The 54,079-nt window shown below is 67.5% G+C and carries 58 protein-coding genes and 2 tRNA genes (2 of these 60 cut by a window edge); 29 read left to right on the forward strand and 31 right to left on the reverse strand.

What is annotated here, in order from left to right:
- The 3 genes in view from BW981_RS11655 to BW981_RS11665 are tightly spaced (at most 56 nt apart) and all read right to left on the reverse strand, a layout consistent with a single transcriptional unit that may run on beyond the window.
- Positions 1-383, reverse strand: partial view of an ABC transporter permease gene (locus tag BW981_RS11655; RefSeq protein ID WP_076439532.1) — the start only. 451 nt of this gene lie to the left of the window's left edge; the window shows 383 of its 834 coding nt (coding positions 1-383); its start codon is at positions 381-383; its stop codon lies beyond the left edge, outside the window.
- A 56-nt stretch (positions 384-439) separates the two neighbouring features.
- On the reverse strand, positions 440-1,258 hold the full coding sequence (locus BW981_RS11660; RefSeq protein WP_076439284.1) for an ABC transporter ATP-binding protein: 819 nt from the start codon (positions 1,256-1,258) through the stop codon (positions 440-442).
- Positions 1,259-1,274: 16 nt separating this feature from the next.
- A complete protein-coding gene (locus tag BW981_RS11665) occupies positions 1,275-2,285 on the reverse strand; it encodes an ABC transporter substrate-binding protein (RefSeq protein WP_076439285.1) in 1,011 nt (336 codons plus the stop codon).
- A gap of 198 nt (positions 2,286-2,483) precedes the next feature.
- On the opposite strand from BW981_RS11665, the gene BW981_RS11670 reads away from it, so the two are divergent.
- Positions 2,484-3,194 (forward strand): GntR family transcriptional regulator, encoded by a 711-nt coding sequence (locus BW981_RS11670; RefSeq protein WP_076439287.1) that lies wholly within the window; start codon positions 2,484-2,486, stop codon positions 3,192-3,194.
- Between the two features lie 151 nt (positions 3,195-3,345).
- Here BW981_RS11670 and BW981_RS11675 read toward each other — a convergent pair.
- Both BW981_RS11675 and BW981_RS11680 read right to left on the reverse strand, forming a co-directional pair.
- Positions 3,346-3,430, reverse strand: a tRNA-Tyr gene (locus BW981_RS11675).
- 47 nt (positions 3,431-3,477) lie between these two features.
- Positions 3,478-4,146 carry an AAA family ATPase gene (locus BW981_RS11680; RefSeq protein WP_348521404.1) on the reverse strand — a complete coding sequence of 223 codons (669 nt, stop codon included), beginning with the start codon at positions 4,144-4,146 and terminating at the stop codon, positions 3,478-3,480.
- Between the two features lie 94 nt (positions 4,147-4,240).
- Here BW981_RS11680 and rlmB point away from each other — a divergent pair, with 94 nt between their 5' ends.
- From rlmB to BW981_RS11695, 3 genes are all read left to right on the forward strand, one after another.
- Positions 4,241-5,038, forward strand: coding sequence for a 23S rRNA (guanosine(2251)-2'-O)-methyltransferase RlmB (rlmB, locus tag BW981_RS11685; RefSeq protein ID WP_076439289.1), 798 nt, complete (start codon positions 4,241-4,243; stop codon positions 5,036-5,038).
- Positions 5,039-5,387: 349 nt separating this feature from the next.
- Complete coding sequence (locus tag BW981_RS11690) at positions 5,388-6,998, forward strand: MFS transporter (RefSeq protein WP_244560296.1); 1,611 nt, start codon at positions 5,388-5,390, stop codon at positions 6,996-6,998.
- Between the two features lie 156 nt (positions 6,999-7,154).
- Positions 7,155-7,778: a GNAT family N-acetyltransferase gene (locus BW981_RS11695; RefSeq protein WP_076439293.1), complete on the forward strand. Its 624-nt coding sequence runs from the start codon at positions 7,155-7,157 to the stop codon at positions 7,776-7,778.
- 415 nt (positions 7,779-8,193) lie between these two features.
- On the opposite strand, the gene BW981_RS11700 is transcribed toward BW981_RS11695, so the two are convergent.
- Complete coding sequence (locus BW981_RS11700; protein ID WP_076439295.1) at positions 8,194-9,105, reverse strand: LysR family transcriptional regulator; 912 nt, start codon at positions 9,103-9,105, stop codon at positions 8,194-8,196.
- Between the two features lie 108 nt (positions 9,106-9,213).
- On the opposite strand from BW981_RS11700, the gene BW981_RS11705 reads away from it, so the two are divergent.
- Together BW981_RS11705 and BW981_RS11710 are read left to right on the forward strand one after the other, a co-directional pair.
- Positions 9,214-9,534, forward strand: a complete 321-nt coding sequence (locus BW981_RS11705) for a nuclear transport factor 2 family protein (RefSeq protein ID WP_076439297.1) — start codon at positions 9,214-9,216, stop codon at positions 9,532-9,534.
- Positions 9,534-10,313, forward strand: a complete 780-nt coding sequence (locus tag BW981_RS11710; protein WP_076439534.1) for an SDR family oxidoreductase — start codon at positions 9,534-9,536, stop codon at positions 10,311-10,313. The genes BW981_RS11705 and BW981_RS11710 overlap by 1 nt, the downstream gene beginning before the upstream one ends.
- Positions 10,314-10,327: 14 nt before the next feature.
- On the opposite strand, the gene BW981_RS11715 is transcribed toward BW981_RS11710, so the two are convergent.
- Entirely contained in the window at positions 10,328-10,795 is a 468-nt protein-coding gene (locus tag BW981_RS11715; RefSeq protein WP_076439299.1) for a MarR family winged helix-turn-helix transcriptional regulator, read from the reverse strand.
- Between the two features lie 138 nt (positions 10,796-10,933).
- Between BW981_RS11715 and BW981_RS11720 the strand changes: the two genes are divergently transcribed.
- The 8 genes from BW981_RS11720 (at position 10,934) to BW981_RS11760 (ending at position 18,885) form a co-directional block, all read left to right on the forward strand.
- Positions 10,934-11,722 (forward strand): alpha/beta fold hydrolase, encoded by a 789-nt coding sequence (locus BW981_RS11720; RefSeq protein ID WP_076439536.1) that lies wholly within the window; start codon positions 10,934-10,936, stop codon positions 11,720-11,722.
- A 206-nt stretch (positions 11,723-11,928) separates the two neighbouring features.
- Positions 11,929-12,654, forward strand: a complete 726-nt coding sequence (locus BW981_RS11725; protein ID WP_076439538.1) for a response regulator — start codon at positions 11,929-11,931, stop codon at positions 12,652-12,654.
- Positions 12,655-13,053: 399 nt separating this feature from the next.
- Positions 13,054-13,569, forward strand: a complete 516-nt coding sequence (locus BW981_RS11730; protein ID WP_139333739.1) for a DUF1127 domain-containing protein — start codon at positions 13,054-13,056, stop codon at positions 13,567-13,569.
- Positions 13,570-13,761: 192 nt separating this feature from the next.
- Positions 13,762-15,426, forward strand: coding sequence for a GMC family oxidoreductase (locus BW981_RS11735; protein WP_083712300.1), 1,665 nt, complete (start codon positions 13,762-13,764; stop codon positions 15,424-15,426).
- Positions 15,427-15,713: 287 nt separating this feature from the next.
- Positions 15,714-17,102 carry a YncE family protein gene (locus BW981_RS11745; RefSeq protein ID WP_076439305.1) on the forward strand — a complete coding sequence of 463 codons (1,389 nt, stop codon included), beginning with the start codon at positions 15,714-15,716 and terminating at the stop codon, positions 17,100-17,102.
- A 12-nt stretch (positions 17,103-17,114) separates the two neighbouring features.
- Positions 17,115-17,603: a DUF305 domain-containing protein gene (locus tag BW981_RS23250; RefSeq protein ID WP_083712301.1), complete on the forward strand. Its 489-nt coding sequence runs from the start codon at positions 17,115-17,117 to the stop codon at positions 17,601-17,603.
- Positions 17,604-17,605: 2 nt separating this feature from the next.
- The gene (locus BW981_RS11755) at positions 17,606-18,121 is read left to right on the forward strand and encodes an RNA polymerase sigma factor (protein WP_076439307.1); all 516 of its coding nucleotides are present in this window, start codon (positions 17,606-17,608) and stop codon (positions 18,119-18,121) included.
- Positions 18,118-18,885, forward strand: coding sequence for an anti-sigma factor family protein (locus BW981_RS11760; protein ID WP_076439309.1), 768 nt, complete (start codon positions 18,118-18,120; stop codon positions 18,883-18,885). The genes BW981_RS11755 and BW981_RS11760 overlap by 4 nt, the downstream gene beginning before the upstream one ends.
- Positions 18,886-19,441: 556 nt before the next feature.
- On the opposite strand, the gene BW981_RS11770 is transcribed toward BW981_RS11760, so the two are convergent.
- The 3 genes from BW981_RS11770 to BW981_RS11780 all read right to left on the reverse strand — a co-directional run bounded on the left by BW981_RS11770 (position 19,442) and on the right by BW981_RS11780 (position 22,139).
- Positions 19,442-20,722 carry an NAD(P)/FAD-dependent oxidoreductase gene (locus BW981_RS11770; protein WP_244560297.1) on the reverse strand — a complete coding sequence of 427 codons (1,281 nt, stop codon included), beginning with the start codon at positions 20,720-20,722 and terminating at the stop codon, positions 19,442-19,444.
- 89 nt (positions 20,723-20,811) lie between these two features.
- The gene (locus tag BW981_RS11775; RefSeq protein WP_076439313.1) at positions 20,812-21,150 is read right to left on the reverse strand and encodes a DUF2934 domain-containing protein; all 339 of its coding nucleotides are present in this window, start codon (positions 21,148-21,150) and stop codon (positions 20,812-20,814) included.
- Between the two features lie 110 nt (positions 21,151-21,260).
- On the reverse strand, positions 21,261-22,139 hold the full coding sequence (locus BW981_RS11780) for a manganese catalase family protein (RefSeq protein ID WP_076439315.1): 879 nt from the start codon (positions 22,137-22,139) through the stop codon (positions 21,261-21,263).
- Between the two features lie 629 nt (positions 22,140-22,768).
- Between BW981_RS11780 and BW981_RS23060 the strand changes: the two genes are divergently transcribed.
- The gene (locus tag BW981_RS23060) at positions 22,769-22,909 is read left to right on the forward strand and encodes a hypothetical protein (protein WP_175624106.1); all 141 of its coding nucleotides are present in this window, start codon (positions 22,769-22,771) and stop codon (positions 22,907-22,909) included.
- A gap of 10 nt (positions 22,910-22,919) precedes the next feature.
- Here the strand turns inward: BW981_RS23060 and BW981_RS11790 are convergent, their stop codons facing one another.
- Entirely contained in the window at positions 22,920-23,453 is a 534-nt protein-coding gene (locus BW981_RS11790) for a DUF4142 domain-containing protein (RefSeq protein WP_076439319.1), read from the reverse strand.
- A gap of 160 nt (positions 23,454-23,613) precedes the next feature.
- Between BW981_RS11790 and BW981_RS11795 the strand changes: the two genes are divergently transcribed.
- From BW981_RS11795 to BW981_RS11805, 3 genes are all read left to right on the forward strand, one after another.
- Positions 23,614-24,096, forward strand: a complete 483-nt coding sequence (locus BW981_RS11795; protein ID WP_076439321.1) for a hypothetical protein — start codon at positions 23,614-23,616, stop codon at positions 24,094-24,096.
- Positions 24,097-24,409: 313 nt separating this feature from the next.
- Positions 24,410-24,484 (forward strand) — tRNA-Thr (locus tag BW981_RS11800).
- Between the two features lie 189 nt (positions 24,485-24,673).
- Positions 24,674-24,964: a hypothetical protein gene (locus BW981_RS11805; RefSeq protein WP_076439323.1), complete on the forward strand. Its 291-nt coding sequence runs from the start codon at positions 24,674-24,676 to the stop codon at positions 24,962-24,964.
- Here BW981_RS11805 and BW981_RS11810 read toward each other — a convergent pair.
- Genes BW981_RS11810 through BW981_RS11820 form a run of 3 tightly spaced genes read right to left on the reverse strand, consistent with a single transcriptional unit; the run spans position 24,918 to position 27,360 of the window.
- Entirely contained in the window at positions 24,918-26,438 is a 1,521-nt protein-coding gene (locus tag BW981_RS11810) for an AtzE family amidohydrolase (RefSeq protein ID WP_076439325.1), read from the reverse strand. The two genes, BW981_RS11805 and BW981_RS11810, sit on opposite strands and share 47 nt — an antisense overlap.
- Positions 26,435-26,653, reverse strand: coding sequence for a DUF4089 domain-containing protein (locus tag BW981_RS11815; protein ID WP_076439326.1), 219 nt, complete (start codon positions 26,651-26,653; stop codon positions 26,435-26,437). The genes BW981_RS11810 and BW981_RS11815 overlap by 4 nt, the downstream gene beginning before the upstream one ends.
- Entirely contained in the window at positions 26,650-27,360 is a 711-nt protein-coding gene (locus tag BW981_RS11820; RefSeq protein WP_244560298.1) for a cysteine hydrolase family protein, read from the reverse strand. Before BW981_RS11820 ends, BW981_RS11815 begins: the two co-directional genes overlap by 4 nt.
- Positions 27,361-27,670: 310 nt before the next feature.
- Here BW981_RS11820 and atzF point away from each other — a divergent pair, with 310 nt between their 5' ends.
- Complete coding sequence (atzF, locus tag BW981_RS11825; protein WP_076439330.1) at positions 27,671-29,476, forward strand: allophanate hydrolase; 1,806 nt, start codon at positions 27,671-27,673, stop codon at positions 29,474-29,476.
- On the opposite strand, the gene BW981_RS11830 is transcribed toward atzF, so the two are convergent.
- The 6 genes from BW981_RS11830 to BW981_RS11855 form a co-directional block, all read right to left on the reverse strand.
- The gene (locus tag BW981_RS11830; RefSeq protein ID WP_076439544.1) at positions 29,449-30,075 is read right to left on the reverse strand and encodes a GntR family transcriptional regulator; all 627 of its coding nucleotides are present in this window, start codon (positions 30,073-30,075) and stop codon (positions 29,449-29,451) included. The genes atzF and BW981_RS11830 overlap by 28 nt on opposite strands.
- A gap of 126 nt (positions 30,076-30,201) precedes the next feature.
- Entirely contained in the window at positions 30,202-30,585 is a 384-nt protein-coding gene (gene hpxZ / locus BW981_RS11835) for an oxalurate catabolism protein HpxZ (RefSeq protein WP_076439332.1), read from the reverse strand.
- Between the two features lie 22 nt (positions 30,586-30,607).
- Positions 30,608-32,308: a dipeptide ABC transporter ATP-binding protein gene (locus BW981_RS11840; RefSeq protein WP_076439334.1), complete on the reverse strand. Its 1,701-nt coding sequence runs from the start codon at positions 32,306-32,308 to the stop codon at positions 30,608-30,610.
- Positions 32,309-32,468: 160 nt separating this feature from the next.
- The gene (locus tag BW981_RS11845; RefSeq protein WP_076439336.1) at positions 32,469-33,368 is read right to left on the reverse strand and encodes an ABC transporter permease; all 900 of its coding nucleotides are present in this window, start codon (positions 33,366-33,368) and stop codon (positions 32,469-32,471) included.
- Positions 33,369-33,371: 3 nt separating this feature from the next.
- Positions 33,372-34,385, reverse strand: coding sequence for an ABC transporter permease (locus tag BW981_RS11850; RefSeq protein ID WP_076439338.1), 1,014 nt, complete (start codon positions 34,383-34,385; stop codon positions 33,372-33,374).
- Between the two features lie 118 nt (positions 34,386-34,503).
- On the reverse strand, positions 34,504-36,045 hold the full coding sequence (locus tag BW981_RS11855; RefSeq protein WP_244560299.1) for an ABC transporter substrate-binding protein: 1,542 nt from the start codon (positions 36,043-36,045) through the stop codon (positions 34,504-34,506).
- 374 nt (positions 36,046-36,419) lie between these two features.
- On the opposite strand from BW981_RS11855, the gene BW981_RS11860 reads away from it, so the two are divergent.
- The 4 genes from BW981_RS11860 (at position 36,420) to BW981_RS11875 (ending at position 39,460) form a co-directional block, all read left to right on the forward strand.
- Positions 36,420-36,956, forward strand: coding sequence for a hypothetical protein (locus BW981_RS11860; protein ID WP_076439342.1), 537 nt, complete (start codon positions 36,420-36,422; stop codon positions 36,954-36,956).
- A gap of 90 nt (positions 36,957-37,046) precedes the next feature.
- On the forward strand, positions 37,047-37,487 hold the full coding sequence (locus tag BW981_RS11865) for a hypothetical protein (RefSeq protein WP_076439343.1): 441 nt from the start codon (positions 37,047-37,049) through the stop codon (positions 37,485-37,487).
- Positions 37,488-37,685: 198 nt separating this feature from the next.
- Positions 37,686-38,555, forward strand: a complete 870-nt coding sequence (locus BW981_RS11870; protein WP_244560300.1) for an MBL fold metallo-hydrolase — start codon at positions 37,686-37,688, stop codon at positions 38,553-38,555.
- Positions 38,556-38,686: 131 nt separating this feature from the next.
- Entirely contained in the window at positions 38,687-39,460 is a 774-nt protein-coding gene (locus tag BW981_RS11875; RefSeq protein ID WP_076439548.1) for an NAD kinase, read from the forward strand.
- A 3-nt stretch (positions 39,461-39,463) separates the two neighbouring features.
- Here BW981_RS11875 and BW981_RS11880 read toward each other — a convergent pair whose 3' ends face one another.
- On the reverse strand, positions 39,464-40,678 hold the full coding sequence (locus tag BW981_RS11880; RefSeq protein WP_076439345.1) for a DUF2336 domain-containing protein: 1,215 nt from the start codon (positions 40,676-40,678) through the stop codon (positions 39,464-39,466).
- Positions 40,675-41,727: a hypothetical protein gene (locus BW981_RS11885; RefSeq protein ID WP_076439347.1), complete on the reverse strand. Its 1,053-nt coding sequence runs from the start codon at positions 41,725-41,727 to the stop codon at positions 40,675-40,677. Before BW981_RS11885 ends, BW981_RS11880 begins: the two co-directional genes overlap by 4 nt.
- Before the next feature lie 183 nt (positions 41,728-41,910).
- On the opposite strand from BW981_RS11885, the gene BW981_RS11890 reads away from it, so the two are divergent.
- The 3 genes from BW981_RS11890 to BW981_RS11900 are packed head-to-tail and all read left to right on the forward strand — an operon-like array spanning position 41,911 to position 43,520.
- Positions 41,911-42,408: a MaoC family dehydratase gene (locus BW981_RS11890; RefSeq protein WP_076439349.1), complete on the forward strand. Its 498-nt coding sequence runs from the start codon at positions 41,911-41,913 to the stop codon at positions 42,406-42,408.
- A 4-nt stretch (positions 42,409-42,412) separates the two neighbouring features.
- Positions 42,413-43,291, forward strand: coding sequence for an HpcH/HpaI aldolase/citrate lyase family protein (locus BW981_RS11895; protein WP_076439351.1), 879 nt, complete (start codon positions 42,413-42,415; stop codon positions 43,289-43,291).
- Between the two features lie 19 nt (positions 43,292-43,310).
- The gene (locus BW981_RS11900; RefSeq protein ID WP_076439353.1) at positions 43,311-43,520 is read left to right on the forward strand and encodes a heavy-metal-associated domain-containing protein; all 210 of its coding nucleotides are present in this window, start codon (positions 43,311-43,313) and stop codon (positions 43,518-43,520) included.
- A gap of 6 nt (positions 43,521-43,526) precedes the next feature.
- On the opposite strand, the gene BW981_RS11905 is transcribed toward BW981_RS11900, so the two are convergent.
- Both BW981_RS11905 and BW981_RS11910 read right to left on the reverse strand, forming a co-directional pair.
- Positions 43,527-44,135 carry a flavin reductase family protein gene (locus BW981_RS11905; RefSeq protein ID WP_076439355.1) on the reverse strand — a complete coding sequence of 203 codons (609 nt, stop codon included), beginning with the start codon at positions 44,133-44,135 and terminating at the stop codon, positions 43,527-43,529.
- A 1-nt stretch (position 44,136) separates the two neighbouring features.
- The gene (locus BW981_RS11910) at positions 44,137-44,706 is read right to left on the reverse strand and encodes a nitroreductase family protein (protein WP_076439357.1); all 570 of its coding nucleotides are present in this window, start codon (positions 44,704-44,706) and stop codon (positions 44,137-44,139) included.
- A gap of 105 nt (positions 44,707-44,811) precedes the next feature.
- On the opposite strand from BW981_RS11910, the gene BW981_RS11915 reads away from it, so the two are divergent.
- Positions 44,812-45,771: a collagen binding domain-containing protein gene (locus BW981_RS11915; protein ID WP_076439359.1), complete on the forward strand. Its 960-nt coding sequence runs from the start codon at positions 44,812-44,814 to the stop codon at positions 45,769-45,771.
- A gap of 17 nt (positions 45,772-45,788) precedes the next feature.
- Here the strand turns inward: BW981_RS11915 and BW981_RS11920 are convergent, their stop codons facing one another.
- The 5 genes from BW981_RS11920 to thrS form a co-directional block, all read right to left on the reverse strand.
- On the reverse strand, positions 45,789-46,478 hold the full coding sequence (locus BW981_RS11920; RefSeq protein WP_076439361.1) for an SGNH/GDSL hydrolase family protein: 690 nt from the start codon (positions 46,476-46,478) through the stop codon (positions 45,789-45,791).
- A 65-nt stretch (positions 46,479-46,543) separates the two neighbouring features.
- Complete coding sequence (locus tag BW981_RS11925) at positions 46,544-47,767, reverse strand: OpgC family protein (RefSeq protein WP_076439363.1); 1,224 nt, start codon at positions 47,765-47,767, stop codon at positions 46,544-46,546.
- Positions 47,768-48,045: 278 nt separating this feature from the next.
- Complete coding sequence (locus BW981_RS11930; RefSeq protein ID WP_076439365.1) at positions 48,046-48,654, reverse strand: GDYXXLXY domain-containing protein; 609 nt, start codon at positions 48,652-48,654, stop codon at positions 48,046-48,048.
- Complete coding sequence (locus BW981_RS11935) at positions 48,654-49,946, reverse strand: DUF2157 domain-containing protein (protein ID WP_076439367.1); 1,293 nt, start codon at positions 49,944-49,946, stop codon at positions 48,654-48,656. Before BW981_RS11935 ends, BW981_RS11930 begins: the two co-directional genes overlap by 1 nt.
- 160 nt (positions 49,947-50,106) lie before the next feature.
- On the reverse strand, positions 50,107-52,110 hold the full coding sequence (thrS, locus tag BW981_RS11940; protein ID WP_083712305.1) for a threonine--tRNA ligase: 2,004 nt from the start codon (positions 52,108-52,110) through the stop codon (positions 50,107-50,109).
- 249 nt (positions 52,111-52,359) lie between these two features.
- On the opposite strand from thrS, the gene BW981_RS11945 reads away from it, so the two are divergent.
- A complete protein-coding gene (locus tag BW981_RS11945; RefSeq protein WP_076439371.1) occupies positions 52,360-52,590 on the forward strand; it encodes a cysteine rich repeat-containing protein in 231 nt (76 codons plus the stop codon).
- Here the strand turns inward: BW981_RS11945 and yidD are convergent.
- Positions 52,556-52,900: a membrane protein insertion efficiency factor YidD gene (gene yidD, locus BW981_RS23395; RefSeq protein WP_076439550.1), complete on the reverse strand. Its 345-nt coding sequence runs from the start codon at positions 52,898-52,900 to the stop codon at positions 52,556-52,558. The genes BW981_RS11945 and yidD overlap by 35 nt on opposite strands.
- A 120-nt stretch (positions 52,901-53,020) precedes the next feature.
- Here yidD and BW981_RS11955 point away from each other — a divergent pair, with 120 nt between their 5' ends.
- Positions 53,021-53,749 carry a phosphatase PAP2 family protein gene (locus tag BW981_RS11955; protein WP_210188664.1) on the forward strand — a complete coding sequence of 243 codons (729 nt, stop codon included), beginning with the start codon at positions 53,021-53,023 and terminating at the stop codon, positions 53,747-53,749.
- On the opposite strand, the gene BW981_RS11960 is transcribed toward BW981_RS11955, so the two are convergent.
- Positions 53,750-54,079, reverse strand: partial view of an iron-sulfur cluster assembly scaffold protein gene (locus tag BW981_RS11960; protein WP_076439375.1) — the 3' portion only. The gene runs 117 nt beyond the window's last position; the window shows 330 of its 447 coding nt (coding positions 118-447); the start codon falls outside the window, past its right edge — the gene reads right to left on this strand; the stop codon is at positions 53,750-53,752.

The following is a 54,079-nucleotide window of genomic DNA, read 5'->3' on the forward strand; positions in this document are numbered from 1 at the left end:
AGCAGCGCGATGGCCGGCAGCGGGCTCAGCATCGCCGTCACCGTCTCGAGGAAATCCGAGCCGATGCGTGTGTTGATGGCGACGATCGTGAGCAGGCCGGCCAAGGCGACGCCGACCACATAGCCCATCAGCAGCACCTTGAGCGAAGCCCAGGCGCGCGCCGGCAGGATGCCGTTCTCGATGTTGTCGGCGAGCGAGCGCAACGTCTCGGTCAGGCTCGGAAACAGCAGCGGATTGTCGAGATAGGCGCCATAGGCCTGCCAGATCGCAGCCAGCACCAGGATGATCGCGACCTTGCGGACGGCGCCGACATCCCAGAGCATTTCGATCCAGCCGACGCGGCGCTCCACCTCGGCGGTCGCCATGCCTTCGGACGGGCGCATGACGATGCGGGCGGTCGAAGGCGAAGCGTGAAGGGTCATGTCCAGCTCGCTCCCCTTCAATGCGCCGTCGCGCCGGCTTCGGAGAACAGCATGTCGTGGATCTCGCGCTCCAGCCGGCCCGCGCTGCCATCGCCCACCGAGGTCGTGTCGACATCGACCACCTCGGCCTTGACCCGCCCCGGATGCGGCGAAAGCAGCAGGATGCGATTGCCGATCCGGATCGCCTCCGCGATCGAATGCGTGACGAACATCACCGTAAAGCGCGTCTCCTCCCAGAGCTGGATCAACTCGTCCTGGCAGGTGCGTCGCGTCAGCGCGTCGAGCGCAGCGAAGGGCTCGTCCATCAGCAGGATATCCGGCTCCATCGCCATACCCCGGGCGATGGCGACGCGCTGCTTCATGCCGCCCGACAGCGTATGCGGATAGGAATCGAGCGCCCGCGTGAGATTGACCTTCTCGATATAATGCCGCGCCTTTTCGGCCGCCTCCTTGCGGGAGAGGCCGCGCGCCTCGACCAGCGGAAAGGTTACGTTCTCAAGCACGGTTTTCCACGGCAGGAGCTGGTCGAACTCCTGGAACACCATCATCCGATCCGGGCCGGGCGCCGTTACCGTCCGCCCCTTGATCGTCATGCTGCCCTCGCTCGGCTTGAGGTAGCCGCCGACGGCCTTGAGCAGGGTGGACTTGCCGCAGCCGGAAGGGCCGAGCAGCACGAAGCGGTCCGAAGTGTTCACCTGGAACGAGACCCGCTCCGTCGCCGTGATGACGCGGCCCGGCAGCTTGTAGCGCAGTGTCACGGAGGACACGTCGAGCAGCGGCGCGCCAGCGGCGGGCGCGGCCTGCGGCCCAGCGCCGGATGCGATGGCCGTCGTCATCGGCGTCCGTGCCAGCTCAGCTGCCGGAGAGGTCATGCGACACCGGCAGATAGTAGTCCTTCCAGGAAGCGGGCTTGGTCTTGATGCCGCCGGTGCGCGCCAGATGCTCGGCAAACTTCATCGTGCCTTGCGGATAGATGTTCCATTCCATCATGCCGGGCTGCTTCAGCATGGTGAGGATCTGCTCGCTCGGCGTCTTGTCGCCGGTCACTTCGCGATAGATCTCGATCGCCCCGGGCGTGTTGCCCTCGATGAAGGCTTTGGCCTCTTCGGCGGCATTTCGCAGCGCCTGCACGATCTTGGGATTCGCTTCGGCAAAGCCCGTCGTCGTCATGAACTGCCCTTGGCTCAGCGGCGAGCCCATGATCTCGGCCGAGCTGGCGACGACGCGCACCTCGGGGATCTGCTGCTGCTCGTAGAACTGGAAAGGCGGCGCGGCGAAATGGCTCTTCACCTCATGGCTCGGATTCTTCATCGCGATCAGCGCGTCGGGATGGCCGAGCTGCACCGTCATCGCGTCGAAATGGTTCCACTTATCCGGTCCGAAGAGCGCGGAGGCCGCGATCTGGAGCAGGATGGCCTGGGTCGAGACGCGGATGGTCGGCACAGCGATCTTGTCGCCCTCCTTGTAGTCCTTCAGCGTCTTGATGCGCGGATCGCGCGTCAGCAGCAGCGCCGGCTGGGCGGAGCTGGCGCAGATGCCCTTCACACGGCCTCGCGACTTGTCCCAGAGCACGAGCAGGGGGCCGGTACCGGTGTTGATGATGTCGACGCTGCCGGAGAGCAGCGCGTCCTGCTGGGCCCCGCCATTCGAGAAGTTCACCCATTTGGTCGAGACTCCGGGGACGCCGAGTTTCTCCGCGTGCTTCTCGACAAGCTTCTGCTTCTCGATGACATGGGTCGGCATGTAGAGGATGCCGGGCTGGCGGCTGATCGATATCTCGGTCTTGGCCTGAGCCCTGGCCCCGGTAGCGGCGGCCAGCGCCGCGGCGGTGCCCAAGGCGAGCGTGTGCCTGCGTGTGATCATTCCATCCTCCCTGCTGTTCTTGTGCGGCTGCGGCGCTGACGCCGTCGCTCGATTGGGGCGGATCAAATCACTGATGCATTAGTGCGTCAAGGTTGCTAACCTGTGTTGACGCGGCTTACGACCGGGCTCGCCGATTGCACTGCATGGCTCATTGGCCGAAAGACAGCGCGAGGGGTCGAGCGGCGACAGGCGGAACGCATGAGTGACATTCTCGATCGCTACATCGCGCAGAACGGCTCCGCGAAGCCCGCGGCGAAGGGCGGCGCCGGAGTCGTCTTCGATGTCCTGCGCGAGGAGATCATTTCGCTTGCGCTGACGCCCGGCACCATGCTCTCGCGGCAGGAGCTGCAGGAGCGCTTCGGCTTCTCCTCGACGCCGATCCGCGACGCGCTGATGCGCCTGCAGGAAGAGCGCCTTGTCGATATCTTCCCCCAGCATGCCACCGTGGTCAGCGCGATCGACCTCGATCTGGCACGCCAGGGCCAGTTCCTGCGCCGCTCTGTCGAACTGGAACTGGTACGAACCCTGGCGCTGAACCCGCAGCCCTCGGCGACCGCCCGCATGCGCAGCCTCGTGCGCCAGCAGAGCGCCTTTGCCGATCTCGGCGAGCACGAGGCCTTCGCCGCGGCCGACCAGGCTTTTCACCGCACGCTCTATGAGGCTGTGCAAGTTACGGCGCTCTGGGAACTGGTCAGGCGCCAGAGCGGCCATATCGACCGGCTGCGGCGGCTGCATCTGCCGAAGGAAGGCAAGATGCGCGAGATCCTGGCGGCGCACACCGCCATCGTCGACGCGATCGAGCGGGGCGAGCCCGACAAGGCCCAGGCCGCCTTGCGCGACCACCTCTCCCGCTCGCTCGACTTCGTGCCGTCCCTCCGGGAATCGCACCCGACCTATTTCAGGAAATGAACGTGAGGCCGCGACAGCGCTGCGCGTCGGAAGCCGACGCCGGCCACTCCCAGGTCATCGGAGGCTCTGAGGCTGGGCTAAACAGTGATCGAGAGAGAGTTGCGAAGCCGTACCGCGGTTGCGGGCGGCTGTCCGCATGTCTGATCTGAAGTGGTGGGGGAAGCAGGACTCGAACCTGCGAAGGCATAGCCAGCGGATTTACAGTCCGCCCCCTTTGCCGCTCGGGACATTCCCCCGCCTGCGCCCATGACCGGCTCATGGAGAGCCGCGGGCCGCCGATATGTCACTCGCGTGACGACCGGCAGGCGCGGCCGGACTTATGGTGACCGGGCCGCGACGTGTCAACGGCAAAAAGCCCACGCCGGAGATTTCGTTTGTGGACCGGCCGGCCCTGCCGTTCAGCCGAGGCCGAGACTGGCCTGAACGAAGGCGACGCGTTCGGCGACACCGGCCCGCGGCAGTTCCAGCAGCCGATAGCCATGGCGGGGATAGATCGACGCCATGCGCTCGAATGTCCGCCGGGCCTCGGCAAGGTCCTGCTTGCGCTCGGCGTCCTGCCGGTAAATCTCCGGCCAGTGCGGCGCGATGAAGACGGTCTCGCGGTAGCGGCAGCGCTCGATGGCGAAGGACAGCGCGTCGGGACCGGCAAGCCGCAGAGCTCCAGATAGGCGGCGATGTCGACGACGCCGCGATCGAAGAAGACGGTTCCCGGCAGCGCGAGCGCGGCCTGATGGCTGCACAGATCGGCCTCGACCATCAGCTCTGCGAATCGCGTTCGGTTCTGCCAGGGCAGACCGGAGCCGCCCGCCGCCAGCTCGGCCCGGATCACCGCACGGCCCGCCTCCGGCATCACGGCATGTCCGGCGGCGGCGAGCGCCTCGATCAATGTCGTCTTGCCGGCGCCCGGCCCGCCGGTGATCACGACGAGGCGGTGTCCATCGCTGTTCGGCATCCTTCTCTCCTTGGAAATGTGTCGATCCAGGCATCCCGCTCTGGTCAAGCGGCCGAGGCCGTGGCACGGCAGGCGTCGAAGATCGGAGACGACGATGCCCCCCTTCCGCCCCAAGCACGCACGGCCCGGTCAGGGCCGCGCCGGTGCCCGCCGCGCCGACGGCCCGCCGCCGCATCGCCCCGGCGAGATCGACGAGGCCGTGCTCTACGGTGTGCATCCCGTCATCGAGGCGCTGCGCAATCCCGCCCGCCGCCACCGGCGGCTGCTCGCCACCGAGAACGCCCTGCGCCGGCTGCAGGAGGAGATCGGCGAGCTGCCGCTCGAGGCGGAGCTTGTCCGGCCTTCCGAGATCGACCGGCTGCTCACGCCCGATTCGGTTCACCAGGGACTCTACCTGGTCTGCGATCCCCTGCCCTCGCCCGATCTCGACAGCCTGCCCGACGATGCCATCGTGCTGGCGCTCGACCAGATCACCGATCCGCACAATGTCGGCGCCATCCTGCGCTCGGCCGCAGCGTTCGGTGCGGCGGCGGTCATCGTCACCATCCGCCATTCGCCAGCCGCGACCGGCGTTCTGGCGAAATCCGCCTCCGGCGCGCTGGAGCATGTGCCGCTGATCGCGGTCCGCAATCTCGGCGATGCGCTGCACACGCTCGGCAAGCGCGACTTCCTGCGTGTCGGCTTCGATTCGGATGGCGACGTCGCGCTGGACGATGTCGCGCTGCGCCGTCCCCTCGTGATGGTGATGGGCGCGGAAGGCAAGGGCCTGCGCCAGCGAACCCGCGAGCTCTGCGACCATGTCGCGAGGCTGGAAGTCCCCGGAACCATCACCAGCCTCAACGTCTCGAACGCCACCGCGATCGCCCTCTACGCGGCGAGCCGCCGCCGCTGAGCGCCTCCCGGGCCGGGCCCGGGCCATCGGTCACGGCGCGTTTTTTTGGGGGAGCCGGCGACTGCACCGGCGTCGCCCATCTTCGCCACAGCAGCCCCCTCCTGCATCCGGCAAGGCGCTGGCCAGCCCGCCTTAGACGAAGGGTGCAAGACCAAGTGCCTGATTGCGCCGCCCCGGCGCCCCGCGCAAACCTGCCGCCGAGGCTCGGGGTGATCTTTGATCGGCCGGGCCGCGCGCAACCGCATCGACAGAATGCGCAGCGCGCCGGTTCGAGGGACACTTGAGGGGAGATTCAAACGCCATGAGCATGGCATCGCACACATCGGGGGCGCATGCGGCGCCCCGTCCGATGAGCAAGGAAGAACGCAAGGTCATCATCGCCTCGTCGGCCGGTACGGTCTTCGAGTGGTATGACTTCTACCTGGCGGGTTCGCTCGCCGCCAACATCGCCCAGACCTTCGTGCCGGGCGACAACGACACGGCCAAGTTCATCTTCGTGCTGTTCGGCTTTGCGGCCGGCTTCGCGGTCCGTCCCTTCGGCGCGCTGTTCTTCGGCCGCCTCGGCGACATGATCGGCCGCAAATACACCTTCCTCGTCACCATGGTGGTGATGGGCGTCTCGACCTTCCTGGTCGGCCTGCTGCCGAGCTTCCAGACCATCGGCTATGCGGCGCCGGTGATCTTCATCGCCTGCCGCCTGCTGCAGGGCCTCGCGCTCGGCGGCGAATATGGCGGTGCGGCGACCTATGTCGCCGAGCACGCCCCCATGGGACGGCGCGGTTTCTACACCTCCTGGATTCAGACGACCGCGACGGTCGGCCTGTTCCTGTCGCTGATTGTGATCCTGGCGCTGCGACTGAGCATGACGCCGGAGGCCTTCGCTGCCTGGGGCTGGCGCGTTCCGTTCCTGCTGTCGATCATCCTGCTCGGCTTCTCGATCTGGATTCGCCTCCAGCTCGCCGAATCGCCGGCCTTCGTGCGCATGAAGGAGGAAGGCACCCATTCCAAGGCCCCGCTCAAGGAAGCCTTCGGCAACTGGGCCAACGCCAAGATCGGCCTCATCGCGCTGTTCGGCGGCACCGCCGGCCAGGCCGTCGTCTGGTATACGGGCCAGTTCTACGCCCTGTTCTTCCTGACGCAGACGCTGAAGATGGACGGCACCACCGCCAACCTCGTCATCGCCATCTCGCTTTTGCTGGGCACGCCCTTCTTCATCCTGTTCGGCTGGCTCTCGGACAAGGTCGGCCGCAAGCCGATCCTCCTCGCCGGCTGCCTGATCGCGGCGCTGACCTACTTCCCGCTGTTCACGATGCTCGCGAACACGGTGAACCCGAAGCTGATCGCGGCGACGCAGAACGTGAAGGTCACGCTGACGTCCGATCCGGCCGAATGCAGCACGCTGTTCGACCCGGTCGGCGTGCGCACCTTCACCAAGCCCTGCGACGTCGTTCGCCGGGCCCTGGCCACCAACTCGATCCATTACGATCTGGTGTCCGGCCCCGCCGGCTCGCCGCTGAAGGCGATGATCAATAGCGCGGATGCCCCCGCCGGCACCGCCGAGCTCGTGGCCGCCGCTCAGGCCGCAGGCTATCCCAAGGCCGGTGACGCGACCATCCTGAAGAAGCCCTCCTTCGGCGAGGTCCTCAGCGACAGCCGCTCGCTGAAAGCCATCGGCATCCTGTTCATCCTCGTGCTCTTCGTCACGATGGTCTACGGGCCGATCGCCGCCCTGCTGGTCGAGCTCTTCCCGACCCGCATCCGCTACTCGGGCATGTCGCTGCCCTACCATATCGGCAACGGCTGGTTCGGCGGCTTCCTGCCTCCGACGGCCTTCGCCATCGTGGCTGCCAGCGGCAACATCTTCTCCGGCCTCTGGTATCCGATCATCGTGGCGCTCGGCACCTTCGTGATCGGCCTGCTCTTCCTGCCGGAGACCAAGAACCGCGATATCCTGAACTGACGCTCGTTCGAGCAGTGATCAGAAGCCCCGCCCGCAAGGGCGGGGCTTTTCGTTTGCGAACCCTATTTCGGCCACACGGAGCCGCGAGGGTCCGCCCGCCGCCGATCAGGGCGGAGCGTTGTCGAGGGAGAGGGCTGGCCGCGCCGGCCCCGGACCATGCAGACCATCGAAACCGACCGCCTCGTGCTGCGCCGCTTCCAACGGGATGATGCGGCGGATCTCCTCGCCTATCTGCGCGAACCGAGCGCGAGCTGCTTTCTGTCGATGAAGCTGGCCGACCTTACCGCAGCGCGGGTGGAAGCGGAGAAGCGCGGCGCCAGTCCGGACTATGTCGCCGTCATCCTGCGCGAGACGGGCCGGCTGATCGGCGACCTTTTTGCCGTTCCGGAAGACCAGGATACCTACGCGGTCGGCTGGAACTTCAATCCCTGTTTCGCCGGCAAGGGTTTCGCCGGCGAGGCCGCCCATGCGCTCTGCGAGGATCTGTTCGTCCGGCGAAAGGCACGGCGGCTCTATGCCTATGTCGAAGAGGACAACCTCGCCTCGCAGCGTCTCTGCGAGCGGCTCGGCATGCGCCGCGAAGGCCTGTTCCGCGAGTTCGTCTCGTTCAGGAACGACGAGCACGGCTCTCCGATCTACGAGAACACGATGCATTACGCCATTCTCGCCAAGGAATGGGCGCCCGGAGCCCGCAAGCCGCCCCTCACCGTCCTGCCCTCAATGTCGGTGACGGAAAACCGCGAGCCACAGGCTGCGGCCGGTCCCACGGAGCCGGCGTAGCACAGCGGTAGTGCAGCGGTTTTTTTTAACCGAAGGCAGGTCAGCCGATCACCTCGTCTGTCTCCACCAGAATCTCTTCCAAAACATTGGAAAAACTCGATTTGCAGCGGCGCTCAGCCTGGAACCTGGCAAGGGAGCGCACGCGATGGTCATGTTGAAGCCGGGTTCGAACAGCCCATAGGTGACGAGGCTTCAGCGGAGGCTTGGGACCGATCAGGCGCCCGGTGTTCCAGGCGGGACGCTGAGCAACTTTCTCCTGCTCGATAAGCAGAGTGCATCCTCATCAGAAGGCCGCATCCACCCGCACAATATCGCATCGCGATGAGGCTGCAGCGCGAGTGGCCTGCTGATCGTGCCAAGCGCCGGTAGCTCAATCTGGCGCTTGGCCCGAAAGCGCACTGGTGCGGCCGGCGGGCTAGGCAGGACCACGCTCGCGCGCCGCCATCTCGCGAGCGAGAGCCAGGAAGGCCTTCATTCCTGCCGAGAGGTTTCGGCGGCCGGGATAGTAGAGGCAGAGCCCTGGCGAGGGCGGCGTCCAATCGTCCAGGATGCGGATGAGATCGCCGCTTGCGATATCCGCGAGGATGTCTTGCTCCAGGAAGAAACCGATGCCGATGCTCTCTCGCACGGCAATCCGCGCAAGGCTGCCCTCATCCAGGATGACCGGGCCGCGAACATCCAGTTGAGCGATCTCGCCGTCCTTCTCGAAGCGCCAGCGAAACAACCCGCCATCCGGCAGCCGAACTCGGATGCAGGTATGATGGAGCAGGTCCGGCGGGACCCGAGGCTTGCCGTGGCGCGCGAAATAGCGCGGTGACCCGACGACTGCGTAGCGCTGCGGACGTCCCAGCGGCACTGCGATCATATCGCTGGGCACCAATCCGGCGACGCGCACGCCCAGATCGAACCCGTCGGCGACGACGTCGATCAGCCTGCCCTCGGTGACGATGTCGATGGTCATGTCGGGATAGCGCCGCAGAAACGCGACGACGAGCGGCGACATGATCGCGCGGGCGGCGAACGGCGCGGCGTTGATCCGGATCGTGCCCGATGGTGTCGCGCGGTGCGCCCTGACGCCCTCCAGAGCGCTGCGCATATCCTGCAGCGTCGGGCCGACCTGCTCCACGAAGACGCGACCGGCCTCGGTCAGCGATACGCTCCGGGTCGTGCGGTTGAACAGGCGCACGCCCAGATCCGCCTCCAGCTTGCCGATCGCATGGCTGAGCGCTGTGGCCGACATGCCGATATCGACGGCCGCCGCACGGAAGCTGCCCTTGCGCGCGATCGCCAGAACCGCCTCCAGATCATTGACCGCCAGTCGATCCATTGTCCCGATCCATTCATCTCAACATCCAATAATATCCCGATTATGAAAACAATCCTTGAGGCCTATCTTCGGTCGCTCAGACCATTGTTGGTCAATAGGAGTGACAAGATGGACCTGCCCAATTGCATTGCAGCCTATTTCGAGGCCGACAGCCGCAACGATGTCGAGGCGCTGATGGCGACGTTGTCACCGGAGGCGATCGTCGAGGATGAGCACCGGCGTCATGTCGGGCCCGAAGCGATCCGCGCTTGGTGGATCGAGGCGAAGCGGAAGACCCCCCATGTCAACGCGCCGATCGAGGCGACGACGACCGGCGATGTCACGCAGGTTCGCACGCGAGTCAGCGGCGACTTTCCCGGCAGCCCGGTGGCCCTGCTCTTCACCTTTACCGTCAGGAACGGCGCGATCGCGCGCCTGGAGATCGCATGATGACCGGCTTCATCTCTTTTGCGGGAAAACGCGCGCTGATCACCGGTGGCACCAAAGGCGCCGGAGCCGCCACGGCGTCGCTCTTTCGCGAGCTTGGCGCAAAGGTGCTGACCAGCGCCCGCTCCCGGCCCGATATGCTGCCCGGAGACCTTTTCGTCTCGGCCGATCTGACCACCGAAGACGGCGCGAGGACGGTCGCCGAAGCCGTTGTCGAGCGCCTCGGTGGCGTCGACATCGTTGTGCATATGTTGGGAGGCTCGTCTGCTCCGGCCGGTGGCTTTGCGGCGCTCACGGAGGAGGAGTGGCAGAAGGAATTGGCCCACAATCTCCTTCCGGCCGTTCGCCTCGACCGCCTGCTCGTGCCGGATATGGTGGCGCACGGGGGCGGCGTCGTGGTCCATGTCTCGTCGATCCAGCGGCTGCTTCCGCTGCCGGAATCGACGACCGCCTATGCCGCGGCGAAGGCTGCGCTGTCTGCCTACAGCAAGGCGCTATCCAAGGAGGTCTCGCCCAAGGGCGTCCGTGTTTTGCGGGTCTCGCCCGGATGGATCGAGACTGAAGCTGCGACACGTCTTGTCGAGCGGTTGGCGAAGGAAGCGGGCACCGATTACGAGGGCGGAAAGAAGATCATCATGGACGGGCTCGGCGGCATCCCCTTGGGGCGCCCGGCGCGGCCGGACGAGGTCGCAAGCCTCGTCGCGTTCCTTGCGTCCGATCGCGCCGGCGCGATCACCGGCTCCGAGCACATCATCGACGGCGGAACCGTGCCGACCGTCTGACAAGGCGATCGCGCTCAGGCGGGTGTCGTCCACCCGCCGAGTTGGGAATAAATCGCGTCGCGCAATCGTCTGACATCCGAATTGAGGCCGGACAGGTCGTTCGGGCTTTGAAGCGACGCGCCCAGGAGAGCATTGCCGAGACATCCCGCTTTGGACCTGATGGCAGTTCCAGCGTCCGTCAGGCTGACCACGACCTGCCGCTCGTTCTGAGGGTTCCGCGTTCTCTTCACGAGACCGGCAACCTCCAGTCGCTTCAGCAGAGGCGTGAGCGTGCTCGATTCCAGGGCGAGCTTCTCGGCGATCGCGCCAACCGTCTGCCCGTCTTCCGCCCAGAGGACGTTGAGAACGAGGTATTGCGGATAGGTCAGCCCGAGATCGTCGAGTAGCGGTTTGTAGACGCGCTGGATCGCCATGCTGGCGGAATAGAGCGCGTAGCAGAGCTGGTCATCGAGAGCGGGCGGGTTGCTGGTCTGATCGGACAAGGGAGGCCTCCACGCCCCACACATAGAGGTGCCCGCGCAAAAAACAATATCGCGATAAATGTCGCTTGACAGCCTCTGATGCGGCAATTAGACAAATATCGCGATAAATATTATCTCAATATCAAAAGGAGAGCGATCATGAATCCCCTGAGCAACAGCATCCTCGCCGCAGCGGCCGCCACCCTCCTCGGGCTCCAGCCCGCGTCGGCAGCCGGCCCTGTTCCCGCGCCCCACTCCGTCCGGAACGTCGTTCTCGTCCACGGCGCCTTCGCCGACGGCTCAGGCTGGCGCGGCGTCTACGACAATCTGACGGCGCGTGGGTACAAGGTCACCATCGTGCAGAACCCGCTGACCTCGTTGGCCGATGACGTGGCCGCAACCAGGCGCGCTCTCGCCCGGCTGGACGGCCCCGCCATCCTCGTCGGTCATTCCTGGGGCGGCACGGTGATCACCGAAGCGGGCAACGATCCCAAGGTCGCGGGCCTCGTCTATGTCTCTGCCCTGTCTCCCGATGCCGGCGAGACGACGGCCCAGCAATATGCCGGCTACACGACACCGCCCGAATTCGTCCTCGACGTCCACGCCGACGGATTTGGCTACGTCGCCCCTGCCAAGTTCAAGGCCGGTTTTGCCGCGGATACCAGCGACGCCGATGCGGCCTTCATGCGGGATGCGCAGGTGCCCATCGCCATGTCGGCCTTCGAGACGAAGCTGACCCAGGCCGCCTGGCGCAGCAAGCCGAGCTGGGCCGTCATCGCGACCGAGGACAAGGCCTTCGACCAGCGCATGCTGCACGGCATGGCGAAGAAGATCGGTGCGAAGGTGACCACCGTCGCGGCGAGCCACGCGCTCTTCATGACGCAGCCCAAGGTCGTCTCCGACGTGATCGACGAGGCCGCCCGGACATCGAGGACAGCCGGCCGCTGATGCGCGGCCGCAGTCCTCAGGCCGCTCAGCAGGCGGATTCCCGGATCCGCCTGTCGCTCCCCCCTCTCGCGCAACCTCAGAGGACGCGAGCGCCGACAAGCCTTAGGCCGCGGCTCATCGCATCGCCCCCGTGCGGCCCGGCAACCGCTCGCGGTGGGACCGGAGCCATTTCGATAATGCGGGGCTCGTCCCGCTGGAGCCGCTTCGTGAAGCACATTCTTCTGATCGACGACGACCCGACGATCCGCGATCTGCTGTCCGACTACCTGTCGCAACACGCGTTCCGCGTCACCGCGATCAGCGACAGCCGACCGCTCGCGCGGATCGTCGGCACCGATGCAGTCGACCTCGTGGTCGTCGACCTCAATCTCGGCCATGAAGACGGGCTGGAGATCGTCCGCCGCCTGTCCAGCACCTCGGATGCGCCGATCATCATCATCAGCGGCGACCGCCTGGACGAAGCCGACAAGGTCGTGGGGCTCGAACTCGGCGCCACCGACTATGTCACGAAGCCTTTCGCGATCCGCGAGTTCCTGGCTCGTGTGCGGGCATCTTTGAGGGAGAGGCCGGCGCCCAAAAGGCGGAGGGAGCGCAAGACATATCGCTTCGGCCGCTTTGAACTCGACATCGATATGCGAAGGCTCGTCGACGGCGACGGCGTGAACATCAAGCTCAGCGCCGGGGAATTCAAGCTGCTGACCGTCTTCCTGAAGGCGCCCCAGCACGTGCTGTCGCGTGAGCAACTGCTGACGGAAACGCGCAGTCACAACGACGATGTGTTTGATCGCAGCATCGATGTTTTGATCCTGAGGCTGCGGCGAAAGCTCGAGGTGGACCCGGCCCGGCCGAAGCTCATCCGAACCGAACGCGGGGCGGGCTATGTCTTGACCAGCGATGTCACGGTCAGCGACGCAGCGCGCCTGCGGACATGACCCGAAAAGGCCCGGCGGGTCGGCGCGCGGCGGTCATCTGCGTCCGCCTGGCCGGCCGGTTGCCGCTGGTGGCGCAGTTGCCGGCTGCCGCCGGGGCAAAAACCTGGCGCGGGCGCCTCAGACGAGCGCCATGTCCGTCGCGTCCCGGGCCTGCGCAGCTTCGCGGTCACGGCGCCCTTTATCCCCGATCGCGGACCGGCAGAGTGAGCCCGCCGCGATGATGCCGGCAGCCGGGTGGGACGGATGCCGGTGCGCCAGGAGCCAGCAAACGACATGGGCCCAACACGTCGTCGAACTCCTCGGTCGAATATTTCATCTGTAACGTCAAAACCGGATCTGCTCGTGTCCGTGTAACAAGGTATCCGGATAACGGCCTCATCGCAGACGATGGAGCCGTCGATGAAGTACTCCGATCCAACACATGTGAAAGATCGGGCCGATCACCTTTTGCGGCTACCCTCAACGGGCGTGAACATCATCGCGTTGCGGCGATCGAAGGGGGATCACCCGTGGCACCGATGGGGTTTCTCCCCGCGCTGTGACGCGCCAACTCCCCCGGTGATGTCGCCCGAATGCATCGGGACACGCACCCCCGTGTCTGGGGTCTCCTGGATCGAACGGCTGGTGATCGATTTCGGGATCGCCGGCAACGCCCCGGCATTCGGCAGTGCCTTCGAGCCCTGCCCAACGCGCCCGGTTCCCGCTCAGGCAAAGACCGCCCGACCGCTGCGTCCGACTCTGGCGCGCCGGTTGGGGGCGGCGGTTGCAAGCGCCTGGCATCGCATCGGGCGCGAGCTGGCGATCCGGCGCGCCTTGCAGGATCTGCGCCGGCTCGATGCGCCGATGCTGCGCGACATCGGCATCTTCGACGCCGACGCGATCGAGCTCTTCGTCCGCAACGGCGGCGAACGCTGAGCCGCGAGGTCCCGGGCGCGCCCGTCGATAGGGCCGCATCGCCGGCTGCCGCTTCAACAATCCGACCGGGATCACCGTGACGGGCAGCGTCGGGACCAGCCCGCCCACCCCATCGCCGAAGCACCGCCGCTCGTCCGGGCTCCCGAAGCGCCCGACGGGTTCGGCGCTCCAACCCGCAAGACAGAGGCACCAATGGACCATTCGACAGACATCACAGGCCGCCCTCATCCCGATGATCAGTCTGCTAAGCGGCAGGGCGATCCACAGTGGGACAGCTTCGATTTCATCGTCTGCGGCGCCGGCTCCAGCGGTTGCGTGGTCGCGGCGCGCCTGGCGGAGGACGGAAATGCCAGCGTCCTCCTGCTGGAGGCCGGCGGAGACGACGAATCCGAGACCGTGTCGGACCCCGCGCAGTGGCCTCTCAATCTCGGCAGCAGCCGCGACTGGGGCTTCGTGGGAGAACCGTCGAGCGGCCTGGGCGGCCGTCGCCTGGCCCTGAGCATGGGCAAAGGCCTCGGCGGCGGCTCCAGCATCAACGTCATGGTCTGGGCTCGCGGTCACCAGGCGGACTGGGATTACTTCGCCGCCGAGACCGGGGACGAGGCCTGGGGCTATCAGTCGGTTCTCGGCTATTATCGCCGGATCGAGGATTGGCGCGGCGCGCCCGATCCGCTGCGTCGCGGGTCCGGCGGTCCTGTCTACGTCGCTCAGCCTTCCGCGCCGCAGCCCGTCGCCTGCACGCTCGTCAAGGCTGCAGGCACGATGGGTATTCCCGTCTTCGATTCTCCCAATGGGGAGATGATGGAAAGCGCGGGCGGGGCCGCGATCGCGGAGCTGCGGGTGCGCGGCGGCAAGCGTGAATCGGTGTTCCGCTCCTATGCCCATCGCATGATGGTGCGACCGAATCTGACGGTCGTGACCGGCGCGCTGGTCACACGCGTCCTGTTGGACGGCCGGAAGGCGGTCGGTGTCGAGATCCTGCACAAGGGCGAACGGCGGCAGATCCGTGCCCGTTGCGAAACCGTGCTGTCGCTCGGAGCCGTCCAGACCCCGAAGGTCCTCATGCAGTCCGGGATCGGCCCCGAGGCCGAGCTGAAGACCCATGGCATCGACGTGGTCCAGCATCTCCCCGGCGTCGGCAGCAACCATCAGGACCATATCGCCTTCGGCTGCACCTGGGCCTACCGAAAGCCCCAGCCCGTCGGAGCGGGCGGCTGCGAAGCGGCGATCTACTGGAAGAGCGATTCCCGCCTGCCGGCGCCGGATATCCTCCAGTGCCAGCTCGAATTCGCGGTGCCTTCGCCGGCTGAGACCGGGATCGAGACGCCGGCGCATGGCTGGACGATGTTTGCAGGGCTCGCCCAGCCCAAAAGCCGCGGGCGGCTGCGCCTCTCCGGGCCCAATGCCGCCGATCCCATGCTGATCGAGCCGAACGCGCTCAGCGAACCGGAAGACATCCAAGCCGCACTGGCGGCCGTCGAGCTGTGCCGCGAGATCGGCAACGCCAGGGCCTTCGACGATCTCGTCGAACGGGAAACGGCGCCGGGCCTGCGCGACCGCGCGGGCATGCTCGATTTCATCCGCAAATCGGCGGTGACCTACTGGCACCAGTCGGGCACGGCCAAGATGGGACGCGACCGGATGTCGGTGGTCGACAGCCAGCTCAGGGTCTACGGGATCGAGGGGCTGCGGGTCGCCGATGCGTCGATCATGCCGCGCATCACGGTCGGCAACATCATGGCGCCCTGCGTCGTCATCGGTGAGCGCGCAGCCGACATGATCCGGCGACAGCACGGGCTGTCGGCGGCCGAGTGTTCCGGCATGGCGGCCGGGACAGGGGGTGAGGCTGCCCTCTGAACCGGCGCCCGTTCGCCAGCTCCTGCGCGACAACCGCCCTGGCGCCAAGACGCGCCAGGGCGCAATCGAAGCCTGGAATGCAAAGTCGCGCAGGGCCGGCCTCAAGACCATCGCGTCCACCGCCTTGCTGTCGCCCTGGCCGCAGAGCACCAGGGCGACGTCGAGGTCCTTGCGGATGATCGCGAGCAGCGTGTGACGCCTGAGCGCTTCACAGAAGCGTGAGACCGGAACCTGGATGGAATAGTTCGCTCCCCTCGCATGTCTCACTCCCGAAACAGGAGCAGAACATGTCGAGCAGAAACGCAAAAGGCCTCAGCCGCCGCGCCGTGATCCAGGCGACCGTTGCCGCCGCGGCGATGGGGTCGGTCGCAGCCCGGGCACAGACGCCGGCTGCGCAGCCGGGTCCGCGAGCGGGAGACCGGGTCTTCATCACCAACGAGGATTCCAACACGCTCAGCGTCATCGATCCGGTGTCAAACGAGCTGCTGCCGACCGTCAATCTGACCAGCTTCGACGAGGATGCGCGCCCTCCCTTCCGCTTCGTGACCGGCAACGTCACGCCGACGCATGGAGAGATGATCCAGAAGCCGCTCTATCACGGCGCAATCTCGATCCACGGCTGTGTCCCGTCCCCGGATTCGCGGATCTTCGCGACGGCGGGCCGTGGCACGAGCAATCTCTACCTCGTCGACGCGGTGACGCTGAAGGTCATCGGCAATCAGCCCAACCCGATGGCGGGCCCGACGACGGCCGCCGATTCCCTGACCTCCGGCATCCTCGTCGGTCGCGAGCCGCACGAACCCACCTTCACCAGGAACGGCAGGGAGATCTGGGTCGCACTGCGCGGCGAGAACAGGCTCGCCGTCATCGATGTCGAGCGCGCCAAGGCGGAGTCGGCGGGCGAACTGCCGCGCGGGGCGGCGATCCGCCGCTTCATGCCCGTCCTGCCAGGGCCGGCCATGGTCTGGTTCTCGGCCGGCGGCGAGACCGCCTTCGTGATCTCGCAGAAGATTCCGCGCATCGACGTCTTCAGCGTCCGATATGACGGGCAGGGTTTTTCGACGGCGGAGCGCAAGGCGACGATCGAGACCTCGGCGCAGGACCGCTTCGGCTTCGCGCCGTTCCTGAAGATCAGTCCCGATGGCCGCGAATTCTGGATATCGCAGAAGCTCGCCGATGGCCTCTCGGTCTACGACGCCGGCGCCGAGCACAAGCTTCTCGAGCATCTGCCGCTCGGCGAGCGGGCCCGTCCCAACCATGTCGAATTCGTGCAGAACGACCGTGGCAATGTCGCCTACGCGACCTTCGGCCGGGTCGACGATGACGGGCCGGACGGCCGGGCGGCCAGCCGGATCGCCATCATCGACCGGTCCGCGCCGGCCGGCCGGCGCCGCGTCGTCGGCCACTTCTTCAGTCATGGCCGCGAGGCGCACGGCATCTGGACCGACCCTTCAAACAGCAAGCTCTATGTCGCTCACGAGCTGGACGAATTGCCCGGTTCGCCGCATGCGGGACAGACGGTCTGCTGCGTGTTCGATGTGGCGGATCCGCTGCGCCCGCGCTTCGTCAGGCAGATCCCGCTCGGGACTCTCGATCTGCCGTCGGGCAAGCTGCGCAACAAGAAGTCGATCAACCTCGTCTATGTGCGCCCCGGCGCACGCAGCGCGACCGCGTGAAGGAAGCAGACAATGGCCTTCTCGCTCGGCACAATCCTGACGCGGATCACGGACGGGCCGGTGCTCGCCCAGCATCATGGGCACGCCGCCCCTCACGCTCATGGCCCGAAGGGCGGCGCGGCTCCCCCGCCGGCCACGGTCCAGGGGCCGACGGCAGGTCCGGCTCCGGCCAGCGCGACACCGCCCGCCCCGGCGGGCTATGACGTCTTCATCAGGGACATGCATGTCGGCATGGAGAAGATGATGCAGGACATGCATGCCGATCCGCCATCCGGCGATCCCGACATCGACTTCCTCGTCATGATGGTGCCGCACCATTGGGGTGCGGTCGAGATGGCGCGGCTTGTGCTGCGTCATGGGCGCGACCCGCTCGTCCGCGAAATTGCGCAGACCATCCTCGCGGGGCAGCAGACCGAAATGCAGGGCATGCGCGGACGCCTCGACGCGCTTCGGCGCGGCACGGACGACTATCCGTCGCTCAGCGGCAACCGGGGCCCCTGATCATGCTCGGCAGCGTGTCCGACCTCGAGATCGAAGCCCAGATTCCAGCCCTGAGGCGGTTTGCCCGCTCGCTTGCCCGCAACCCCGACGATGCGGACGAACTGGTTCAGGATACGCTGCTGCAGGCGCTTTCGCGCTGGCGGCAACTGCGAAAGCCGGGCAGCGTCAGGGCGTGGCTGTTCCAGATCCTGTTCAACCTGCACAGGACGCATGGGCGCCGCCGCCAGCGCGATCTCGCCCGTTTCGATCATGACGATGGGGCCGACCATGCCGACCCGTCCAGCGACCAGCATCAGGCGCTTCACCTCGGCGACGCGCTCTCGGCGCTGGCGCGGCTGCCGCAGGACCAGCGCATTGCGCTCGAACTGGTTGCGGTTCAGGGCATGACCTATGAGGAGGTCGCCAGAGTGACCGAGGTGCCGATCGGAACCGTGATGTCGCGCCTGAGCCGGGCCCGCGAACGCCTGCGTACCGAGCTGGAGGGCAGCAATGTCACCCCGTTCCGGAGGCTGAAATGATGTCGCGCTCGGGTCCGATCGGCGATGACGACATCCAGGCCTTCATCGATGGCCGCCTCGCGCCGGATCGGCTGCGCGAGGTCGAGGCTTTCCTCGCCTCGGAGCCGGCTCTGCGCAGCCGCATCGAGCAGCAGCGCGCCGACGTGCACGCCCTGAGAGCCGCCGCTCAGCTGCGGCCTCCCGAACCGATTCCGGCCTCGCTGCGATTGTCCGAGGTTCGGCGGCGACGCGCGGCTCAGACCATCTCCCGGTACCGGCAATTGGCGGCCGGCCTGTGCCTCTTTGCTGTCGGCGGTCTGCTGGGCGCGGGCCTGGTTCGGCATCAGCCGGCCCCGGTCGCGGCGCGACCCCAGATGGCCGATGCCGTCGTCGCGTTTCGCGCCTTCGCAGGCCGCTCGGTCGACATGGTCGAGTTTCCGGCGGCCCAGGTCGCGGTGATGAGGCAGATGATCTCGCGACACCTGCGGCAGGACATCGTCGTGCCCGATCTCTCGGGCGTCGGCCTCAGCTTTCGGGGCGGGCGGCTGCTTGCCAGCGACGAGGGACCGGGCGGCATGTTCGTCTATGCCGGCCCGGCGGGCGAGACGATCGCGGTTTATGTCAAGACGCTCGCCGCGGCTCGCAAGGCGGATCTGAACTCGCGCCAGGATGGCGAGGTCACAGCCTATTTCTGGTTCACCGGCGGGCTCGGCTATGCGGTCCTTGGACCATCGACGTCCCCGTATGCAAAGCGCGCAGCCGAGCAACTCAGTTCAAGGGAGTGAGAGTGGATAAGCCTGTGCAGATGATTATTCGAACGCGCCCCGCGCTGCGGCGTATCGAGCTCAGCACTCGGCAATTCCCGCGGTCATCGTCGATGAACGCGGTCGTCTTTTGAACGGGCGGCCGAGCTCCTCTCTCCTGACAAGAGTTACGCGCAGTCGCCGAAAGCGGTCTGGGCAAAACACGCCGATGCCCTGGCATGGGCCCGGCGGGCGTTCACTTCGCCTTGTCCAGAGCCCCTTTCGCTGCCACCTCGATGACATTGGCCGCAGCCTTGGGCTGTGTCAGAAAAACGACGTGACTGCCCTCGACCTCGGTCGTGGCCGCGCCGATACACCGCGCGGTGCTCCGCAACAGCTCCGGCGATGGCTCAGTCCTCGGTCGCCGCGACGTACCAGCTCGGCCTGGTCTTCCAGGCCCTGACCGTAAGAACGGTAGACCTAAGCGTAAATCGGGGCCGACAATCGCGGCTTTGAAGCGTACGGCCCCCTCGAAAGCTCTTCTCGCGCGTTGCGGCTCGGCCGCCGATCGGAACTGGACGGCGTGACAATATCGCTTTCAGGCCGGCCCGGATCGCTGATCGGGTCCCAAGGGGCGCACGCCGTCCGCCTGCGTCATGAGCCGCGCTCCGCGCTGCCATGTCAGGTAACGGGAGAGCCACTGCGTCGCCACAAGCAGCCGCCGCTCGAAGCCCGCGAGCAGATAGATGTGCACGAAGGCCCAGAGCAGCCAGGCGAGGCGGCCCTTCAACTGCCTGCCGCCGCCGAAATCGAAGATCGCGGCGTTCCGGCCGATGATCGCGGCGTTCCCGCGGTTGCGAAACCTGAAGTCAGGCACCTGAGTACCGCGCAGGGCGCCCGCGAGGCCCTTGCCGAGGAACTGCCCTTGCTGCTTGGCGACCTGGGCCAGGGCGGGCAGCGGCCTTCCATCCTCACCATCGAGGTGAGCCAGATCACCGATCGCGAAGATCCGCTTGTCAAAGCCCCGGACAGCGAGATCGCGATCGACGGGAATCCGTCCGCCCCGAGCTGCGGCGACCCCGTCCAGCCATTCCACCGCGGAGGCCGCGCGCGTTCCGGCGCCCCAGATCACCGTCGCGGAGGCGATGGACCCGTTCTGCAGTTCGACGCCCTCGGCATCGATGGTCTTCACGGCCGCTCCGAGCCGCACCTCGACCCCGAGCTTGGCGAGGCGCGCAGCGGCGTAGCGGGCGAGCGGTTCGGGGAAAGCCGCGAGCAGCCGGGCTCCCGCCTCGACCAGGATGATGCGGGCCTCGCGGGTATCGATCCGCCTGAAGTCCCGCCGCAACGAATGGTGCACGAGTTCGGCGAGCGCGCCTGCCATTTCGACTCCGGTCGGTCCTCCGCCGACGACGACGAAGGTCATCAGGCTGTGCCTGAGCGCGGGGTCTGGGCTGGTTTCGGCCCGTTCGAGTGCACCCAGCACGGCAGCCCTGATGGCCGTGGCGTCGGGCAGATCGCGCGGACACGGCGCATGGGGCGCCCAGTCGTCATGGCCGAAATAGTGGCAGACCGAGCCGGTCGCGAGCACCAGGAAGCGGTAGGGCAGCCTCCGCCCATCCTGCAACAGAACTTCATGCGCCGACGTGTCGACCCCTTCGACCGAGCCCAGTTCGACCCGCACGCTGGAATAACGGCGCAGCAGCCGGCGGATCGGCTGCGCTATGTCCGCCGGCGACAGCGCCGCAGTGGCCACCTGGTAGAGCAGCGGCACGAAAAGGTGATAATTATGCCGGTCCACCAGCACGGTCTCGACTCCGGCCGCGCCCAAGGTCTTGGCACAGGCGAGGCCGGCAAATCCGCCGCCCACGACGACCACCGGCCGCTCGCCCCGAGGCCGGCCCATCCGGTCCGGGAACGGCACCTCGGCAGCCGCTGATGTCGCTGACGGGCGGCCGGCGTCGGATGTCATCGAGGAGCCGGCTCGCGGGCAGCGCGGCGATTGCTGCGCCTCGGAGCCCTGGTCGTGCCTTCCTGATCCCCGAGCGCCGTGGGGATTGCCTGGTTCTCGACCGCGAGGACAGGCTCTCCGCCGGGCGTCGCCGCGGTCGCGGGTTCATCCGGCCCGCCCCCTGGCACCGGCGTCCTGGCGGGCGCAGGCTGCCCGGCATCCGCCGAAGCGGAGGCCCAGATTTCCTTGGCCGCGTCCCAGTGTCGAGCCTCCAGCCCGTCGGGCCGGCCTTCTTCCTCCCAAAGCCGGTAGGCGATGGCCCTGATCTCGTCGTCACGGTCGGCTGATGCGGACATGAAGGATCTCCTGTGGTGGGCCGCGCCCGCCTCTCGCTGCAAAGGCGAGAGACGGAGGAACGGATCAGGCCGAGCGCCGCCCTGCGATTGATGCGCTTGCTCGCCCGCGGTCAGAGGTTGCGCTCGATCGCGCCCTCGATCGTGCCCAGGACACCCGTCTGCCCCGAGCGGCTCGTCTGCTCGGTCTGGGCTCCGGCATCGGGCCGGGCCGGCGCCAGCACGGGTTCCTGCCCGAGCGGCTCGGAGACCCGCGACGAGAACTGGCCTTTTCCGTCGATGCTGGGGCCTTCCGTCCACCGGCCCTCCGGGATCGAGCCGTCCCGCATGTGGCCGAAATAGGCGTAGGAAAATTCCTGCTTCTCCTGATCCTGCGGGAAGCTGTTCGGGATCGGCAGGCTGGCGGCTCCGCCCATATCCTCGATGGCAGCCAGCCATTGCTGCTGATGCATGGTGTCGCGCGCGATCAGGAAGGAGAGCATGTCCTTCATCCCCGCATCGTCGGTCATGTTGTAGAGCCTGACGGCAAGGACACGGCCGGACGACTCTGCCGCGACATTGGCATACATATCAGCCGCGAGATTGCCGCTGGCATAAACATGCGAGGCGTCGAAGGGGACGCCGTTCGCATCGGCCGGCATGGCCGCCAGACCGGTCGAGAGCAGATGGCGGAAATCCATGCCGTTGATGACGGAGCCGGCGACCATGTTGGCCGACGCCTCCTCCTGCATCGACAGCGGCGCCCCTTCGAGATTGAGGGCCACGGCGGTCGCGAGCATCTCGATATGGCCGAGTTCCTCGGTCGCGGTGTTGAGCAGCAGGTCTCGGTATTTGGCCGGCCCTCGTGCGCCGAAGGCCTGGAACATGTACTGCATGCAGACGCGGATCTCGCCCTCGACGCCGCCGATCGCCTGTTGGAGGGCCCGGGCGAAGACCGGATCCGGCTTGTCGACCCGCACGGGATATTGCAGACGGCCATCGGCGTAGAACATGGGGAGGAACCTCTCGGAAAGTGATCGCCCGCGGTTTCGGGCATTGAGCGGCCAACCCGACGCCATGGTCGCCCGTTCCCGTCTGAACGGCAGCGCACCGTGAAAGAGCCGGAGTTTCGGGCGGGCGGGTCCGCGACCGCTCGGGAGCGTCTCCCGGGCGAAGACCGGAGGCGGGCCTCACTGCTACGCTCGGCATAGGCCGAGAACAGCGTGATCGCTTCCTGATGGGCCTGCCCCTGCAGCTTGACGTAAGCCATATCGGAACCGCCTTGGGGAAGCGGCTGCAAGGGCTTCGAACTGCTGGCGATGCCGGGCCTCGAGCTGCGGCGGCGGGAGCTCCATGCCGGAGTTGCGCAGCTGAAGAACCAGCGACCGAAACGTCCGCGGCGGTCATGCTCCAGCGGACTGCCATGCCGAGCCTGATGATGGGCTCCAAATAGGACGTCCTCCGGCGGGCCATTCTCATCGAAAGGGCAGCGCGATGAATCCAGCAAACCTGCAGATCGCGGCTGCTGGTCGCCCTCGCCGCGTTGTTGCGCAGCCGGAGCGCGGAGGATGGCGCGCTTTCGCCTCGGATCACGCAGGCGCTGGCAGAGGCCTCGGCCGGCCTCGCGAAGGACGGGGACAGGATGGCGCAGCTCAGCGCCGGCCAACAGGAAAGCCTGCTCTTTCCGATACGCTTCCTGAAGGCGGCGCTGGAGGCGCCGCCCGGCACGCCGCCCTCGAGCGTGATCCGGCGGGTCGGCCGGACGCTGGACCGGGAAGACTAGGCCCGCGGGCTCAGTCCTTCTTCTGAAGCCGCCCGATCAGCTGGATATGCTCCTGCACCCGCCCCTTGATCAGCATCGCGACCGCGCGCGAATGGGGGTCCTGGCCCTCGCGGAGATAGGCCTGCTGGATATCGAGCAGCCGCTGGTGCCCCTCGGCCTGAGCGGTGAGATAGGCAGCGTCGAGCTGCTCGCCGGCGTTCGTCGTGGTCAGCCGGTCGACCATCGCCCGGGTCGGGTCATCGATGGATTGCTGGGCCTGGTGACCCCGCAACTTCAGAACGGCGGCGACATCGCGCTGCTCTGCGACCTCAAACTCCGCGAACTGGCGAATGTCGCCGCTGGCCCGCCTGACCGCGACCTCGCTCATGGCCAGGGAGGACATCCCGGCCGCCAAGGTGTCGTTGGCATGACGCAACTCGGCCGGGCCGGCTGCGGGCGCTGCGGCGCGGCTGGGCTCCGCGTCGGTTGTCTTCCCCTGGGGCTGGGCCCAGGCCTGGGCAGGCAAAACGAGCCCGAGGGCGATGATCAGGTTTCGGCGCAGCATGGCATGTCCTTTCGATCGGATTCCCAGCCAATCCGACGCCCCGCCCAGCGTTCCGCAGGGAGCGCTGCCGTACCTTCGCCGGCCCCGGCGGAGCGGCCCCGCCCGATTCCTGTTGCCCTCTCAGCAACCGCAGCAAAGGCCGGATGATCGGAGAGCCCCCATGCAGACGATCCATCGCACCTACGAAACCTTCGAAGACGCCCGCAACGTGGTGGCCAGGCTGGAAGCGGAGGGCCTCCGATCCGAGCAGATCAGCCTGGTCGGCCGGAATCGGACCGGCGATGACGGCGCGGCCGAAGGCGCGGCGATCGGCGGCGCCATCGGCGGGGCAGGCGGTCTCATCGCCGCCCTCGCCGCGGTGACCGTGCCGGGGCTCGGGCCGCTCCTCGCGGCGGGCTGGCTCGGCTGCACCCTGATCGGCGCGGGAACCGGCGCGCTGGCTGGCGGGGTCCTTGGGGCGCTGGCCGATGCGGGCATCGCGCGCGGTGACGCCGAGGCCTACGCTGAAACGATCCGGGGCGGCGGGTCGCTCGTGAGCGTTCGCGCCTTGGACCTGGAAGCGCCACGCGTGCGCATGGTCATGGATGCAGCGGTGTCGGTCGAGGACTTCGGAAAGTCTGCACCTGCTCGCCCGATCGGGTGACGCTCAACCCCCGCGTCATTCCCGGGACCAGCCCGGCGGCACCGGCGTCCAACACGTCGTAGGCCCTCCCCGCCCTGGCATCGGCAATCGCCCTGCGGACACTGGCTTCGGACAGACGCTTTGCCACCGGCAACACCTCACGAACTCGGACCAGCTCGGGCGGCTCTCTGAGAATCCTCATCGTTGGAGAGGGCGAGGCGCTTCGGAGAAATCGGTCAACCATGGCGGGAACCTGAGCCTGCTTAAGTTCCTATTTCTGCGCGCTTTTCATGGGTTGCCCAGCACCCCTTGACGACGTAGAACGCCCTCACGCGCCGGCGTAGCACAGCGGTAGTGCAGCGGTTTTGTAAACCGAAGGTCGGGAGTTCGATCCTCTCCGCCGGCACCATTCTCCTCTTCAAGCCTTGCAGCGAACCAGCGATGGTTCGGCTCGGCAGGCGCAGAGGGCAAGGTGATCTCGATGCCTGGCGCCGGACCGGCGCCCTGACCGGGCCGAGAGCGCGGTACGCGGGAACGCCGGGCCCAGCCCGGCGTTCAGCAGCACGTTGATTGCAACGGACCGCCACGGAGGCACGCCATGAAGCGCCTGATCCTGCTTGCCGCCTTCCTGCTCCAAACGGGAATCGCCACCGCGCAGATCCGCGCCTCCACCGTCGATCGGCCCTGTGAGGCGAGCCGGCGAGATGTCGCCCGCAATGGCGCGATCGTGTTGGGCACCGGCGGCTATACCTATGACCGCTTCGTCGCCGACCGCCGCTTCTGCGAGCGCGACGAGTTTACCGAGCCGGCCTTCGTTCCCAGCCGGGATAGCCAATCCTGCTTCATCGGTTATCGCTGCCGGACGTCCAACCCGCTCTGGGATCGGTGAGCCGGTCGACCGGGTTCGCATGCGTCCCAGGACGCGGCCTCGCAGCAGCGTCGTCGCTTCCTCCAGCGTGCCGGAGGCCTGGCAGCAAGGCCGGATCGGCGGCCCGGCACACCCCCATCGTCTGAAGCGCGAAAGCAGCCTTCAGGCACAGATCTTCCCGCCAGGGCGGCGCGATGAGCTGGACGCCGATCGGCAGCCCGGCGCCTTGCACGGGGACCGCCGCCACGGGCAGCCCCACGCAGGATATCGGCTGCGTGAACAGCCCGAGGCTCGGGCGCAGCGGAAGCGTCTCGCCCCTCACCTCGAGGGATTTCTGGCCGATCAGCGGCGCGACACAAGGCGTCGCGGGGGCGACGATGAGGTCGACCTCGGCGAAGTGACGCATCATCTCCTCATGGAACCAGCGCCGTGCACGCTGGGCCTGCACATACCAGCCGGCCGGCAGCAACGCGCCCGCCAGGAAGCGGTCGCGCGTTTCCGGATCGAAGTCATCGGCGCGCGAGCGCAGGCGCGGCAGATGGAAGCTGGAGCTTTCCGCGTTGGTGATCAGGAAGGCGGCCGCCCGCGCGATGGGGACCCCATCGATGTCGATGATGCGCTTCGCGCCAAGCGCGCCGGCGACCTGCGCGACGGCAGCCCGAGCCTCCGGCATGCCGTCGGTGGCGAAGTATCCGCCTGCCACGCCGATGCGCAGACCGCCGATCCCGTCGCGCAGCCGAAGCACGGTCGGCTCCGCCGTCCTCTGTGCGCAGGCCGGATCGCCGGCATCGGGCCCCTGCATCAGGTCATAGGCGAGCGCAAGATCGGTCACGTCCCGTGCCAGGGGCCCGAGATGGTCGAGGGAATCGCAGAAGGGGAACGAGCGGGTGCGCGGCAAGCGGCCATAGGTCGGCTTGAGGCCGAAGATGCCGCAGAGCGAGGCCGGCACCCGGATCGAGCCGTTGGTGTCCGAGCCGAGCGTGATCGGGCTCAGGCCCGCGGCGGTCGCCGAGCCGGAGCCGGACGAGGAGCCGCCCGACATCCGCGCCGGGTCATGCGGATTGCGGCAAGCACCGTCATGGGCGTTTTCGCCCGTGAAATCATAGGCATATTCGCCCATGTTGAGCCCGCCGAGCAGCACCGCTCCCGCCGCGCTCAGCCGCTCGACCAGCACGGCGTCGCGCGTCGCTGGCGCCCGCTCCCGATTGATCATCGAGCCGGCCCGGGTCGGCAGGCCGGCAATGTCGAAGAGGTTCTTGGCGGCGAAGGGGGCGCCTGCCAGCGGCCCGAGCGGCCGGCCGGCACCGCGGTCCTTGTCGATGCTGCGCGCCTGCTCGCGCGCCCGCGCGGCGGTGATGTCGGTGAAGGCTGCTAGACGGGGGTTCAGCGTGGCGATGCGGCCGAGGAATGCCTCTGTCACGGCTTCCGCGTTTGCTTCCCCCTGCGCGACCCGCCGCGCGAGAACATGCGCGGGAGCAAAGATGTCGATGCTCATGCGGTTTCGCTCCCGCCGTTGCCCGGCCGGAACACCGGCGCAAGGCTGAACTCGGCATCGTCCAGCGGACAGGTCGCCACGATGCGCGCCATGCGCTCGGCGATGCCGAGGAACTGCAGCACGACCGGGCGCTGCTCCGCCGTGATGGTGAGGCCGATCACCGGCGCCATCGCGTCGAGATGACGCTCGGCATCGAAGGGAGGGCTTCCGCTCATGCGACTGTCTCCTGCTCGGTTGGAGCGGCGCCTGCATCGGCCGACAGTGCCGCCAGAACCTGGCTCGTGGTGGATACCCATCCGAAAATGCCGCCCTGCGCCGCGATCATCCGCAGGCCGACGGCATGGAACTCGGGGAAATAGGACGCGCAGGCATCGCCCGGCACGAGGCAGCGATAGCCGCGGTCATTGGCTTCGCGAACGGTGGTGTGAACGCAGACCTCGGTGGTGACCCCGGCGACGATCAGCGCCTCGATGCCGCGATTGCGCAGCATCAAGTCGAGGTCGGTCTGGTAGAAGGCGCCCTTCCCGGGCTTGTCGATCACCGGCTCGCCGGCCAGCGGCGACAGCTCCGGGATGATCTCGTGGCCCGGCTCGCCCCGCACCAGGATGCGGCCCATCGGCCCGCAGGCGCCGATCCGCTTCTCCGGCGGACCTCGCTGCACCTTGTTGGGCGGAGCGTCGGCCAGGTCCGGTCGATGCCCCTCGCGCGTATGGATGACCAGCAGCCCCGCCGCTCGGGCGCTCTCCAGCAACGCGCGGCAGGGCCCGATGGCGCTCCGCAGCAGCGAAACATCGTTCCCGAGCGCCGCCCCGAAGCCACCCGGCTCCAGGAAATCCCGCTGCATGTCGATGACGAGCAGCGCAGCGCGCGCGACATCGATCGCGAACGGAGAAGGATCAGCCGGAATTTCCGCGCAAGGCACCGCTCCACGCTCCATCGACGACGAACGGAACAGGCTTTGCAAAGCATGTGCCCGCCGGGGTGCCGAGGGGCGAGCCCGCTCTGACACCGGCGCGGGCGCGAAATGGGCCGAGGATCGTGACGAAACTGGACGCAACTCCATCCGAAGAGACGGGCAACGAGACGAAGAGGTGGCTCGCCCGCTGCCCGGCAAGCTCACCGGCTTGCATCTCTTTGTATGCAAGACGCGCAATGCGCCCATTTTTTAATCAGAAAGCCGACCCCGCAGCCCAAAGCGCGGTCGCCTCTTGGACATCAGGTGGAGGTTCCCCGTGCCGACCCTAGCCAGCATCCTCGCCGACCATCTCACGGGCGGGGCACAGATCGCGGACACTGTCTCGGCCTGCTATGCGCGGCTGCGAGCTCATGGCGACGAGGCGATCTTCATCGCGTTGCGCCCGGAAGCCGAGGTCGTGGCAGAAGCCGAGCGCCTTCAGGCGGAAGGCCCGCGCGGCCGCAGGCTGTGGGGCGTGCCCATCGCGGTGAAGGACAATATCGACGTCGCCGGCCTGCCGACGACCGCAGCCTGTCCGGCCTTCGCATACAGCCCGGAGCAGGATGCCAGCGCGGTGGCGCGGCTGAGAGCGCAGGGCGCCATCGTCATCGGCAAGACCAATCTCGACCAGTTCGCCACCGGTCTCAACGGGACACGATCGCCCTATGGCACGCCGCGCAACGCCATGCGCGGCGATCTCGTCCCCGGTGGGTCGAGTTCCGGCTCGGCGAGCGCGGTCGCCGCCGGCATCGTCCCGGTCGCGCTCGGCACCGACACGGCGGGCTCCGGCCGCGTCCCCGCCGGGCTGCAGAACATCGTCGGGCTGAAGCCGAGCGTGGGGCTTGTGCCGAGCGCCGGCCTGGTGCCCGCCTGCCGGACGCTGGACTGCATCTCCGTTTTCGGCCTGACGGTCGAGGACGCCTGGGCCGTCCTCGACGTGATGTCCGGGCTCGACCCGGCGGATCCGTTCTCCCGGGGCCTTCCGCTTGGACGCCCGGGCGCCGCGCCCCCCGCGATACGGCTCGGCGCGCCGCGGCCGGCGGATCGCGATTTCGCGGGAGACCCCGCCGCGAAGGCGAGTTTCGAAGCGGCGCTCGAACGCGCTCAGAGGTTGGGCGCCGAAATCGTCACGCTCGACTTCACGCCCTTCTATGAGACAGCCCGGCTTCTCTATGACGGCCCGTGGGTGGCTGAACGCTGGCTCGCCATCCGCGATCTCTACGAGCGCGAGCCGGATGCGATCCTCCCGGTGATTCGCCAGGTGATCGCTGGCCGTCCCCTGCCGGATGCCGCCGCCGCCTTTGCCGCCCGGTATCGGCTCGCCGAACTTGCGCTTGCCGCCAAGGCGACGCTCAAGAGCGTCGACGCGCTGATGGTCCCCACGGCGCCGCGCCCGGTGACCCTCGCCGAAATGGCCGCCGATCCTGTCGGCGCCAATTCCATGCTCGGCCGCTATACCAATTTCGTTAACCTGCTCGACCTGTGCGCCCTCGCTTTGCCGGCGACCCTCGCCCACGATGGCACGGCGGCGGGGGTGACGCTGATCGCACCCGCAGGCCACGACGCCGCCCTCGCCGCTTTCGGCCGCGCCTTCCAGGCGGCAAGCGGGTTGCCGCTCGGCGCGACGGAGCTGTCCTTGCCCCCGCAGGCAGATTGGCCGCCATCCGGCACGCCCGGCACGATCGAGATCGCGGTGGTCGGCGCACATCTTTCGGGCATGCCGCTCAATGGCGAGCTGACCTCCCTCGGCGGCTGCTTCGTCCGCGCGACGACCACGACCGCCGATTACCACCTCTACGCCCTGCCGGGTGGCCCGCCGATGCGGCCCGGCCTCGTCCGCACCGCCGAACGTGGCGGCGAGATCGCCGTCGAGATCTGGTCTCTGCCCCCCGAAGGCTTCGGTCGCTTCGTCGCGGGAATCCCCGCTCCTCTCGGGATCGGCACGCTTGCATTGGCGGACGGGACGCGGGTGAAAGGCTTCCTCTGCGAGCAGATCGGCACGCAAGACGCGCGGGACATCACCGGTTTCGGTGGCTGGCGCGCCTTTGTCGCGGCTCAATCGGCTGCGCGTGCCTCGGCGTAGCTGCTGAACGCGTCCCTCACCAAGCCGATATGCGCGTGCATGGCCTCGGCTGCGCCCAGCCGGTCCCCGCGCAGGATCGCCTGCACGATCACATCGTGCTCCTGCCACGAACCGCCGAGCCGCCCCGTCGTCCGGAACTGGGCCCGGCGGAACGGGGCGACGCGCCGGCGCGTCATCAGCGTCATCTCGGCGAGATAGCCATTATGCGTGCCGGCATAGATGGCACCGTGAAAGGCCTCGTTGCGTTCGTGATAGCGCAGCGGGTCGCCCCGATGGACCAGCGCCCGCAACTCCTGGTGCAGCTGCTCCAGCCCGCGCCGCTCCGCCGCCGTCATGTTGCGGGCGGAAAGCCCGGCGCAGAGGGCCTCGAGCTCCGCCATCGCCTCGAACATGTCATGGAGTTGGCGCGGCGCCGGCAAAGCGACGAGCGCGCTGCGATGTGGCCTCACCTCGACGAGGCCCGAAGCCGCGAGCTGGCGGATGGCCTCGCGGACCGGGGTACGCGAGACGCCGAAACGGCGCGCCAGCTCCTGCTCGTCCAGCGGCTGGCCCGGAGCCAGCAGGCCGGAGACGATGTCGTCGGCGAGCTGAAGGCGCAGGGCTTCCGTACGGGTGGTGGCTCTGGCCTCGCGATCCGCTGCGGCCGGTCCGTGAGACGACGCGTTCTCTTTCGGCAAAAGGCTCACCCTGAGCTCGGTCCGGCCGTGCGCCGGTCTGTGCCGCCGCTATGTCTGCGGGATGATGCTGACATGGGCCGCAACGACCCGCCAGCCCTCCGGGAAGCGCACCCAGGACTGGCTCTGCCGCCCGATCTTGCCAGGCGCGCTTGCGCGCTCGAACAGCGTGTTGGCAGTGGCGAAATCGTCTCCGTAGCTGGTGATGACAGTCCGCTGTAGCGACCGCTCCAGCCCGGCCGATGGCCGCGCTGCACGAAAGGCTGCGATCTCGTCGTAGCCGTAGAGATTCTCCGTGGCCCCATAGCGCAGCGTCTCCGGCGCCTGCCGGAACAGGCGATCGAGCGTGGCGACGTCGTTGCTTGTCAGCGCCGTCTCGTATTCGGCAAAGGCGGCCTCGACTTCAGCCAAAATGGCGGGATCGTTGATCTTCATGCTGCTCTGCTTCGGTAACGGCTCAGGCGGGCGGATGTGGAATCGCCGTCAGCAACTCCTTGGTGTACGCGGCCTTGGGCGCGCCGAGCACCTCTTCGGCGGAGCCCTGTTCGACGATCTGGCCACTGCGCATGACGATGACCCGGTCGCAGAGCAGGCGGACCACATTGAGATCGTGCGAGACGAAGATGTAGCTCATGCCGAGCCGTTGCTTCAGATCATCCAGCAGGTTCAGCACCACCGCCTGCACCGAGACGTCGAGCGCCGCGGTCGGCTCGTCGAGGATGACGAGATCGGGATCGAGCGCGATCGCCCGCGCGATGCCGACGCGCGCTTTCTGCCCGCCCGAGAGCTGGTGCGGGAACCGGTCGAGAAGCTCGACCGGCAGCCCGACCAGTTGCGCCAGTTCCTCGCAGCGAGCGCGCAACGCCGCGCCGCCGCGGATCGCGCCCATGCGCAGGATCGGGTCGAGGATTGCCCGCTCAGCCGTAAAGCGGGGATTGAGGCTGTCGGTCGGGTCCTGGAACACCATCTGGATGCGTCGCCGGAAGGGCGAAGCGGCGAAGCGCCTGGCGGGAATCGCCCCAATATCCTCGCCGTCGAACAGGATGCGCCCGCTCGTGGGATCGAGCAGCCGGTTGAGCATCATCGACGTCGTCGATTTTCCGCAGCCGGATTCGCCGACGAGGCCGAGGGTCTCGCCCCGCTCGACGCTGAAGCCGATGCCGTCCACCGCCCGGAACGGCTCGGCCGGCTTCTCCGCCTTTCCGGCGAGCCGAGCGAGAAAGCTGCCCTGCGCGGGCCGCGGATATTCCTTCACCAGGTTCTCGACCAGGAGAAGCGGCCCGGCACCCGGCGCACGGGCCGGCGCAGAAGCGGCAGCCGTGCCGGACGCCGGAGCGCCTTCTGGCAGAAGATCGTGCAGGCTCATGCCGACCCGCGGCGTCGCCTTCATCAGCTTGCGTGTGTACGGGTGCTGCGGATGGCGGAATATCTCGGCGGCCCCCGCCGTCTCGACCACGCGCCCCTTCTCCATCACCACCACCCGGTCGCAATAGGCGGCGGCGAGGCCGAGGTCATGGGTGATCAGGATCGTCGACATCCCGCGCTCGCGCGTCAGCTCGACGATGAGATCCATCACCGCCTTCTGCGTCGTGACGTCGAGCCCCGTCGTCGGCTCGTCGGCGATCAGCAGCTGCGGCTGGCAGGCGAGCGCGAGCGCGATGACGACGCGCTGGCACATGCCGCCCGAGAGCTCGAAGGGATAGGCGTCATAGCGCTCCTGCGGCCGCGCGATCCGGACCTTCTCCAGCGCCTCGATCGCCTTCTCGCGCGCCGTCGCCCGGGTGGCCCGCACATGCTGGAGCAGCACGTCCTCGATCTGCCTGCCGACCTTGCGAATCGGGTTCAGCGCCGCACGCGGATTCTGGAAGATCATCGAGATCTCGCGCCCGCGAATGTCGCGCATCTGCGCCTCGCTGGCGCCAACGAGATCGATGCCGGAGAAGCTGATCGAGCCGTCTGCGACCCTGCCCGCCCGATCAAGGATGCGCACCACCGCATAGGAAGTCACGGACTTGCCCGAGCCCGACTCGCCGACGATGGCAACCGTCTCGCCCTTGCCGACGCTGATGTCGATCGCCTTCACCGCCTGCACGGTACCCCGGCGGGTGGCGAACTCGACCGTGAGGTTGCGGATGTCGAGGAGCGGGGGCGCATTCATGGACGGGCGCTCCCCTTGTCATTCCGGGGCTCGCGCAGCGAGAATCCGGAACTCGCGACCGGGTGAGAGTCGACGACACAATCGGTCTTGCGCCCGCACGTGGATTCCGGGCTCCCTGCTTCGCAGGGCCCCGGAGTGACAGTGGCGGTTCCACTCATCCTCAATTCCTCCGCTGCGGGTCGACGAGATCGCGCACGCCGTCGCCGAGCAGGTTGAAGCAGAAGACGGCGGTCATCAGCGCGAGCCCGGGGAAGAAGGCAACCCACCATTCGCCCGAGACGATGAAGCTCGCCCCTTCGGCGACCATGATGCCCCATTCAGGCGTCGGAGGGCGCACGCCGAGCCCGATGAAGGAGAGGCCTGCCGCGTTGAGGATGGCGTAGCCCATCGTCAGCGACATCTGCACGGCCATGATCGGCATGATGTTCGGCACGATCTGCGTCAGCAGCAGCCGCCATTCCGAATTGCCCGAGAGCCGCGCCGCCTGCACGAATCCGGCCTCGCGCCGCACATTCGCCTCGGCCCGCGCGACGCGGGCATAGAGCGGGAAATTGATGATCGCGGTCGCGATGACGATGTTGGTGACGCTGTTGCCGAGCGCCGCGACGATGCCCATCGCCAGCACGAAGAGCGGAAAGGCCATGATCGTGTCGGCAATGCGCCCGACCAACGTATCGACCCAGCCGCCGAAGAAGCCGGCCATGACTCCGGCGAGTCCACCGAGCAGGAAGACCAGGGCGACAGAGGCGACGGCGATCGAGAAATCCAGCCGCGTCGCCGCCACCACCCGGCTGAAGATGTCGCGGCCGAGTTGGTCGGTGCCGAACCAGTGGGCTGCGCTCGGACCCTGCAGGGCGGAGTTCGTATTGGAGGCCAGCGGATCATAGGGCACCAGCCAGGGGCCGAAGATCGCGGCGAGCAGGATCAAGGCGAACAGCCCGAAGGCAAAGCCGGTGACGGGGTTTTCGGCGACGACGTGCCGGGCATGCGCGAGAAGCGATGTCGACGGCGGCGCCTCGAAGCGCAGGGCGGCGGGCTCGATCTTGCTGATCTCGTTCATCGCTCAGCCCTCCATCCGGACGCGGGGGTCGATCACGCCGTAGAGGATGTCGATCAGCAGGTTCAGCGCGACATAGAGGATCGCCATCGTCAGGACGAAGCCCTGGATCGGCGCATAATCGGAGGCCAGCAGCGCCTCGACCGCATAGGAGCCGACGCCGGGCCAGGCGAAGACCTTCTCGACCAGGACATTGGCGCCGAGCAGAAAGGAGAACACCATGCCGAGCGTCGTCACCACGGGCAGCATGGCGTTGCGGAAGGCATAGGTGCCGATGACCTTGCGGCTGGAGAGGCCGCTGGCACGCGCGGTGCGGACGAAATCCGCGCCGAGCACCGCGAGCATGGAAGCGCGCGTCATGCGGGTGATCGGCGCCAGCGAGAAGATCGCCAGCGTCACGGCCGGGAGAAGGATTTGCGAAAGCGCCGCCCGGAAGGTCTCGCCATCGCCTGCGACCAGGCTGTCGACGAGCAGCAGGCCGGTGACCCGTGGCGGCTCCGAGAGAAAGGCGTCGAGCCGCCCCAGCGGAGCCGGCGCCCAGCCCAGAATGAAGTAGAAGACATAGACCAGCAGCAGGCCGGTGAAGAACACCGGCAGCGACACGCCGGCGGTGGCGACGATGCGACAGAGATGGTCGATCCACGATCCCTGCCGCACCGCCGCCAGCACGCCGAGCGGCAGCGCGATTGCCATGGAAATCAGAAGCCCGAGCAAGGTCAGCTCGGCCGAGGCCGGCAGCCGCTGCGCCAGATCGGCCGTCACGGCCTGCCCGGTCGTCAGCGAGGTGCCCAGATCGCCCTTCACCAGCGCTGAGACATAGGAAACGAACTGCACCGGCAGGGGCTGGTCCAGCCCGAGCTTGCTGCGGATCTCGGCGATGGCCTGCGGCGTCGCCGCCGGGCCGGCGAAATAGGCCGCCGTATCGCCCGGCAGCACCCGGGTCAGCAGGAAGGTGACGATGATGACTCCGATCACCGAGGGGATCGTGGTCTTCAGGCGCTGTCCGATCAGGCTGAGCATGGCTGGTTCTGCTCCGTGGCATCCGCCTCGCCGTCATTCTCGGGCGCAGCGGAGCGAAGACCCGAGAATCTCGGGCAGGAGATGCTCGGGTCTTCGCCCGAGCATGAGGTTCCTCGGCTCACGCCCCCTTGGTCAGGTAGCGGAAGTCCGGCTCGCGGCAGGGCTGGAACTGATAGCCGCCGATCGACTTCTGCATCGCGACATCATGGGTCGGCTGCGAGATCGGGATCATCGGCACCTCGCGCTCGACCAGCGAGACGAAGTCGACGACGTATTTCTCGTAGGCCGCCTTGTCAGTGGTGAAGCGCGCGGCGTCGATCAGCTTGTCCAGATCGGGGTTCTGGTAGTTGGCGATGTTGAAGATCGAATTATTGCCGTGCATCGTCCAAAACAGGTAGTAATCCGGATAGTCCAGCCAGCCCGCGAAGCGGTTCAGGGTCATCGGATTGGTCTTCTTGGCGATCTCGGTGCGGAAGTTCGCGCCGGGTACCTTGGTGATCTCGACCTCGATGCCGATCGAGGCCAGCGCCTCCTTGATCAGCACGGACATCGGCTCCGCCACAGTCGCATTGCCGGCGTCGAACTGCAGCGTCGTCGAGAAGCCGCCGCCGGCCGCGGCGACGAGCGCCTTGGCCTTCTCGACATTGGTCTTGTAGGGGAACGGTGTCGGCCAGGCCGGCTTCGGCGTCTCGGGGCCGCCGGACATGTCGACGCCGCGGCCGAAGAGCGAGGCCTGCAGCATCTTCTCATAGGGCAGCACCCAGGCCACCGCCTGCCGCAGGCGAACATCCTTGAAGGGGCCGACCTGGCTGTTGAGATACAGTCCCCAGACGCCATTGGGGATCGGCACGCCGACGACGTTGATCTTGCCGCCATCGGCCAGATCCTTGAAATCCTTCGGCGGCAGGCCGTAGGAGATGTCGGCGTCGCCGCGCTCGATCAGGGCCCGCCGGGTCGAGGGCGAGGCGATGTCGCGGGCGATGACGCGGCGCAGCTTCGGCAGCGGGCCGCAGGCCCAGTCATCGTTGCGGACATAGATCGTCTCGACGCCGGGCTTCCAGCTCTCGACCTTGAAGGCACCAGACCCGGCGACATTGTTTTTCAGCCACTCCTTGGCGAGCGGATCGCCGCCGCTGTTCTTGATCGCAAGTTCGGAGTCGAAGACGAAGGGAATGGTGACCGCCAGGTTCGGCATGGTCAGCTTGTCCTTGCGGATGAAGTCGATCCGAAAGGTCTTGTCGTCGACGACGACGAACTGCTCCGGCTTTTCCAGGGAGCCCGCATTCATCTGGGTGGTGGCAAAGCCGCCGATCGTCACCGCGCGGTCGAGCGACCATTTGACGTCCTTGGCCGTCACCTTCCGACCGGAGTGGAACTTGGCGTCCCGCAGCTTGAAGGTGCAGCTCATCCCGTCCGAGGCGATCTGCCAGCTCTCCGCCAGCTCCCCTTCCAGTTCGCCCATCGAGACCTGGTTGCCACCACCGCCCGGAATTGGGACCGGCTTGAAGCGCAGCAGCCGATCATAGCAGTTGAGCGCCACGCCATTGACCGGCTGAGAGGAGCCGATGCCCTGCATGTCGAGGCTGTTCGGCCCGTATTCCTGCACCAGCAGAAGCGTCTCGCTCCGGCTCGGCGCTTGCGCGCCGGCGCGCCCACTCATCAGAAATGGCGCAGAAAGACCTCCGGCAAGGGCGGCGCGACGCGTGATCCCCATCATCTTCTCCCGAGATTGCGGCTTTGAAGTGCCGGCGGTTCCGTTCGGGAGGGTGCAATGCAGTTAACGTGCCGAAACCGGAGCGGGGCGATATCCGCAAAAAGGCGCCTATCCGCGGGACTTCGGGTCGACTTCGTATGCAAGGTCAAGTTTTTGCCTAATAAATAGACATATTGCACGAACGCTGTAATTTTCGGCGGCAGCCCTTCAGACCCTGCGCGCAACCTCGCCCACGTCTTGGCCCCAACGATGCGAGGACCGGAACAGGAGGACCTGCATCGCGTTGATCTCAAGGGCTCAACCAACCGGAGGGTCGCATCATGCGCCGCCTTCTTCTCGCCGCTGCCGCAGCGGCGTCGCTTGCCTTCGCCATCGCACCACAGGCTTCCGCCCAGCAGATCGACGCCGCCAGCGGCATGCCGATCGGAGGGGGCGTCCGACCCGGCGGCGGAGGCTGGGGCGCGGGGGCTGCCATCAACCGCGGGCCGGGCTGGAACAGACCTGCCGGCTACTACGGACGCGGCAACGCCTGGAGGGGCTCAGGCTGGCGTGGCGGCGGCGGCTGGAGAGGCTATCCGCGCTATCGGCACGGCCGCTATCCCTATCGGGGCGTTGGAGCAGGCCTGGCGGCGGCCGCGACGATCGGAGCGCTCGCGACCTATCCGCCCTATGCCGTCTACCCTGATTACGGACCAGCCTACCCGGTCTATCCGGCTTATCAGCCGGAGCCCGTGGTTGCAGGCGATCATTGCAGCACTCCGGTCAAGATGTGCACGCTTTACCGGCCGGCCCAGCTCGGCGTGGGTTGCTCCTGCAAGGTCGCCGGCGGCCGCGCGCGCGGCACGGTCGTGCCCTGATCGCCGTTCTCTGCTGGCAGAAGGCAGCCGGTCCGCGCTAGAGGGACCAGCGGCGGCGAGACCGCCGGCAACGAACCGCCTGCGACCGGAATGACCGAAGCCCGACACCTGCTGATGCTGGCCAGACGCTGCGAAGCCTCGCAGCGACCCGATCGTGAACTCGATGCCGATATCTACGAGGCACTCGGCTTCACCGTCCGCCGCAAGCCGACGCGCTTCGCGTCGAAGCGCACGCCGGCCGGCGGCATCTACCAGCAAGGCAACTTCTGGAAGACGCTGGGCGCCGTCAGCGCCGATATCGACGTCGCGGTATCTCTGTTACGGGAGAAGGCGCCGGATTGGAGCTGGAGCCTTCAATGCCTCGTCCGCGAAGAGTCATTGCCCTTCCAGGCGCTGGTGGCGGAATGCTCCGGCCAGGGTGTCATGGGGTCGCTGGCCTTGTGCGCGGCGATGCTGCGTGCCCTGGCGAAAAGCGACCTCGTACCCCCGGGCTCACGCAAACTTGACCAGGCGGACCAAGGCGGCGGTTGAACGCGCACGGTGTCCCGCTAGGCTCCCGCGACAACCAAGGGGGATATCGTGACCGACACTGCCAATGACCGCCTCGACCTCACTCGCCGCAGCGTTTTCGCCGGCGCCGGAGCTCTGGCTGCCGGCATGACATTGAACCTGGGGACCCTGTCCCCGGCAGGCGCTCAGGCCCAGCCTGGCCAACCGCAAGGAGTGACCGTGAATCAGGCACCGGGTTTCTACCGCTACAAGATCGGCGACATCACGCTGACGGCGATCAATGACGGCTTCGGCAAGCGTCCGCTGGAAGGCTTCGTCAGGAACGCCGAACTGGCCGACGTCAAGAAGGCCATGGCCCGTGCCTTCCTGCCGGATGACGCCCTGAACATCACCTTCACGACCCTGGCTGTCCAGCACGGCGGCAAGCTGACGCTGATCGACACCGGCAACGGCGATTCCGGCGCGCCGACCTCCGGCACCTGGATGACCAATTTCAAGGCCGCCGGCCTCGACCCGAAGGATGTCTCTACCGTCGTCTTCAGCCATTTCCATGGCGACCATATCAACGGCTTTCGCCTGAAGGACGGCACCACCGTCTTCCCGAATGCCGAGGTGATGGTGCCGGCAGCCGAATGGGCGTTCTGGATGGACGACGCCAAGATGAACACAGCGCCCGAAGCCATGAAGGGCGCCTTCGCCGGGGTGCGCCGCGTCTTTTCGCCCATCGCCAAGAATGTGAAGCAGTTCGAGCCTGGCAAGGAGATCCTGCCCGGGATCACGCCGATCGCCGCGCCGGGCCACACGCCCGGCCACACCGTCTTCGCGCTGGCGTCCGGCAACGGCCGGATGATGATCATGTCCGATACCACCAACCATCCGGCGCTGTTCGTGCGCAACCCGGACTGGTCGGCCGTCTTCGACATGGATGGTCCGCAGGCGGCCGCGACGCGGCGCAAGCTGCTCGACATGGTGTCGGCCGACCGGATGCAGGTCGCGTTCTACCACGCTCCGTTCCCCGCCACCGGCCACATCGCCAAGGACGGAAACGGCTTCGAGATGGTGCCGGTTCAATGGACGCCGGCGATCTGATCCGCCTTGGCGGATAACGACAAGGGCCGGGCTCGTCCCGGCCTTTTTCTTGGGGCTGTCTCGCTCCCCTTGCCTTTGGCATGGTAAGCCCTGTGCCGTGGCCGTCCGGCCTGGCCTCTGCGGAACCCATGATGACCGAGCGATTCGGCGCGATTGCCTTCGTCGCCAGCGATACGCCCGAGGCGCAAGCCGCGCTCGATAAGCTTGTCGAGCGCTACGGTGATGCCGAGCCCTCGCAGGCGGACGTCATCGTCGCGCTCGGCGGCGACGGGCTGATGCTGCAGACCCTGCACCGCTTCCTGGGCACGGGCATCCCGATCTACGGAATGAATCGCGGCTCGGTCGGCTTCCTGATGAACGAGTTCAAGGAGCGTGGCCTGCTCAAGCGGCTGGCTGCGGCGCAGCGCAGCGTCGTCCACCCGCTCTCCATGCATGCCGTCGACAGGCAGGGCGGCCAGGTCGAGGCCAAGGCCATCAACGAGGTCTCGCTGCTGCGGCGCTCCTATCAGGCGGCGAAGCTGCGCATTTCGGTCGATGGCCAGGTCCGGCTCACCGAGCTGATCGCCGACGGCGTTTTGCTCGCGACGCCTGCCGGCTCGACCGCCTACAACCTCTCGGCCAATGGCCCGATCCTGCCGCTCGACGCGCCCCTGCTCGCCTTGACACCGATCTCCGCCTTCCGGCCCCGGCGCTGGCGCGGCGCGCTGCTGCCGGACCATGCCAAGGTGACGATCGAGGTGCTCGAGGCCGACAAGCGCCCCGTCAGCGCCGTGGCCGACCACACCCAGATCGACGAGGTTGCGGCGGTCTCGATCGAAATCGACCGCAGCGTCGATCTGGTCATGCTGCACGATCCCGGCCACAGCCTGGACGAACGCATCCTGCGGGAGCAGTTCGGCTATTGAGGCTCAGGCGGCAGCGCGCAGATCGCCGCTGGCCAGCTCCAGCAGGAACGCCGGATCGGCCTCGACCAGAAGGGCGAGCGCGGCATCGTCCGCCAGCGAATTCGCCATGTGACGGGCCTCTTCGCGCGCAGCCTCGGAATCCATCCGGCGCAGCAGAGCCATGAGCGCGTCCGCTTCCTGCCCCTGCATGGCTTCGCAAGCCAGCATGACCTCGGCGAGCAGACCCCGATCCAGTCCCGGGCGGCGGGCGCCGGCATCGAAACCGCGTGTGTTGAGAGCGAGAATGGCCGCGACGAAGGCGGGCTCCAGCGCTTGCGACAGCCCGGCCTTGCGACAGAGCGCGCGCAGCCCGGCGCCACGGCGGTCTCGCAGAAGCGCCGCCACCCGCCCCCGCGGCAACGCCGACAGCGAAACGAAGGCGGCCTCGGCGAGTGCCGGCTCGCCGCTCAGCAGCGAGCGCAGCATCAGCCCGGGGGTCAGCCGGCCGGTCTCGCGCAGCACCTCGACGATGGCGGGCGCATCCGTCGCCTGCCCACCCGCCGCGAGCGCCACGGCAACCCGTTCGGTCGACTCGCGCGCCAGCCGCGCGCTGCGCTCCGGCGTCAGCCAGCCGCAACCCGAGACGAACTGGGCGAGCGCGTCGGAGACGCGTGCCGCGATCGCCTGGCGCAGCCCGGCCGGCAGGTCGGCTCGCTCGAGCAGTGCTTCGCGCAGGGCGCCGTCGTCGCCGCACCGCTCCATCATGCGCTCGAGGGAAAACTCCGGAATATCTGCCGTGCGGTTGCTCGCCAGGGTCACCAGCGCTTCCTCGCAGCCGACCTCCGCCAGCGCAGCGGCGACGCTCGCCGGCAGGCAGCGCCTCATGGCGATGGCGCGCTGTGCGAGCACATCTCCCACGGCGGCGGCATCGACCAGATCGGCCTCGCTCAGCACCGGCGAATGCGCCAGGACCAGCGCCGCGACGTCTCCCTGCTCGGCGATCAGCCCGAGAGCGAGATTGCGTGGCGTGCGGGGTGAAGCCGCCATCTCTTCCGCGATAGCGCGCCGCACGAGCGGCGAAGGGTCGTCGATCAGGGCGATCAGCGCCGTTTCGGCCTCGCACCGGTCTTCGTCCGACATGCCGGAGCGGAGATAGGCGCTGGCCAGCGCCGCGGCGCCGGACGCGCGAGCCTCGGCCGGGGCCGTGCGGGCCCAGAGCAGGAAGCGGCGAACGATCATGCCCCGCCCCGCTGTGTCATGAAGGAAGACAGGTCGAGCGGCCCTCGTCGCGAACGGGCCCCGGCCTGGGCAGGGGCACTGGCCGGCATCGACAGATCGGCAGGCCGCGACGGCGGCAGCGGCGCAGTGGCGGCGACGGCCTGCGAGGCGGCGGCAGAGGAAGAGGCGGCATCATTCTTGACGCGCGGGAAATAGCGCTCGGCCGCATCCAGAGAGGCCAGCTTCATGCCGCCGGCTGTCGGCGTCGTCCATAGATTGGCGACCGCCTTCGACACAGGCTCGCGCGAGCCGCCGGTCGAGAACAGGCCGATCAGCCCCTTGGCGCGCTCCGGCCGCAGCGCGGCGGCAATCTCGGCGAGGGGGGCCTCCGAGGCGCCGTTGGCGGCCGCGCTGGGCTGAGCGCTCGCGGCTGCGACCTGCGTATTGGCGTGGCTGGCCGCCAGCACGCCATAGACCTCCTGCACGGTGCGCGCGCTGCCGGCCTTGTCATAGAAAATGCCGCGATTGGCCGCTGCCGCTTCGGGAAAATCCCGCGCCGCAATGCGGGTCGGGTCGCTCGTCGCGGCCTTGATCAGGTCCGAGGCGCCGCGAGAACCCAGCACATGCGCCATGTAGAGTTCGCCCGCCTGCGGCTGGCGTCCCAGCGCGCTGGCGAGCTGGTCCCGGTTCTTCTGCGTCAGCGCCCCCGCCATCACGGCCGAAACCTGCGGGTCTGTGCGCAGCTGCAGGATCCTGTCGCGCATGGCCGGGTCCGACACCGTCAGCCGACCGCCGGAATCGCTGATCGCGTCGGCGTAATTCTGCATGCCCTGCTTCGGCCCCTCCTGCTTCACCATCGAGAGCCAGGTCTGCTCGATGAACTGGAAGAGGCCCGTCGCGCTGGAGGTCTTGGCCTTGGCGTCCGGAGCCAGTGCCGATTCCCGCTGCGCCGTCTTGAGCAGGTAGTCGAAGCCCGCGCCGGTCTTCTGCGCTCCGTCGCGAATGGCGCTGACGACCGGGTTGGCGGTCGGCGTCGTCTCGCGGCTCTGCGGCGTGGTGAACAGGAACATGCGGGCTCTCGGGCGCGACTCGCCGCGACGCTGCGGAAGTGCCCGTGGAATCTCGACGATTATGGTAAGCGAAGCGTTAAGGGCACTGATGCGCAGCCTCCGCGCTCGCGCCGCTTTCCTCCGGCTCCGCAGGGGGCTAGGAATCGAAAGGTCGGGCTGGAATCGACGGCTCTGGAGGATGCGATGGCCGAGGCGATGCGCCACAAGCGCGGCGGAATCTATTTCGACGATTTTCAGGTGGGCGCCGTCATCGAGCATCGCCTGACGCGGACCGTCACGCAGATGGACAACATGCTGTTCTCCAACATGACGCTGAACCCGCAGCCGCTGCACATCGACGCCCATTTCTGCGCGACCGAGACAGAATGGGGCCGCCCGCTGATGAACTCGCTGTTCACGCTCGGGCTGATGATCGGCATCTCGGTGAACGACACCACCGTCGGCACCACCATCGCCAATCTCGGCATGACGGACGTCGCCTTCCCCGCCCCGCTTTTCGAGGGCGACACGGTGAACTGCACCACGGAGATCGTCGCCAAGCGCGAGTCGCGCTCGCGTCCCGAAGCCGGCATCGTCGATTTCCTCCACAAGGCCTACAAGCAGGACGGTACGCTCGTCGCCGAGTGCCGCCGCCAGGCCTTCATGCGCAAGCGCCCGGCGCCCGCCACGGTCGCGGTCTGAGCCGATGCGCTCGCTCCTGTTCGTCCCGGGCGACAGCCCCCGGAAGCAGCAGAAGGGTCTGGAAAGCGGAGCCGACGCGCTGATCATCGACCTGGAGGATTCGGTCGCCCTCGATGCCAAGCCGCAGGCGCGCAAGATCACGCATGATTTCCTCAGGGCCGCGCGGGAGCTGCCGACACGCCCCCTGCTGATCGTCCGGATCAACGCGCTGACCACCGGCCTCAGCGATGCCGACCTCGATGCGGTGATGCCCGGCGCCCCCGATGCGATCATGCTGCCGAAATCGGAAGGCGGCATCGATATCGGGCACCTCGCCGCCAAGATCGCTGTGCGCGAGGCAGAAGCCGACCTGCCGGACGGTGCCACGCGGATCCTCCCCATCGCGACAGAAACCGGCAAGGGCGTCTTCGGCCTAGGCACTTATGGCCGCTCCTCGCACCGTCTGATGGCGCTGACCTGGGGCGCGGAAGACCTCTCGGCCGATCTCGGCGCCGAAACCAACCGGCTGGAGGACGGCGCCTATACCGATCCCTATCGGCTCGCCCGCTCGCTCACGCTTTTCGGCGCCAGCGCGGCGCAGGTCGATGCGATCGACACCGTCTTCACCAATTTCCGGGACGATGCGGCCTTCCGCGCCGAGTGCCGGGCCGCCCGCCGCGACGGCTTCACCGGCAAGATGGCGATCCACCCCGCGCAGGTCGGTCCAATCAACGAGATATTCGCGCCCTCGGCCGAAGCGCTCGCCAAGGCGCAGCGGGTGATCGCCCTGTTCGCCGCCAATCCGGGGGCCGGCGTCATCGGTTGCGATGGCGAAATGCTCGATCGTCCCCATCTGAGGCAGGCGGAGCGGCTCGTCGCACGGGCTCGCAAGCTGGACGAATAAAACGCCGGAGGCGATTCCAATGACTCAGGTTTTCCAGGTGTCGGGCATGCATTGCAGCGGATGTTCCGCCCGCGTCCAGCGCGCGGCGGAAGCGCTGGCGCCAGGCGCGACGGTGACGCTCGAGCCGCCGCGGCTGACCCTGCCCGAGGGAGCGACCCTCGATGCCGAGACGATCAACCGCCGGCTGGCGGAGCTCGGCGATTATCGGGCTGCCGCGCTCCCCGGCTGAAGCCGGTCAGCCGCCCGGCGGCCGCTGCAGCGAGAACAGGCTCGTCACCTCGGCATAGTCGGCATAGCCGCAGCGCGCGACAGGGTTGGCGCCGGCCGTGTCGAAGCGGCCATCCTTGACGAAGGCGTCGTCGATGAAGGTGCCGACCACCTGCCCCAGGACAAACCAGCGCGGGATTTCGTTGCCGTCGAGATCGCGCAATTGCTGGATCGAGAGCAGCTTGCATTCCAGCGCAGCCGGCGTGCCGGCGACGCGCGGCGGCTTGACGAAGCGCGAGGGCGCCATCTCCAGCCCCGCATGGCGGTACTCGCTCTCTCCCCGCGGCAGAGGCGCCGACGTCGCGTTCATCGCCTGCGCCAACGCGCCGGAAACAAGCGAGCAGGTGAACTCGCCGGTCTCCTCGATGAAGCTCACCGCGTCCTTCTTCCCCTCGGACGAAAAGACCACGATATTGGGCTTGGCCGAGATGGCGTTGAAGAAGCTGTAGGGCGAGAGATTGACCTCGCCCTTGGCGCTCAGCGCCGTGATCCAGCCGATGGGGCGCGGCGCGACGATCGCCTTGAAGGGATCATGGGCGAAGCCGAGATCGTCTTTCGTCTCCGAATAATACGTCATGTCAGGCTCCGTAGGTGCTGACGATGTCGGCCATCACCGGCCGGTCGCGATCGCTGATCGGCGCCGTCGGCGTGCCCAGATGCACGAAGCCGGCGATCCGCTCGTCCTCGGCAAGGCCGAAGTCGCGCAGCACCTCGCGATCGAAGGAGAACCAGTTGGTCAGCCAGGAGCCGGCATAGCCCATCGCACAGGCCCCGATCAGCATCGTCATGCAGACGGCGCCGGCCGACAATTCCTGCTCCCAGAGCGGGATCTTGACGTGCTCGCGCGCCCGCGACACCACCGCCACGATGACCGGCGCATGCGTCAGCCTCTTGCGCTCGAACGCGACCTGATCCTCGCTCGCCTGCGGATTGCGCTCGCGGAACACGCGCGCGACCACCGCCGCCGCCTGCTCGCGCGCCTCTCCCTTGAACACGATGAAGCGCCACGGCACGAGCTTGCCATGGTCGGGGACGCGCGCGGCGATGGCCAGCAGCTCGTCGAGCTGCGCGCCTTCCGGCCCCGGCGCAGCAAGGAATTGTGGCGGCACCGAGCGGCGCTGCTTGAGCAGGGAGAGCGTATCGGTCATGGAGGCATCCGGGCGATGAAGGTCCGCCCAGACCTAGGCACTTGCCTTGATAAGGACAAGCGAGCCTGCTCAGACGTAGCCGCAACGGCGCCGAGGACGAGACGCATGTTTGAACTGGATCGGTTCGAAGCTGGCCGCAGCGCTGCCTGTGCGCTCGCCCTGCTCACCGTCCTTCTCTCGCCCCTGCCGGGCGCGGCCCAGACGCCAGCGCCGATCCCGACCCCGCCTGCGCGCGCGCCCTCCGCCCCGGCGCTGGAAACCGCCCCGCCGCCGGCACCGGCGACACCCGAGGCGCCTGCCCCTGCCCCGGACACGCTCACCCGCCTCTTCATGTCGGCCCAGTTCGCCAGCGATCGGAAGCCGATCCGCTCCGGCCTGGTCTGGCGGGTGCTGGCAGAGACCGCGGACGGCTCCCCGCCGAAGATCGTCGCGCGCTCCACAAATCCGGATGCGAGCTTCTCCTTGCCGCCCGGCAATTACGTGGTCCACGCTGCCTATGGCTTCGCCAGCGGCACGAAGCGCGTCACCCTCGGCACGCAGAGTCTCCGCGACCAGGTCCAGATCAGTGCCGGCGCGCTGACGCTTGGCGGGTCCATCGGCGATGCGCCGATTCCCGCGAACCAGCTCTCCTTCCAGGTCTTCGTGCCGCTGCAGGGCAATTCCGAAGGCCGGCTCGTCACGCGCGACGCCAAGGCGGGCGAGCTCGTCCGCCTGCCCGAGGGCACTTATCACGTCGTCTCGACCTACGGCGATTCCAACGCGATCCAGCGCGCCGATGTGCGCATCGAGACCGGCAAGGTCACCGATGCGACCCTGCATCACCGCGCTGCCAAGGTGACGCTGAAGCTGGTGGCTGCCCCGGGCGGCGAGGCTTTCGCCGGCACCGCGTTCAGCGTGCTGACGCCGGGCGGCGACGTCATCCGCGAGGCGATCGGCGCCTTTCCGCAGGTGATCCTGGCCGAAGGCGACTATGTGCTGATCGCACGCCAGGAGGGGCAGGTCTTCTCGCGCGACTTCAAGGTGGAGTCGGGCGCCGACCGCGATATCGAGGTGCTGGCCCGCTAGCTCTCGATCCCGCGCCGCTACTGCGGAACGGCCGGAGCGCTCTTGATCACATCGATGCGGACATCCCCCAGCCCGGCGGCGATCCCGTCAGCGATCCTCAGCGCCAGGCAGCGATAGCCGCCATCGACGAGATGCAACCCGTCCATCCCGACGAGATCCTCGGGGCTGAACTGGCTGGACCGCGCCCAGCCTTTCATCATCGCATAGCGCGGAAACAGCGCCACATTCTGGTCATGCGCGATGCGCGCGAGGATGCCGCGATAATCGTCGTAATGCGGGTATCGGCCCGCGCGCGGAAGCCAGGGAAGGTCCATGAGGATCATGTCGGTGCCGGCATCGCGAGCCTTGGCGATGCCCTTGCGCAGGATCTTGCCGAGCTTGTCCTCGCCAATGTCGCGGATCGCGTCGTTGACGACGGTCTGCCAGATCACGAGCGCCGGCTTCTCGTCGAACACGTCGGCATCCATGCGCAGGAGCATGTCGTAGGCCGACTGCCCGCCCACGCCCTTGTTGAGGACACGGACATCGGCCCGCGGCAGGCGGCGGCGTAGCTCGCTCTGGAGCACTGCGGGATAGCTTTTGTCCTCGGTGCTGGCGCCGGAGCCGGCCGTCGTCGAGGAACCGAGCGCGACGATGACGAGGCGGCCGGTTTCCTGCAGCGCGCGCCGCGCCGCCGGCAGCGCCGGCTGGAAGGGTTGCTGCGCCATCCCCGCACGGCAGCGCGCATCGGCGCCCGCGAACGGCGCGGCCGGCGCCGCTGCGGCTCCGCCACTCAGCGCGGCGAGAGTGAGGACGAGGGCGCAGCCGAGACCGGCGCGGGAGCGGCCCGCGCGGCGCCTGCGCGACTGGTGACCGTGCGATACCACGACAGAAAAACCCCTAGCCCGGCAGAGACTGTAACGCCGCCGGCGCACACCGCCAACTGGACGGTCAGATCGAAGGATGCCTCGGCGAGCAGCACCTGGCCGATCACCGCGAGGACGATGCCGACGCAGAAGACATGCAGGGAATTCTGCCCCGTCTTGGCCAGGATGCGCCCCAGCGCCGAGCGGGAAAGCGCATCGCCGGCCGGCAGCCATCGTACGGCAAGCCAAGTCAGAGCGCCGACATGGCCGAGCCGGCTCCAGGCGAGGTTCGTCTTGTCGGAACCGAGCTGGACCGAGTCGAACCAGTCGTTGAAAGCGGCGATACCGGTGGGATTGCTCAGCGTCACCTTCGCATAGCAGGAGAAGACGATGAATCCGATGGCGAGCGCATCCAGCCAGCGCAGCCGGGGGGCTGCGAGGCCGAGCTGGTTCGAGCGGCCGAGAACCACGCCCATCACGAAGACGACCTGCCACGCGAACGGATTGAAGAACCACGTTCCGCCCGAATTCGGAAGGTTGAGATCGAGCGCCAGCGCCCCCTGCCAGATCGCGAGCGAGAGGCCCAGCGCCAGCACGGGGCTGAACCGGACAGCGTAGTAGATGGCCGGAAACAACGCGAGCAGCACGATGTAAAGCGGCAGGATGTCGAGATAGGACGGCTGATAGGTCAGCGTCAGCGCGCCGAGCAGCGCCTCGGCCGTATCGCGGAAGAAGGGCTGGACGTTGATCAACTCGATATAGAGCGGGTTCTGCGTATGCGTCACCGCGGCAGCGATCACCCCGCAGACGATGATGAAAACGGCGATATGCGCGATGTAGAGCGTCCACAGCCGCGCTCCGAGCTTCAGCATCGCGATCGGCAGCCCTCGCCGCTCGATCAGCCCGCCATAGGCGAGCGTCGCGGAGACGCCTGCCAGCAGCACGAAGATGTCGGCAGCGTCCGAGAACCCGAAATTATGCGGCGTATAGGCCGCAACCACGTTTCCCGGCATATGGTTGATGAAGATGATCAGCAGGCACAAGCCGCGGATGACGTCGATGCGGGCGTCACGGGCCGGCTTGTCGGTCACGGCGCCTGGCCCGGCGGAGCCGGAGAGAATGAAGCGCCGAAATTGCGGAGCGACCGACACGGGGCAACGTCCTCGAAAGCCTGCAAAAGGGAACGTCGGGTCGGGACTCCTGTTCCGCTTCCGGCCGTTGAAGCTGAACGGAACCTGCCTGCTCCGTTCATCTGGCGTTCATATAGGGCGCCATGCTTAACGTCACCTTTCCGAGGCGTCACAAGCGCGTGTGAGGCTGCAGGACGATCGTGGCATTGTCGGGAGATGCGGCGCGCCTGGGACCGCAGCCACGGGATCGTGATCGGCGAGGCTCGATCGGATCGCGAGGCCTGGACGCCCGAGGTCCGTCAATAAGGCGGCTCGGAGTGGACGGGCTTCCCGTCGATCAGGAGCCTCTTGATCGCCGCATCGCCGGAGGGCGAGACTGCGGCGACGACCTCGATGCGCGCCTTCTCGGTCCGCTCGATGGCTACCCCCTGGCCCTGGGGCACGAAATAGCTCTCGATGCCATAGGACACGCCGAGGCGCCGGCGCCCGCCCGAACAATCGAGCCGTCCGTCCTCGGCCCGCGCGCAGGCGCTGGTCGAGGTCACGCGCCCTGCGATCACGGTCGCGCCCGCAACGGGCGCGGGCTTCTCCCGCGAAACGCTCTCGGCGCGCACGAAGCCGTCCGGTCCCGGCTTCAGCGTGACATAGACCTGCTCCCCGCGCCGGAAACCGCTGGCGTTGCCCGCATCGACCGTCCCGATCTCATAGGCGAAGACGACGTAATCGCCCCTGAACAGGTCGCGCGGATCGACCGGCACGGTTCGCAGCCGAACCTCCGCACCCGTCTGCAGGATGCTCGCGCGTTGTTGGACCAGTGCGAGCAGCGCCAGCGAGAGCAGGACCACCGTCGCGAAGGCACGCCAGGCGAGCGGGACTTTGCCAGCCAGCGCATCGGCCGAAAGGCGCATCACATCGCCTCCCTGGCTGGTGGGGGATTGAGCAGCGCGAAGAGACGCCTCGCGCCGGCTGCGACGGCGATCAGAACCACGCCCGCCACGAGGAAGAACAGCGACTGGTCGAGCAGCGTGCCGATCGTGCGCCAGAGCAGGACCAGGATCGCGACGCCGAACAGAAGCGAGCCGGCCAGCAGCAGCCGCCGCACCCCGCCGGCGCCGCCGGCGACCACGAGCGCCATCGCCGACAGAAGGATCAGGCTGGCGACAGCCACCTTCCCGACGATCCCTGCCGCAACCCCGCTCCAGAAGACGGCCGGCACGAGCAGGGCGCAGGCGAGTCCGGCGGCCAGGGGCCAGGCAAAGCGCCGCTCGCGGGCGATGGCAGCCAGCAGCAGGACCAGGAGGGCCGCGACCGCATAGGCCTGGAAGACGAGAGGGAAAGCCCGCCCCGCTTGCGATTCGGGCGCTTCGAGGATGCGGAACAGCTCGACATTGAGCGCCACCACGAAGCCCATCAGCCCCCAGGGGAGGCACGCCGTCAGCAGCGCCGGCTGGCCACGGTCCAGCGCCAGCGCCCCCATTGCGACGAAAGCAGCGGAGACCGCGAGCCCATAGGCCAGCAGCCCGTAATTGAAGCTGCCAAAATACCAGTGCCCGGGCAGCGTGCCGAGCCAGAACGCGGCGGCGAGCACCGCCAGATGGTGCACCATTCGGTTTTGCCGCGAGAGCGCGATCCACAGCGCCGGCAGATAGAGCACGAGGAAACCGGGATGCGGGCCCGCTTCCGCCTCGCTCCAGCGTCCGCCGCTCCAGGCCACGATCGCGACGAAGGCGATGGCAAGCGCCCCGTTCGACCTCATCAGCAGGCCGGCGACGAGTGCGCCCAGCGCCAGCAGCAAAGCTCCGCCCGGCCAATCCTGCGGCAGATGATACATCTGGCCAACGAGCGCGAGGCCCGCACCGTAGATCAGGACGCCGCAGGTGGAGGCCGCTTCCGCGCCCCCGCTCGATCCCGACTTCTGAAGCCGCCAGGCCAGGGCGAAGGTCGCAGCGATGCCTGCCACGATCAGGCCGAGCTTCGTCAAGCGCGGGATCGCTTCCCAATTCGCAGCGACGAAAGCCGCGACGCTGGCGGCGATCAGCAACCCGCCGAACAGCCCGAGCAGGGCCGGGAGGCGAAACCCTCCATCCTCGCGTGCCACATCGCGCCGGATGGCGTCCGCGGCCTGGGTCTCGAGATAGCCCGCGCCGACCCATCGCGTCAGGTCGGCGTCGAGTCGCTTGCGATAGGAGCCGGTCAGCATCGCGGGCAATCTGGCACGGCGGGCGCGATCAGGGCTAGAGGCACCTGCCAGACCTCATTCTCGGGCGAAGCATGGCTTCGACCCGGGAATCGCGTGCCGGCTGGCCGACCTGTCGAGCGATGCCCGGGGCAAGCCGAGCATGGCGCCAGCTTTGCGGCCCTCAGCCCCTGAGTGCCTTCGCCTTCGCCTTCCGTACCAGATCCGGCGCCTGCGCCTCGCCCGTCAGCACCGCCATCACCTCTGCGAGCGACATGACGGTCTGGGCCTGGCTGCCCAGGCGGCGGATCGTCACGGTCTTCTCCTCAGCCTCGCGCTTGCCGACGGCGAGGATCACCGGGACCTTCGCCAGTGAGTGCTCGCGCACCTTGTAGGAGATCTTCTCGTTGCGCAGATCGGCGCGGGCGCGCAGCCCCTCCGAGAGAAGCGCCATCGTGACTTCCTCGGCATAGGCGTCGGCGTCCGAGACGATCGGGCAGACCACCACCTGCTCGGGCGCCAGCCAGAGCGGGAAATGCCCGGCATGATGCTCGATCAGGATGCCGGTGAAGCGCTCCAGCGAGCCGCAGATCGCGCGGTGGACCATGACCGGCTGCTTCTTCTCGCCATCGGCGCCGATATAGAAGGCCCCGAAGCGCTCCGGCAGGTTGAAGTCGACCTGCGTGGTGCCGCATTGCCAGTCGCGGCCGATGGCGTCGCGCAGGACATATTCGAACTTCGGCCCGTAGAAGGCACCCTCGCCCGGATTGATCTCGGTCTTGATCCGGTTGCCGGACTGGGCCGCGATCTGTTCCAGCACCTTGCCCATCACCGCCTCGGCATGGTCCCAGACGGCGTCGGAGCCGACACGCTTCTCCGGTCGGGTCGAGAGCTTGATGACGAGATCGTCGGTGAAGCCGAAATCCTCGTAGACCGAGAGGATCAGGTCGTTGATCTTCAGGCATTCGGCCGCGAGCTGGTCCTCCGTGCAGAAGACATGCGCATCATCCTGCGTGAACCCGCGCACCCGCATCAGCCCGTGCAGCGCGCCGGAGGGCTCGTAGCGATGCACGTTCCCGAATTCGGCAAGCCGGATCGGCAGATCGCGATAGCTCTTCAGCCCATGCTTGAAGATCTGGACATGGCCCGGGCAGTTCATCGGCTTCAGGGCGAAGACCTTGTGATCCCGGTCCTTGTCGTTCGGATTCTCGAAGGCCGAGGCCGATTTTACCGCGAACATGTTGTCCTGGTACCAGCCCCAATGACCGGAGGTCTCCCAGAGCGACTTGTCGAGTACCTGCGGGGCGTTGACCTCCTCATAGTCGGCGGCGAGGCGCCGGCGCATATAGGCGATGATCTCCTGAAACAGCCGCCAGCCCTTGGAGTGCCAGAACACGACGCCCGGCCCCTCCTCCTGGAAATGGAAGAGGTCCATCTCCCGGCCGAGCTTGCGGTGATCGCGCTTCTCCGCTTCCTCGATCTGCTTGAGATAGGCGTCGAGGTCTTCCTGCTTGGCGAAGGCAGTGCCGTAGATGCGCGTCAGCATCGCGTTGTTGCTGTCGCCGCGCCAATAGGCGCCGGCCGTCTTCATCAGCTTGAAGGCGTTGCCGACCTTGCCGACCGAGGTCATGTGCGGGCCGCGGCAGAGGTCGATCCAGGCGCCCTGCGCATACATCTTCAGCGACTGGTCGGCGGGGATCGCATCGACCAGCTCGACCTTGTAGGCCTCGCCCTTCGCGGCGAAGAAATCCTTCGCCTTGTCGCGGCTCCAGATCTCCTTGGTGAAGGGTTTGTCGCGCGCGATGATCTCCCGCATCTTCTTCTCGATGACCGGGAGATCCTCGGGCGTGAAGGGCTCGTTGCGGGCGAAATCGTAGAAGAACCCATTCTCGATGACCGGGCCGATCGTCACCTGCGTGCCGGGAAAGAGCTCCTGCACGGCTTCCGCAAGCACATGGGCCGTGTCGTGGCGGATCAGTTCCAGCGCACGCGGATCCTCGCGGTTGAGGAACTCGATCCTGGCGTCGCGCTCGATCGGGTCCGCCAGATCGACGACCGTGCCGTCGAGCGCCATCGCCACCGTGCGCTTCAGGAGAGAGGGAGAAATGCCCTTGGCGATGTCGACCCCGGTGATGCCGGAGGGAAATTCGCGCTGGGCGCCATCGGGAAAGGTCAGGGAGATCGTCATGGACCTGATGTCCTGCTCACTCGGGGATACGAACCCCGTAAGACAAGGCCGGATACGTCTGCGAATGCCTTCAGGGCGCGTATCCGGTGAAGCGGCCTGAAGGGAAGTGACGGCCTATACGACGATCCCGGCCCGCGCAATCGCGGTCGCGCCGACCTTGCCGATTTGTCATGCTCCCGTCAGCGCGGCGCAACGGGGCCGCAATCATGGTCGAGCTTGCCATCGATCATCCGGAAAGGACTGCCGATCATGACCCGCATCGTTCTCGCCGCCCTCATGCTCACCGCAGCGATCCCGGCCTTCGCGCAGGACCGGGCCGCGGTACGCACCGCCTGCCAGGCTGATTTCGCCAGGAACTGCCCCGGCATCATGCCCGGCGGCGGCCGCCTGATGGCCTGCCTGAAAGAGAAGCCGGACCAGTTCTCGCAAACTTGCAGGGACGCGCTCAGGACGGCGCAGGCCCAACGCCAGGGCCGTTGAGGCCGGTCGTTTCAAGGGCGAGCGGGGCCGGCTCGTTCGTGCCCCGCCAGCGTCCGTAGGACCAGGGCCGGTACCAGCGGGAGCCAAGGGGCAAGGCCTCGCAGACGATGTCGATGCCGCTGGTTCCCCAGGGATTGCAGCGGCAAATCCGCGCGAGGCCCATCCAGCCGCCGCGCCACAGGCCGAAGCGCTGGATGGCCTCGTCCGTATAGGCCGAGCAGCTGGGCCAGTGACGGCAATGGCGGCCGACCAGCATGGACAGGCTGAGCTGATAGCCGCGGATCAGCAGGTGAGCGGAGGCGCGCGGCAGCCGCCCGATCTTTCGCCGCAGCGAAAATCTTTGCTTAACAGAGACCTGATCAAATAAAGCGTCCAGATCGTTTCGTTCAGCCTTCACCGCACCCGCTTTCCTCGACCGAAGCTTATTATGATGCGCGCCTCGCCTCTTCGCCATGCCCTCGCGGGCTGCGGCCTCCTGCTCGGCCTCGTGCTCGCCTCGTCGGCAGGTGCGCAGCAGCGTCCCTACCTGCTGTGGCTGGACGGCGCCCATATCGACGTCGCCAAGATCATCGGCCTGCCTCCGGCCCAGAACTCGCCCGAGGCGAAAGCCGAATATGAGCAGGTCCTGAAGCTCACCCTCGAGCGCACGCCCGAGCGGGAGAAGCAGGCCATCGCCGACCAGCGCCAGGGGCTCGTCAACTTCCTCAACGGCATCGACACCAAATATGTCGACAATACCCATCGCGAAGTCCGTCTGCTCTTCCGCGAGGCCCAGGTCGAGCTCGCCATCCTGCTCAAGAGCGTCCACCGCCTGACCAGCCGCCAACGCCCCTTCAGCGTCTGGAACAAGGTCCGCGTCAAGCCCTGCCCCGGCGCGCGGCCGGACGGCACCTCCTTCCCCTCCGCGCACGCGGCCACGGCAGCGCTCTACGCGGAATTGCTGAAGACCGCCGTGCCGAGCATGGCCGAGCCATTGGAAGACAGGGTCAGGAGCTATGATGAAAGCCGCCTGATCTGCGGCTTCCACTACCAGAGCGATCTCGCCGCCGGTGACAAGGTCGGCCGCGCCGTCGCCAAGGCGCTGCTCGCGGACAAGGCGTTCAAGGCCCGCTTCGACGAGACGATTCCCGAGATCAAGGTCGCGCTCGGCGTGAAGTGATCAGGCGGCCGCCTCGCGCCGCCGCGCCTCGATCTGGTCGATCGCATCGACCACAGCGTCGAAGGTGAGCATTGTCGAGGCGTGCCGCGCCTTGTAGTCGCGCACCGGCACCAGCACGGCAAGGTCCGCCCATTTGCCCTGCGGCGGCTCGCCATTCTGTTTGAGGATCGCGCGCGCCTGCTCGCGCAGCTCACGCAGCTCCTGCGCCGTCGAGCCGACGACGTGCTGCGCCATGATCGAGGACGAGGCCTGGCCGAGCGCGCAGGCCTTCACCTCATGCCCGAAGCCGGTCACGACATCGCCCTCCATCGTCAGGTCGACGGTCACGGT

Source organism: Allobosea sp. TND4EK4 (assembly GCF_900156025.1).
In the GTDB taxonomy this organism is placed as follows: Bacteria; Pseudomonadota; Alphaproteobacteria; order Rhizobiales; family Beijerinckiaceae; genus Allobosea.

Bases quoted from the DNA above. Each gene is read 5' to 3' on its own strand.
- BW981_RS11660 (WP_076439284.1), bottom strand. From the start codon at position 1,258: ATGACGACGGCCATCGCATCCGGCGCTGGGCCGCAGGCCGCGCCCGCC.
- BW981_RS11665 (WP_076439285.1), bottom strand. From the start codon at position 2,285: ATGATCACACGCAGGCACACGCTCGCCTTGGGCACCGCCGCGGCGCTG.
- BW981_RS11670 (WP_076439287.1), top strand. From the start codon at position 2,484: ATGAGTGACATTCTCGATCGCTACATCGCGCAGAACGGCTCCGCGAAG.
- BW981_RS11680 (WP_348521404.1), bottom strand. From the start codon at position 4,146: ATGCCGAACAGCGATGGACACCGCCTCGTCGTGATCACCGGCGGGCCG.
- rlmB (WP_076439289.1), top strand. From the start codon at position 4,241: ATGCCCCCCTTCCGCCCCAAGCACGCACGGCCCGGTCAGGGCCGCGCC.
- BW981_RS11690 (WP_244560296.1), top strand. From the start codon at position 5,388: ATGAGCAAGGAAGAACGCAAGGTCATCATCGCCTCGTCGGCCGGTACG.
- BW981_RS11695 (WP_076439293.1), top strand. From the start codon at position 7,155: ATGCAGACCATCGAAACCGACCGCCTCGTGCTGCGCCGCTTCCAACGG.
- BW981_RS11700 (WP_076439295.1), bottom strand. From the start codon at position 9,105: ATGGATCGACTGGCGGTCAATGATCTGGAGGCGGTTCTGGCGATCGCG.
- BW981_RS11705 (WP_076439297.1), top strand. From the start codon at position 9,214: ATGGACCTGCCCAATTGCATTGCAGCCTATTTCGAGGCCGACAGCCGC.
- BW981_RS11710 (WP_076439534.1), top strand. From the start codon at position 9,534: ATGACCGGCTTCATCTCTTTTGCGGGAAAACGCGCGCTGATCACCGGT.
- BW981_RS11720 (WP_076439536.1), top strand. From the start codon at position 10,934: ATGAATCCCCTGAGCAACAGCATCCTCGCCGCAGCGGCCGCCACCCTC.
- BW981_RS11730 (WP_139333739.1), top strand. From the start codon at position 13,054: ATGAAGTACTCCGATCCAACACATGTGAAAGATCGGGCCGATCACCTT.
- BW981_RS11735 (WP_083712300.1), top strand. From the start codon at position 13,762: ATGGACCATTCGACAGACATCACAGGCCGCCCTCATCCCGATGATCAG.
- BW981_RS11745 (WP_076439305.1), top strand. From the start codon at position 15,714: ATGTCGAGCAGAAACGCAAAAGGCCTCAGCCGCCGCGCCGTGATCCAG.
- BW981_RS23250 (WP_083712301.1), top strand. From the start codon at position 17,115: ATGGCCTTCTCGCTCGGCACAATCCTGACGCGGATCACGGACGGGCCG.
- BW981_RS11755 (WP_076439307.1), top strand. From the start codon at position 17,606: ATGCTCGGCAGCGTGTCCGACCTCGAGATCGAAGCCCAGATTCCAGCC.
- BW981_RS11760 (WP_076439309.1), top strand. From the start codon at position 18,118: ATGATGTCGCGCTCGGGTCCGATCGGCGATGACGACATCCAGGCCTTC.
- BW981_RS11775 (WP_076439313.1), bottom strand. From the start codon at position 21,150: ATGTCCGCATCAGCCGACCGTGACGACGAGATCAGGGCCATCGCCTAC.
- BW981_RS11780 (WP_076439315.1), bottom strand. From the start codon at position 22,139: ATGTTCTACGCCGATGGCCGTCTGCAATATCCCGTGCGGGTCGACAAG.
- BW981_RS23060 (WP_175624106.1), top strand. From the start codon at position 22,769: ATGGCGCAGCTCAGCGCCGGCCAACAGGAAAGCCTGCTCTTTCCGATA.
- BW981_RS11790 (WP_076439319.1), bottom strand. From the start codon at position 23,453: ATGCTGCGCCGAAACCTGATCATCGCCCTCGGGCTCGTTTTGCCTGCC.
- BW981_RS11795 (WP_076439321.1), top strand. From the start codon at position 23,614: ATGCAGACGATCCATCGCACCTACGAAACCTTCGAAGACGCCCGCAAC.
- BW981_RS11805 (WP_076439323.1), top strand. From the start codon at position 24,674: ATGAAGCGCCTGATCCTGCTTGCCGCCTTCCTGCTCCAAACGGGAATC.
- BW981_RS11810 (WP_076439325.1), bottom strand. From the start codon at position 26,438: ATGAGCATCGACATCTTTGCTCCCGCGCATGTTCTCGCGCGGCGGGTC.
- BW981_RS11815 (WP_076439326.1), bottom strand. From the start codon at position 26,653: ATGAGCGGAAGCCCTCCCTTCGATGCCGAGCGTCATCTCGACGCGATG.
- hpxZ (WP_076439332.1), bottom strand. From the start codon at position 30,585: ATGAAGATCAACGATCCCGCCATTTTGGCTGAAGTCGAGGCCGCCTTT.
- BW981_RS11840 (WP_076439334.1), bottom strand. From the start codon at position 32,308: ATGAATGCGCCCCCGCTCCTCGACATCCGCAACCTCACGGTCGAGTTC.
- BW981_RS11845 (WP_076439336.1), bottom strand. From the start codon at position 33,368: ATGAACGAGATCAGCAAGATCGAGCCCGCCGCCCTGCGCTTCGAGGCG.
- BW981_RS11850 (WP_076439338.1), bottom strand. From the start codon at position 34,385: ATGCTCAGCCTGATCGGACAGCGCCTGAAGACCACGATCCCCTCGGTG.
- BW981_RS11855 (WP_244560299.1), bottom strand. From the start codon at position 36,045: ATGAGTGGGCGCGCCGGCGCGCAAGCGCCGAGCCGGAGCGAGACGCTT.
- BW981_RS11860 (WP_076439342.1), top strand. From the start codon at position 36,420: ATGCGCCGCCTTCTTCTCGCCGCTGCCGCAGCGGCGTCGCTTGCCTTC.
- BW981_RS11865 (WP_076439343.1), top strand. From the start codon at position 37,047: ATGACCGAAGCCCGACACCTGCTGATGCTGGCCAGACGCTGCGAAGCC.
- BW981_RS11875 (WP_076439548.1), top strand. From the start codon at position 38,687: ATGACCGAGCGATTCGGCGCGATTGCCTTCGTCGCCAGCGATACGCCC.
- BW981_RS11880 (WP_076439345.1), bottom strand. From the start codon at position 40,678: ATGATCGTTCGCCGCTTCCTGCTCTGGGCCCGCACGGCCCCGGCCGAG.
- BW981_RS11885 (WP_076439347.1), bottom strand. From the start codon at position 41,727: ATGTTCCTGTTCACCACGCCGCAGAGCCGCGAGACGACGCCGACCGCC.
- BW981_RS11890 (WP_076439349.1), top strand. From the start codon at position 41,911: ATGGCCGAGGCGATGCGCCACAAGCGCGGCGGAATCTATTTCGACGAT.
- BW981_RS11895 (WP_076439351.1), top strand. From the start codon at position 42,413: ATGCGCTCGCTCCTGTTCGTCCCGGGCGACAGCCCCCGGAAGCAGCAG.
- BW981_RS11900 (WP_076439353.1), top strand. From the start codon at position 43,311: ATGACTCAGGTTTTCCAGGTGTCGGGCATGCATTGCAGCGGATGTTCC.
- BW981_RS11905 (WP_076439355.1), bottom strand. From the start codon at position 44,135: ATGACGTATTATTCGGAGACGAAAGACGATCTCGGCTTCGCCCATGAT.
- BW981_RS11910 (WP_076439357.1), bottom strand. From the start codon at position 44,706: ATGACCGATACGCTCTCCCTGCTCAAGCAGCGCCGCTCGGTGCCGCCA.
- BW981_RS11915 (WP_076439359.1), top strand. From the start codon at position 44,812: ATGTTTGAACTGGATCGGTTCGAAGCTGGCCGCAGCGCTGCCTGTGCG.
- BW981_RS11920 (WP_076439361.1), bottom strand. From the start codon at position 46,478: ATGGCGCAGCAACCCTTCCAGCCGGCGCTGCCGGCGGCGCGGCGCGCG.
- BW981_RS11930 (WP_076439365.1), bottom strand. From the start codon at position 48,654: ATGCGCCTTTCGGCCGATGCGCTGGCTGGCAAAGTCCCGCTCGCCTGG.
- BW981_RS11935 (WP_076439367.1), bottom strand. From the start codon at position 49,946: ATGCTGACCGGCTCCTATCGCAAGCGACTCGACGCCGACCTGACGCGA.
- thrS (WP_083712305.1), bottom strand. From the start codon at position 52,110: ATGACGATCTCCCTGACCTTTCCCGATGGCGCCCAGCGCGAATTTCCC.
- BW981_RS11945 (WP_076439371.1), top strand. From the start codon at position 52,360: ATGACCCGCATCGTTCTCGCCGCCCTCATGCTCACCGCAGCGATCCCG.
- BW981_RS11955 (WP_210188664.1), top strand. From the start codon at position 53,021: ATGCGCGCCTCGCCTCTTCGCCATGCCCTCGCGGGCTGCGGCCTCCTG.